This is a genomic window from Floridaenema fluviatile BLCC-F154 (genome assembly GCF_041929135.1).
In the GTDB taxonomy this organism is placed as follows: Bacteria; Cyanobacteriota; Cyanobacteriia; order Cyanobacteriales; family Aerosakkonemataceae; genus Floridanema; species Floridanema fluviatile.
This window is the reverse complement of sequence record NZ_JBHFNS010000013.1, coordinates 1-53,419: the sequence shown is the minus strand read 5'-3', so window position 1 is coordinate 53,419 and position 53,419 is coordinate 1. Positions and strand designations below refer to the sequence as shown.

General features: G+C 40.6%; 41 protein-coding genes and 1 tRNA gene. 21 read left to right on the top strand and 21 right to left on the bottom strand.

What is annotated here, in order from left to right; genetic code table 11:
* The 5 genes from ACE1B6_RS00835 to ACE1B6_RS00815 form a co-directional block, all read right to left on the bottom strand.
* The coding region (locus tag ACE1B6_RS00835; RefSeq protein ID WP_413255334.1) for a tyrosine-type recombinase/integrase at positions 1-1,071 on the bottom strand (1,071 nt) is incomplete at its 3' end.
* Positions 1,072-1,219: 148 nt separating this feature from the next.
* Positions 1,220-1,293 (bottom strand) — tRNA-Pro (locus ACE1B6_RS00830).
* 46 nt (positions 1,294-1,339) lie between these two features.
* On the bottom strand, positions 1,340-1,711 hold the full coding sequence (locus tag ACE1B6_RS00825; protein WP_413255333.1) for a DUF1818 family protein: 372 nt from the start codon (positions 1,709-1,711) through the stop codon (positions 1,340-1,342).
* A gap of 12 nt (positions 1,712-1,723) precedes the next feature.
* The gene (locus ACE1B6_RS00820) at positions 1,724-2,347 is read right to left on the bottom strand and encodes a hypothetical protein (RefSeq protein WP_413255332.1); all 624 of its coding nucleotides are present in this window, start codon (positions 2,345-2,347) and stop codon (positions 1,724-1,726) included.
* A gap of 75 nt (positions 2,348-2,422) precedes the next feature.
* The gene (locus ACE1B6_RS00815) at positions 2,423-2,656 is read right to left on the bottom strand and encodes a DNA-directed RNA polymerase subunit omega (protein WP_073592500.1); all 234 of its coding nucleotides are present in this window, start codon (positions 2,654-2,656) and stop codon (positions 2,423-2,425) included.
* Positions 2,657-2,984: 328 nt separating this feature from the next.
* Between ACE1B6_RS00815 and ACE1B6_RS00810 the strand changes: the two genes are divergently transcribed.
* Entirely contained in the window at positions 2,985-3,695 is a 711-nt protein-coding gene (locus tag ACE1B6_RS00810; protein WP_413255331.1) for a GDSL-type esterase/lipase family protein, read from the top strand.
* Here ACE1B6_RS00810 and ACE1B6_RS00805 read toward each other — a convergent pair.
* Positions 3,666-4,214 (bottom strand): pentapeptide repeat-containing protein, encoded by a 549-nt coding sequence (locus tag ACE1B6_RS00805; RefSeq protein ID WP_413255330.1) that lies wholly within the window; start codon positions 4,212-4,214, stop codon positions 3,666-3,668. The genes ACE1B6_RS00810 and ACE1B6_RS00805 overlap by 30 nt on opposite strands.
* Before the next feature lie 105 nt (positions 4,215-4,319).
* Here ACE1B6_RS00805 and ACE1B6_RS00800 point away from each other — a divergent pair, with 105 nt between their 5' ends.
* From ACE1B6_RS00800 to ACE1B6_RS30025, 6 genes are all read left to right on the top strand, one after another.
* Positions 4,320-5,147, top strand: coding sequence for a Uma2 family endonuclease (locus ACE1B6_RS00800; protein ID WP_413255329.1), 828 nt, complete (start codon positions 4,320-4,322; stop codon positions 5,145-5,147).
* 188 nt (positions 5,148-5,335) lie between these two features.
* Positions 5,336-5,851, top strand: a complete 516-nt coding sequence (locus ACE1B6_RS00795) for a hypothetical protein (RefSeq protein WP_413255328.1) — start codon at positions 5,336-5,338, stop codon at positions 5,849-5,851.
* A 310-nt stretch (positions 5,852-6,161) separates the two neighbouring features.
* Positions 6,162-7,127, top strand: coding sequence for a protochlorophyllide reductase (locus ACE1B6_RS00790; protein WP_413255327.1), 966 nt, complete (start codon positions 6,162-6,164; stop codon positions 7,125-7,127).
* Between the two features lie 113 nt (positions 7,128-7,240).
* Positions 7,241-7,816: a Uma2 family endonuclease gene (locus ACE1B6_RS00785; protein ID WP_413255326.1), complete on the top strand. Its 576-nt coding sequence runs from the start codon at positions 7,241-7,243 to the stop codon at positions 7,814-7,816.
* Between the two features lie 510 nt (positions 7,817-8,326).
* Positions 8,327-11,926 carry a WD40 domain-containing protein gene (locus ACE1B6_RS00780; RefSeq protein ID WP_413255325.1) on the top strand — a complete coding sequence of 1,200 codons (3,600 nt, stop codon included), beginning with the start codon at positions 8,327-8,329 and terminating at the stop codon, positions 11,924-11,926.
* Between the two features lie 513 nt (positions 11,927-12,439).
* Positions 12,440-13,963 (top strand): adenylate/guanylate cyclase domain-containing protein, encoded by a 1,524-nt coding sequence (locus ACE1B6_RS30025; RefSeq protein WP_459562953.1) that lies wholly within the window; start codon positions 12,440-12,442, stop codon positions 13,961-13,963.
* Between the two features lie 128 nt (positions 13,964-14,091).
* Here ACE1B6_RS30025 and eno read toward each other — a convergent pair whose 3' ends face one another.
* From eno to ACE1B6_RS00740, 7 genes are all read right to left on the bottom strand, one after another.
* Positions 14,092-15,378, bottom strand: a complete 1,287-nt coding sequence (gene eno / locus ACE1B6_RS00770; protein ID WP_413255324.1) for a phosphopyruvate hydratase — start codon at positions 15,376-15,378, stop codon at positions 14,092-14,094.
* 169 nt (positions 15,379-15,547) lie between these two features.
* Positions 15,548-15,811 carry a hypothetical protein gene (locus tag ACE1B6_RS00765; protein WP_413255323.1) on the bottom strand — a complete coding sequence of 88 codons (264 nt, stop codon included), beginning with the start codon at positions 15,809-15,811 and terminating at the stop codon, positions 15,548-15,550.
* On the bottom strand, positions 15,808-16,503 hold the full coding sequence (locus ACE1B6_RS00760) for an ion channel (RefSeq protein ID WP_413255322.1): 696 nt from the start codon (positions 16,501-16,503) through the stop codon (positions 15,808-15,810). Before ACE1B6_RS00760 ends, ACE1B6_RS00765 begins: the two co-directional genes overlap by 4 nt.
* A gap of 108 nt (positions 16,504-16,611) precedes the next feature.
* Positions 16,612-20,079, bottom strand: coding sequence for an efflux RND transporter permease subunit (locus tag ACE1B6_RS00755; RefSeq protein ID WP_413255321.1), 3,468 nt, complete (start codon positions 20,077-20,079; stop codon positions 16,612-16,614).
* A gap of 97 nt (positions 20,080-20,176) precedes the next feature.
* Positions 20,177-21,709: an efflux RND transporter periplasmic adaptor subunit gene (locus tag ACE1B6_RS00750; protein WP_413255320.1), complete on the bottom strand. Its 1,533-nt coding sequence runs from the start codon at positions 21,707-21,709 to the stop codon at positions 20,177-20,179.
* 195 nt (positions 21,710-21,904) lie between these two features.
* Positions 21,905-23,176 (bottom strand): methylglyoxal synthase, encoded by a 1,272-nt coding sequence (locus tag ACE1B6_RS00745; protein WP_413255319.1) that lies wholly within the window; start codon positions 23,174-23,176, stop codon positions 21,905-21,907.
* A 112-nt stretch (positions 23,177-23,288) separates the two neighbouring features.
* Entirely contained in the window at positions 23,289-23,798 is a 510-nt protein-coding gene (locus tag ACE1B6_RS00740; protein WP_413255318.1) for a DUF1269 domain-containing protein, read from the bottom strand.
* Positions 23,799-23,963: 165 nt separating this feature from the next.
* Between ACE1B6_RS00740 and ACE1B6_RS00735 the strand changes: the two genes are divergently transcribed.
* From ACE1B6_RS00735 to ACE1B6_RS00690, 10 genes are all read left to right on the top strand, one after another.
* Positions 23,964-25,751, top strand: coding sequence for an alpha/beta hydrolase (locus ACE1B6_RS00735; RefSeq protein WP_413255317.1), 1,788 nt, complete (start codon positions 23,964-23,966; stop codon positions 25,749-25,751).
* 44 nt (positions 25,752-25,795) lie between these two features.
* Positions 25,796-26,053, top strand: coding sequence for a hypothetical protein (locus tag ACE1B6_RS00730; RefSeq protein ID WP_413255316.1), 258 nt, complete (start codon positions 25,796-25,798; stop codon positions 26,051-26,053).
* A 49-nt stretch (positions 26,054-26,102) separates the two neighbouring features.
* A complete protein-coding gene (locus ACE1B6_RS00725; protein WP_413255315.1) occupies positions 26,103-26,765 on the top strand; it encodes a hypothetical protein in 663 nt (220 codons plus the stop codon).
* A 101-nt stretch (positions 26,766-26,866) separates the two neighbouring features.
* Complete coding sequence (locus ACE1B6_RS00720) at positions 26,867-28,033, top strand: FIST signal transduction protein (RefSeq protein ID WP_413255314.1); 1,167 nt, start codon at positions 26,867-26,869, stop codon at positions 28,031-28,033.
* 204 nt (positions 28,034-28,237) lie between these two features.
* Positions 28,238-30,511, top strand: coding sequence for a PAS domain S-box protein (locus tag ACE1B6_RS00715; RefSeq protein WP_413255313.1), 2,274 nt, complete (start codon positions 28,238-28,240; stop codon positions 30,509-30,511).
* Entirely contained in the window at positions 30,483-30,674 is a 192-nt protein-coding gene (locus ACE1B6_RS00710) for a CRISPR-associated protein Csx3 (RefSeq protein ID WP_413255312.1), read from the top strand. The genes ACE1B6_RS00715 and ACE1B6_RS00710 overlap by 29 nt, the downstream gene beginning before the upstream one ends.
* 48 nt (positions 30,675-30,722) lie before the next feature.
* The gene (locus ACE1B6_RS00705) at positions 30,723-32,174 is read left to right on the top strand and encodes an AAA-like domain-containing protein (protein WP_413255311.1); all 1,452 of its coding nucleotides are present in this window, start codon (positions 30,723-30,725) and stop codon (positions 32,172-32,174) included.
* A 198-nt stretch (positions 32,175-32,372) separates the two neighbouring features.
* On the top strand, positions 32,373-32,633 hold the full coding sequence (locus ACE1B6_RS00700; protein WP_413255310.1) for a DUF4278 domain-containing protein: 261 nt from the start codon (positions 32,373-32,375) through the stop codon (positions 32,631-32,633).
* Positions 32,634-32,819: 186 nt separating this feature from the next.
* Entirely contained in the window at positions 32,820-34,466 is a 1,647-nt protein-coding gene (locus ACE1B6_RS00695) for an Ig-like domain-containing protein (protein WP_413255309.1), read from the top strand.
* A 353-nt stretch (positions 34,467-34,819) separates the two neighbouring features.
* Positions 34,820-36,961 carry a hypothetical protein gene (locus tag ACE1B6_RS00690; protein ID WP_413255308.1) on the top strand — a complete coding sequence of 714 codons (2,142 nt, stop codon included), beginning with the start codon at positions 34,820-34,822 and terminating at the stop codon, positions 36,959-36,961.
* 156 nt (positions 36,962-37,117) lie between these two features.
* Here ACE1B6_RS00690 and ACE1B6_RS00685 read toward each other — a convergent pair whose 3' ends face one another.
* From ACE1B6_RS00685 to ACE1B6_RS00665, 5 genes are all read right to left on the bottom strand, one after another.
* Positions 37,118-37,426, bottom strand: coding sequence for a P-II family nitrogen regulator (locus ACE1B6_RS00685; RefSeq protein ID WP_413255307.1), 309 nt, complete (start codon positions 37,424-37,426; stop codon positions 37,118-37,120).
* A 198-nt stretch (positions 37,427-37,624) separates the two neighbouring features.
* Positions 37,625-38,392 (bottom strand): MinD/ParA family ATP-binding protein, encoded by a 768-nt coding sequence (locus ACE1B6_RS00680; RefSeq protein ID WP_413255306.1) that lies wholly within the window; start codon positions 38,390-38,392, stop codon positions 37,625-37,627.
* A gap of 85 nt (positions 38,393-38,477) precedes the next feature.
* Positions 38,478-41,435, bottom strand: a complete 2,958-nt coding sequence (locus tag ACE1B6_RS00675; RefSeq protein WP_413255305.1) for an ATP-binding protein — start codon at positions 41,433-41,435, stop codon at positions 38,478-38,480.
* A 418-nt stretch (positions 41,436-41,853) separates the two neighbouring features.
* Complete coding sequence (locus tag ACE1B6_RS00670) at positions 41,854-43,659, bottom strand: ABC transporter ATP-binding protein (RefSeq protein ID WP_413255304.1); 1,806 nt, start codon at positions 43,657-43,659, stop codon at positions 41,854-41,856.
* Between the two features lie 28 nt (positions 43,660-43,687).
* The gene (locus ACE1B6_RS00665; protein WP_413255303.1) at positions 43,688-45,469 is read right to left on the bottom strand and encodes an ABC transporter ATP-binding protein; all 1,782 of its coding nucleotides are present in this window, start codon (positions 45,467-45,469) and stop codon (positions 43,688-43,690) included.
* 258 nt (positions 45,470-45,727) lie between these two features.
* Here ACE1B6_RS00665 and ACE1B6_RS00660 point away from each other — a divergent pair, with 258 nt between their 5' ends.
* On the top strand, positions 45,728-48,436 hold the full coding sequence (locus ACE1B6_RS00660) for a cyclic nucleotide-binding domain-containing protein (RefSeq protein ID WP_413255302.1): 2,709 nt from the start codon (positions 45,728-45,730) through the stop codon (positions 48,434-48,436).
* Between the two features lie 93 nt (positions 48,437-48,529).
* On the opposite strand, the gene ACE1B6_RS00655 is transcribed toward ACE1B6_RS00660, so the two are convergent.
* Both ACE1B6_RS00655 and ACE1B6_RS00650 read right to left on the bottom strand, forming a co-directional pair.
* The gene (locus ACE1B6_RS00655) at positions 48,530-49,138 is read right to left on the bottom strand and encodes a hypothetical protein (RefSeq protein ID WP_413255301.1); all 609 of its coding nucleotides are present in this window, start codon (positions 49,136-49,138) and stop codon (positions 48,530-48,532) included.
* Between the two features lie 328 nt (positions 49,139-49,466).
* Entirely contained in the window at positions 49,467-51,086 is a 1,620-nt protein-coding gene (locus ACE1B6_RS00650) for a serine hydrolase (RefSeq protein ID WP_413255300.1), read from the bottom strand.
* Between the two features lie 2 nt (positions 51,087-51,088).
* Here ACE1B6_RS00650 and ACE1B6_RS00645 point away from each other — a divergent pair, with 2 nt between their 5' ends.
* Entirely contained in the window at positions 51,089-51,247 is a 159-nt protein-coding gene (locus ACE1B6_RS00645; RefSeq protein ID WP_413255299.1) for a hypothetical protein, read from the top strand.
* A gap of 17 nt (positions 51,248-51,264) precedes the next feature.
* Here ACE1B6_RS00645 and ACE1B6_RS00640 read toward each other — a convergent pair whose 3' ends face one another.
* Entirely contained in the window at positions 51,265-52,011 is a 747-nt protein-coding gene (locus tag ACE1B6_RS00640) for an RNA methyltransferase (protein ID WP_413255298.1), read from the bottom strand.
* 73 nt (positions 52,012-52,084) lie between these two features.
* Between ACE1B6_RS00640 and ACE1B6_RS00635 the strand changes: the two genes are divergently transcribed.
* Positions 52,085-52,240, top strand: a complete 156-nt coding sequence (locus ACE1B6_RS00635) for a DUF2256 domain-containing protein (protein WP_413255297.1) — start codon at positions 52,085-52,087, stop codon at positions 52,238-52,240.
* Between the two features lie 61 nt (positions 52,241-52,301).
* Entirely contained in the window at positions 52,302-53,258 is a 957-nt protein-coding gene (locus ACE1B6_RS00630; protein WP_413255296.1) for an isoaspartyl peptidase/L-asparaginase, read from the top strand.
* Positions 53,259-53,419: the final 161 nt, after the last annotated feature.

Sequence of the window (53,419 nt, the reverse complement as noted above, 5' to 3'; positions counted from 1 at the left end):
AGTTTTGTTGACTACACCAGCATAATGTTCATACAAAGTCTTCACGTTATGACCAGTAAGTTCCGCAACATTAACTGGATTCATACCTTTTTCTAGAGCATGAGAAACTAAAGTATGGCGTGTAGTGTAAGGTTTGCGGTAAGGAATACCTAAACTAGTTAAAACAGGCTTCCAAGCGCGATTACGAAAATTATGATCGTCGATCGCGCCGCCTTGTGGAGCCATGAAAATCAAATCTTCAGGATGGAAATCTGGCGGACGACGAGATAAAAGTATTTGTTGAAGATGCGGGGTTAGATTGATGGTGCGATCTCGACCAGTTTTAGTTTCCTTGCGATGACCACGACTTAAACTTTCACCAATCCAAACCGTCGAACAATTCTCTTCTAGATGTTTCCATTGAAGTGCGATCGCTTCACCAGTCCTGACACCAGTGCCAAAGAGAAATTCCACAAAATCAGCATAGTGAGGACATTGTTCTCGGAAGGCAGTAACAATTTTGAGGATTTCTTCTTTAGTAAAAGGTTTGGGTTTTTGTTTAGGTGGGACACGGACTTTGATATCAGCCCAAGGATTTTCTGTCACCAGTTTATTTTTAATTCCCCAATTCCAGCAAGACCTAAGTAAAGTGATTCGTTCTTTTAAAGTTATAGGTAATATTTCAGTTGCTAGTTTTTCCTTAAATTTAAAGGTGTCAGTTTCCGTAACAGCTTGTGCTGGTTTATTATCAAAAAATGCCTCAAGTTTATTGATAAGCGCCTTGTATTTTTCCAAAGAACGGGAATAAATTAATTTTTGTCTGGATTCCATAAAGCGTTGAAATAACGCTACTACTGAAATCTGATTTGGTGGTGCTGTTTTATATTTCGCTAAACTTGGGTCAAAGTTACCAGTAGCCAAATCTCCTTGAATAACCTTGGCTTTACCCTCAGCCACCATTCGGTTCAGGGGTGTGTCAGGCAGCCCACAATAAAGATAATGTTGCTTCCCTTGATAGCTCCATACCAGCCGGAGCACTCCCTTGAAATTCTGAACTGCTACTGTCCCTTTTCGATTCCGTTGACCAGCCATGTCTGAAACCCTTAAAAACTCGTATCTTAAATTTATCCTTTAAGGTGGCTCAAATCGACATAATTTGTCATAGCCATCGATGGTGTCTGGCAACGGTCAGTATGCTATTTTAAAAGCCAAAACCCGCTACGAGAGCGGGTTTTAGATATCGGAGCGACACGATTTGAACGTGCGACCCCCACTACCCCAAAGTGGTGCGCTACCAAGCTGCGCTACGCCCCGATTTCATTTTGCTTATCTAGTATAACATAAACAAAAGAAATTGCAACTAGAAAACTTGGAAAGTTTGAATTGCTTGCAATAAGTGGGGAACTGCTTCTGCTGACCAGCTGCCTTCGCAACGCCGATCGCCATTTACAATCAAATGCAAACTGTAAGAATGAGGATAACCTGCCACTTCCAGCCAAATTAAGTCAGTTTCGGCTTCTGTGGCAATTTTTTCCTCGTCCATTAACTCACTTGCCATTTGTTTCATAGTTGCTGCTAATTGCGCCAACAAGCGGCAAAAATCGCTTAACTCTGCTTCCGTGAGTTCGATCGCCCAATCATCCCCACCCACTAAACCCTGAAATTTCTCAGCTTTCGGGTTCCAACCAAGTCGCCAACCGACACCACTTTTAATTAATTTCTCATTTGTCATTTGTCATTTGTCTTAAAGTTGAAGTTGCTGTGCGTCTCCTGGTTGAGGTAAGGGAGGAAGAGATCTACCAGGATTAGGAGTCGGAGTTGGTTTTGGAGTTGGTTTTGGGGTTGGTTGAGATTCAGCAGCGGCGTTCGGGTTAAAAATACTGACGAGAGTGTTGACTAAAGCATCTCTTTGGGAACGAGTCAGGCGAGTAATCACGGCGCGATCGCTATCCATCGGATTTTCTCGTAGGGTATCTCCACCCGGATAAACACCATCAAACATTATCTCATTTACGCCCAAATAATCAGCGATCGTCAATTTCCAATCCAAGCGGTAAATCGGGGGACGACCTTTAACAAATAAATGATATCGAATCAAACGACCGACTAAAGTATTACTTGTCGCCTGTTTTCCCGTTTCCTTGCTGATATATTGATTTTCTTTGGGGAAATCGGGCAAAAGTTCATAAACTCTCTGCCAAACATTTTCTAGTCTAAATCTTTGGGGATTCTCACTCGGCGCATCTTGCGCTTGTACGGGTTGGAGAGAGAATAAATTTATGTTGTTTGATGGCAGGTATAGCGATCGCAAAACCACTAAACCCAAAATCGTTAAAGCGATAAGTGTAAATCTCGCATTCTTAGTCATTAGTTATTGGTCATTGGTCATTGGTCATTTGTTATTGTTCACTAACAAAGAACAAATGACCAATAACTAATTACACTATTCGCCGATAATTTCTGGTTGAGTTAACTCATCAGACATTTCAATGATTGCCCGAATCACAGGTTTCATCATTGGATCGTCAATATTTTCAAAATCTTCATAACGGCGACGTTTCGCACGATTCGCCACCTGTACAGTAATCCGATAACGGTTGGAAGCTGCTTTAATTAAATCTTCCGCCCGATACATAACTTGGGTTTGACTAGTCTCAAATTTGGAGCGTTTGTACATAAAACCTTTATTTAGAGGTCATCTTCCAGTTTAGCAGAGGGGTAGGAAGCAGGGGGGCAGGGGGGCAGGGGGGCAGAGGGGCAGGGGGGCAGGGGGGCAGAGGGGCAGAGGGGCAGAGGGGCAGGGGGGCAGAGGGGCAGGGGGGCAGAGGGGCAGAGGGGCAAGGGGGAAAACTCAAAACTTACCCAGTACCCAGTACCCAGTACCCAGTACCCAGTCCCCAGTACCCAGTCCCCAGTCCCCACTCTTCTGTCGCCCAAGGTATTGTGTAGTTTCTTATCATTGTGTCAAGATTTTATAATAGTGCAGTATTTATACTCTGTGATACATGGCAGCATTAGCAGATAGTACTTCCTTTCGTTTACGCTTAGTGAATAATCCTTCCCTAAAGGTAGTAGCACTGGGGGATAGTTTAGTTTATGGATTTGGCGATCATGAAGGTGGAGGATGGGTAGAACGACTCAGACGACAGTGGATGATGCCAGGGAATCCGGGTCATGTTTTGTATAATTTGGGAGTGCGGGGCGATCGCGCACAGCAAGTCGCCCAACGTTTAGAAGATGAGTTTCGTAATCGGGGAGAACTGCGAAATCGCGTTCCAGATTTAATCATTCTGTCTGTGGGAGTGAATGATTCGGCGAGATTATCTAGACAAAATGGCAAAAATTACACAGAATTTAGCAATTTTGAAGCGGAAATGGATGCTTTGCTCGATCGCGCCCAACAATTATGTCCCGTATTATTTGTGGGGATGGTGCCAGTTAATGAAGAGAAAATGCCCTTTTTAGATTGTTTTTACTATAACTTGGCTGACCAATATCGATACAAAGAAGCAACTAAACAAGCTTGTCAGGCGCGAGAGATTCCCTATTTAGACATTTTCGATCTGTGGATGGGACGTGGTGCAGAGTGGATGCGATCGCGCCTGACGGAAGATGGACTTCACCCCAATATTTTGGGATATCAAAGTTTATTAGAAGATGCGATCGACTGGGAAGAAATGCAGAAACTAATGTCTAGTAAAATAATCACAATCTAAACTCTCTCTAGTCGAAACTTTAGTTACTGGATTAACACCTTCTGCGCGTTGACAAAGACGTTTTACTTCATAGCGATCGATAATCGCATCCGTGAAGTCAGCGCCAGTAATATCTGCATCCTTAAAACTAGCATCAACCATGATTGCCGACGTGAAAATAGCGTTTTTTAAATTCGCTTTATGCAAGATGGCGCTATCCATTAAAGCCCCAGCCAGAGTAGCACCTTCTAAGTTAGCTTCCGGCATAATTCCCTGAGTAAAAATCGCTAAATTCAGATTAGAATTTTGGAAATTAATTCCTTTCATTTCGGCAGCGGCAAACACCGCACCTTCTAAATCTGTATTAGAAAAATCGCGGTTTTCCAACTTAGTTTTCGTGTAATTAACTGTTTTTTCTTGGGCTACAGCTACCGGAGTTGCAGTTAGCATTACCCAAAGAAAAGCCAAAATTACCGTTAAAATTACCGTAAACAACCGCAGCCAAATTGATTTAATGATTGTGGGAAATGGTAATACCATAGCAACTTGCTCATAACTTTACTCAACATATTAATGTTCGCACAATATTTGACTAGATTCATAAATTAAAATGCAACTAGAGGCGATCGCAAGCAAGGTGAGCACATGACTACCACCGTTCAAACACCAGTACCACAACTGGCAATTACTTGGCCTTTATTACCAGACGACTTTATTTTACCTGATGACCCAGTGGAAAACACCGACCAGCCTTTACTGGCAGCTGCATTGCGTCAGCCATTAACGCCATTCCCCGAACTTTGCCAAGATGCGCTAATAGTTTCTAATTTTGCCTTATGTGCGGCAATTGATGCCAAAATTATTTGTAAAGCACCAGACTGGATGTATGTGCGCCCTGTACAACCTTGGCGCAAAACCCCACCCCGTCGCAGTTACACACCGCACACAGAAGGAACTATTCCCCAAGTAGTAATGGAGTTTCTTTCCGCTACCTACGGCGAAGAATACTCCGTCGAGTCTACAGAAAACATTGGCAAATGGTTCTTTTACGAAAAAGTCATCCAAGTTCCTCGCTATGTCATTTTCCGCCCAAACACCGGACGCATTGAGGTTTATAGTTTAGAGTCAGGACATTACAAAGCCCAAGAACCTGATGAATCTGGGCGTTATTTCATTCCCGGATTAGACTTATTTTTAGGAGTTTGGGAGGGAGCCCACGAAGACAGAACTGGATATTGGTTAAGGTGGTGGGATGCCCAAGGAAATCTCTTACTATGGTCAGAAGAACAGCGGGAAGCCGAACGTCTAAGGGCGGAAGCGGAAAGTCAACGCGCCGAAGCCGAACGCCAACGCGCCGAAGCCGAACGCCAACGCGCCCAAGAAGCACAAGCTTTGTTAGCACAGGAGAGAGAAAGATCTCAATCCTTACTCGCTAAATTACGCGAAATGGGCATCGATCCTGAACAATTATAAGCTGTTTTGACAGGGCAGGGGAGCAGGGGAGAGGAGAATTTAAAACTTCTCCCTAACTTAAAACTCAAAACTTCCCCAATCCCCAGTACCCAGTACCCAGTACCCAGTACCCTTTGTTAACTTTCTAAAGAGAGATGAATTTACTGAGTAGGTTTGTTTTGCTGGGGGAGTAGGAATAGTTAAGAACGATGAATTATTTAGTGGCAGTTTTGTCCGATCGCATCCAAGTAGAACAAGCATACACCGAACTAGAGAAACAAGGAATCCCCACTCAGCAAGTCAACATTTTAGGTAAAGGTTTCAAAAGTGCTGATGAATATGGATTAATTAATCCAAATCAACAAGCACGTCAAGGTGCAACTAGGCTTTTTGTTTGGCTAGTACCTTTTGGTTTTGTTGCTGGCTACCTGTTTAATCTTTTAACCGGGATTACCATTTTTTCCTCATTAAATGCCGTCGCAAATCATCTTATTGGTGGGCTTTTGGGTGCTGCTTCTGGCGCTTTGGGTGCTTACTTTGTCGGTGGTGGCGTTGCTTTAACTGTGGGTAGCGGAGATGCTTTAGCATATCGAAATCGCTTGAACGCAGGTAAGTATTTAATTATTGTCCAAGGTACCGAAGAATTAACTCGTCAAGCAACTCGCGTGTTGCGTCAGTTTGAACCAGAAAATATTCAAGGATACGCCGAACCAACAGGTGCTTAAAAGGAGAAAATCATGCGTTTAAATTTAATGTTGTTGTGGATAACGCTGTCTTTTGTAGCAGTAGGAACAATCATGTTATTACTACAACCCCAAATCGACTTTCATTAACCAAAAAACATCGAATCTTTGAGTTTTGTTTCCCCTCTGCCCCCCTACCCCCCTGCCCCTCTGCCCCTCTGCCCCCCTGCCCCCCCGCTTCTGTTTAATATTTTCCCAATTTCAATTAAAAACAATTTTTACACTAGTTTTACTGACTCACCGATCGTGAGATCCTAGAATATGGTCTCATGGTCAATTGAGTTGGAAGACAATGGAACAAAATCGGAAGTCAACTGTTGTAATCACGGGTGCCTCCTCTGGAGTTGGCTTGTATGCTGCTAAGGCATTGGCGAAGCGGGGATGGCACGTAGTTATGGCTTGTCGGGATTTAGCGAAAGCGGAAACCGCTGCCAAAAGTGTAGGAATGTCGCCAGATAGCTACAGTCTGATGCAGATCGATCTCGGTTCCCTGGACAGTGTTCGCCAATTCGTGAAAAACTTCCGGGTAAGCGGTCGATCGCTAGATGCTTTGGTGTGCAATGCGGCAATTTATATGCCTTTAATCAAAGAGCCATTGCGAAGCCCAGAAGGTTATGAGTTAACTATGACTACTAATCACTTGGGTCATTTTCTACTCTGTAATATGATGCTAGAAGATCTGAAAAAGTCACCTGCAACAGATAAAAGAATGGTGATTTTAGGGACTGTTACCCATAACCCAGATGAGTTAGGCGGGAAGATTCCTCCTCGTCCCGATTTAGGAAATTTTGAGGGTTTTGCTGCTGGATTTAAAGATCCGATCACCATGATTGATGGCAAGAAGTTTGAACCTGTGAAGGCTTATAAAGATAGCAAGGTTTGCAATGTGTTGACTATGCGCGAATTGCATCGTCGCTATCATGATTCTACGGGGATTACTTTCACTTCTTTATATCCGGGATGTGTGGCAGATACACCTCTGTTCCGTAATCATTATCCGTTGTTTCAAAAACTTTTCCCTTGGTTCCAAAAGAATGTTACCGGGGGTTATGTTTCTCAAGATTTGGCTGGCGAAAGAGTTGCTATGGTAGTCGCCGATCCTGAGTATAAACAATCTGGTGCTTATTGGAGTTGGGGAAATCGACAAAAGAAAGATGGTAAGTCTTTTGTGCAGAAGGTTTCTCCCCAAGCACGGGATGATGAAAAGGCGGAAAAAATGTGGATTTTGAGTCAACAATTGGTGGGATCTCTTAGTTAAGCCGATCGCCAATTTGACGCTTTAACAAGCTAAATATAGCGGTAGGGTGGGTTATGCTATAGGCAATACACACCCTACTAAAAGTATTTTAATGTTGAAGTTCTCAAAAAATTATGAATACTACTACTCTACCAAAGTTGACTTTTTCACAATATCTTACCTACGATGATGGAACGGATAACCGCTATGAATTGGTGCGGCAAGAACTTAAGCTAATGAATCCTCCAACGTTGTTACATATCAGAATTGCTAAGTTTTTAGAAAGTCAATTCGATTTAGAAATTGCAAGATTAGGTTATCCTTGGGAAGCATTTAGAGAAGTTGGACAGCAAACGGAGTCAGATAGCGCCCGTCTTCCCGATGTGTTAGTTATAACGCAGGAAGTAGCGGAAAGTTTGATGGATTGTTCCGCTGTTTTGCAAGTTCCCAGTTTGTTAGTCGTGGAAATAGTTAGTCCGAGTTCTTCGAGAGATGATTACAAAGAAAAATTGGCGGAGTATCAAGCTTTTGGAATTCCTGAATATTGGGTAGTAGATCCTGTGTCGAGGCGCGATCGACGGGTAACTGTTTACCTGTTGGAAAATAAAGTTTATCAGAAACAAGAGTTTCGCGGTAATCTGAGGATTATTTCGGCAACTTTTCCTGAATTGAATCTCACTGCTGAACAAGTTTTGAGAGGAAAGTTATAAGTAGTTAAGTTAGCGATTGGGGACTGGGGACTGGGGACTGGGGACTGGGATTCTTGATACACCAAGCATTTTACTAATTAATCAAGTTAACCGATCGCTATAAATGTAATATGGAATACCTAAATGTTTGCTACAGATGTTCGATCCCCCCTAGCCCCCCTTCCCAAGGGGGGAACAAGAGTGAGTTTAAAGTCGGTTGTATTTGGCCAAGTACTCCTTCTCAGTCCTTCCCAAGGGGGGAACAAGAGTGAGTTTAAAGTCGGTTGTATTTGGCCAAGTACTCCTTCTCAGTCCTTCCCAAGGGGGGAACAAGAGTGAGTTTAAAGTCCCCCTTATTAAGGGGGATTTAGGGGGATCTCCGATTTGTGGCATCCTTTTTTCTATTTGATATAAAAGAGTCATCTTTTTTGGCAAAGTCCTTAACTTTTCTGTATTTTCAATTTAGAGAAATCATTTTATAAGTAGTTGAATCGAGGGGGAATTGAAAATTGGTCAAGGTGGGCTTTGATTATGCAAAAATCTACTTTATCTTATCAATATCATGTTGGGGGTCGGCTTCCGATTGATGCGCCTAGTTATGTGGTGCGACAAGCCGATCGCGAACTCTACACTGCTCTCAAGGCTGGCGAGTTTTGCTATGTTCTTAATTGTCGCCAGATGGGTAAGTCGAGTTTGCAGGTGCAGGTGGCGAAGCAGTTACAGGAGGATGGGATCGCTTGTGCAACTGTGGATCTGTCGGGGTTGGGAAATCGGGGGATTACGATCGACCAATGGTACGCTGATATTATTATGCGGTTGGTGCGGAGTTTTCGATTGGCTGGTCAAGTTAATCTTCGCAGTTGGTTAGCCGATCGGCAAGATTTATCACCTGTGCGTCGTTTGGGTGAACTTTTCGAGGTAACTTTACCGGAATTAATTTCTCAACCAATTGTGATTTTCTTTGATGAAATTGATAGTACTCTGAGTTTACCTTTTGATACTGATGATTTCTTTGCGTTGCTGCGTTCTTGTCATGTTTCTAAACGCCTGACTTTTGCTTTGTTGGGTGTGGCTACTCCTTCAGATTTAATTGCGAATAAAACTCGGACTCCTTTTAATATTGGTAAAGCTATTAATTTGTGTGGTTTTCAACTTGATGAAATCGAACCTTTAGTGCGAGGATTGGAGGGAAAAGTAGAATACCCGGAAACGGCTTTAAAAGAAATTTTATCTTGGACTGGAGGACAACCTTTTTTAACTCAAAAACTTTGTCAGTTGGTGGTACAACAGGGAGAATTGGAAGGGAGAGAAGTTGCAGGTGTAGAGGGAAGTTCTACAAATGTGCAGTTTCCCTATTTGCAAAAGTTGGTACAGGAGATTTTAACCAATCATAGTGTTTGTTCGGTGCAAATTTCTAATTTAGTAGAAACGCGAATTATTGATAATTGGATTGCACAAGATGAACCGCCACATTTACGGACGATTCGCGATCGCCTCCTCAAAGATGAACAACGTGCTAGCCGTTTATTAGGATTGTATTTGCACATTCTCCAAAATGGCAGCGTTTTAGCTGATGATTCTCCCGAACAAATTGAATTATTATTATCTGGTTTAGTCGTTAAACATCAGAATAAATTACAGGTTTATAACCGCATTTATGAAAGAGTTTTTAATCTGGAATGGGTAGAGAAACAACTAAGTCAAATTCGACCTTATGCTGTTCAACTTAACGGTTGGGTAGCTTCAAATTATCAAGATGAATCGCTACTTTTACGCGGACAAGTTCTCAAAGATGCAGAAGCTTGGGCGTTAGGAAAATGTTTAAGTAATCAAGATTATCGGTTTTTTGCTGCTAGTCAAGAAATAGATAAACGGGAAGTTCAAGGTGCTTTAGCTGCATCAGAACAAGCAAATCAAATTCTGACAACTGCTCAAGAACAAGCCCGAAAAACAATTCAAAAAGGTGTATTAGGTTTATTATTACTGTCAACGATCGCTGTTTCTTTGGTGGGAATATCAGGATTATTGGCATGGAAAACTAACAGACAACAACAAAAGGTTGCTTTGGGCGAAATTAATACTCTGGCGATTTCTTCAGAGAATTATTTTGAACTGCATCAAAGATTTGATGCTTTGTTGGCAAGTTTAAAAGCCGGATTAAAGTTGCATCAAATGGGTTGGGAGAATTCCGATCCTGAGTTGAAAGCGAAAGTAAAAAAGACCTTGCAACAATCGGTTAATTGGATCGGGGAAAGCAACCGTTTAGAAGGTCATACTGATGTAGTAACTAGGGTAAAGTTTAGCTCTGATGGCGAAACTTTGGCAAGTTCTAGTTGGGATAAAACTATTAAGTTGTGGCGACGAGATGGGCAAATTTTACATACTCTCAAGGGTCATGATGACACAGTTTGGAGTATCAATTTTAGCCCGGATGGGAAAAAGTTAGCTAGTGCTAGTCGCGATCGCACTGTGAAAATTTGGCGCGTCGAAGATGGCAAAGAACTTGCTACTTTACAACATGATGATTGGGTCGCTTGTGTGGGGTGGAGTCCTGATGGTAAAATGGTTGCAGCGATGGGTTGGAATGGGAAAATCAAAATTTGGAATTCCCAAGGTGAAGAGTTAATAAATTTCCAAACTCATGATGCACCAGTGGTAGCAATTAGTTTTAGTCCAAAGGGAAATGCGATCGCCACTGCAAGTCGAGATGGAACAGCAAAAGTTTGGAGTTTGTCGGGGAAAAAACTCCTAACTTTGAAAGGTCATCAAGATTGGGTAATGTATGTTAACTTCAGCAAAGATGGGGAAACGATCGCTACTTCTAGTCGCGATCGAACTGCAAAAATTTGGAATTTGCAAGGCGAAGAATTAGCAACTTTACAGGGACATACTGATACTGTCGGTAGTGTAGTTTTTAGTCCCAATGGCAAAACTTTAGCTACTTCTAGTTATGACAATACTATCCGCATTTGGAATCGCAATGGCGAAACTTTGCAAGTCTTACAAGGACACCTAAATCCCGTTTGGGGTGTGCATTTTAGCAAAGATGGAAAACTACTTGCTAGCAGTAGTGAAGATACAACTGTTAGACTTTGGAATGTGGCAGATCTGACGAATCAAGAAAACGTTTCCTCTCTCCATCCTCACAGTTTAAATTTTGGCAGTGCGGCGATTAATAGTGTTAGTTTTAGTCCCGATGGTCAAACTTTGGGAACAACAGGAAGATACACAATGGGAAAACTTTGGAATCGTCAAGGAGAATTATTAGTTAAACTCAAGGGACATGAGGATACAGTGAGAAGTATTAAGTTTAGTCCTGATGGAAAGACGATCGCCACTGCAAGTCGAGATAAAACTGTTAAACTGTGGAATTTAAAAGGCGAAGAACTGGCAACTTTATTTTGTCATAAAGCCGATATTCGTAACATTAGTTTTAGCCCAGATGGTAAACTTGTAGCAAGTGCAGGTTGGGATAGTGTCGCTAAAATTTGGGAAGTTAGTAAAGGTAAAGAAATAGTAGTTTTGCGCGGACATCAAGCAGGATTACAAGATGTTAGCTTTAGTCCCGATGGTCAAATTCTTGCTACTGCTAGCGAAGATGGAACGGCTAAACTTTGGAATTTACAAGGTGAAGAATTAACTACTCTTGCAGGACATCAAGCTGGTGTTTTAGCTGTTACATTTAGTCCCGATGGTCAATTTATTGCTACTACGAGTAAAGATAAAACTGTGAAACTTTGGAGTCTGCAAGGGAAAGAGTTAGCTACACTTTCAGGACATCAAGAAGATGTGACAGCAGTAAGTTTTAGTCCGAATGGTAAGATATTAGCAACTGCGGGTGAAGATATGACTGTGAAATTGTGGAGTCGCGACGGTGAAGAGTTGCAATCTTTAGGCGGACATTCGGCTGGGGTGAGAAGTTTGAGTTTTTTAGGCGATCGCACTTTAGCTTCTTCTGATTCTACGGGAAATGTTATTTTATGGAACATCGATCTGAATTCTCCTCCCGATCGTCTTCTGTCAAAAGGTTGTTCTTGGATCGGTGATTATCTGAAAACAAATATTAATGTTCAAAGGGGAAGTAATGCTGCTGCTTTACAGGAAGTTGGGAGACTTTGCGATCGCCTTTAGCCACCTCCTAAAACTACACTTGACCAAGGAAAATCGCTGAAAAATACTTAACTTTTCTGTATTGACGGCACAAATTTTAAAGCTTATAAATAAAGGTATGAAGATCAGGATTATCTCAGGATAAGCCAAACTCATTTATTGTAATATTAGCTATTCTCACAGATTTTTTCAGTGAAAAACAATCTGCAAGCTGGTTTTTATGAAACTATTTGAACAGGGTGTGTACTAACGTAAGTTGCTAGTTATTAATTCTTTCCTGTTCCCCCCTTATTAAGGGGGGTTAGGGGGGATCTTCGGCTGGGATTACTCGGGTTTGATCCCCCCAACCCCCCTTAATAAGGGGGGCTAAGAAAAGAAAGCAACCTCCCTGATTCAGGGGGGCTAAGAAAAGAAAGCAACCTCCCTGATTCAGGGGGGCTAAGAAAAGAAAGCAACCTCCCTGATTTAGGGGGGCTAAGAAAAGAAAGCAACTTGAGTTACTACTAAATTCCGTTACTCAACTCTGTTGTGGTTATGATGATGCCAGTAAATATTTACACTTTCTTTAGTGCGATACGGATCGCCGCTAAACCTTCTCATCTCCCCGATCGAGCGAATAAGATCGCCAATTCACAGTCGATTTCCGGGAAAATTCATCTCTTTAATTCATACAAAACTCGGCTTTCGCGACGAATTGCCCTTACTGTTTTTGCCAGTTTTCTAGTCATTGAAGGAGCAGTTTTTATTCCTTCAGTAAATCAGAAGAGTCAGGAACTAGAAAATCAACTGAAAGAAGTGACTTCAGCGAAAATTGAGTGGATTATTCGGACTTATCCAAATGCTTCAACAGAGGAGTTATTGTTCCACATTCAAACACTTCAAAATGAAGCAATGCTCAAGGGTTTGTTGGGAGGCGTGTTATACCGAGCTTCTGATGGCAAGGAGTTAGGTCAGTTTGGTGAAACACCTAGCTTATCTTGGTTAATGGTAAATCAGCAACAGTTGCAGCAACGATGGTTTAAATTTGAAGGTCGCTATGATGTTGCTTGGTTTCCTAATGAATTGGGGAATGATTATATTTTAATTATTCGCCATGATGCGTTCTCTATTCAGCAACAACTTTATCTTTATGTGTTAAGAATTATCGCGATTGTACTATTAATTTCGGCACTGATTACCTTGGTGACAATGTGTGTTGTGCAATCAGTGGTGATTGTACCGATTTTAAGACTTCGTGATAGTTTGATGGAAGCTTCTATTGCTTTACAGCAAGAGGGCATTCATCCAGAATCTCATTTAATGGTAGTCGATCGCCAGGATGAATTGGGAGAAGTAATAACTGCTTTTAATGAATCGTTTTTGCGGAATTATGGCGAAATAAATCGTCGCCAACAGGCAGAAGCAGAAGCTCAAATAGAACGAGAAAAAGCAGAAAGATTGCTGTTGAATATTCTGCCAGCACCAATTGCTGAAGATTTGAAACAAGGTCGGCGTACTATTTGTGATAACTTTGCCGAAGTTACTGTATTGTTTGCTGATATTGTTGGGTTTACCACTCTTTCAACCAGAATTTCTCCCGATCGATTAGTTGCTTTACTCAATCAGATTTTCTCAACCTTTGATGATTTGAGCGATCGCTACGGATTGGAAAAAATCAAAACAATTGGTGATAATTACATGGTAGCAGGAGGTTTACCAATTCCCCGTCCCGATCATGCAGAAGCGATCGCTGAAATGGCTTTAGAAATGCAAGCAGCGATCGGCAAACCTGAATTTCAAATTGCAGAAATGGAACCCCTCAGTTTGCGAATTGGGATTAATACTGGGCCTGTGATTGCTGGAGTAATTGGCAGTAAAAAGTTTATCTACGATTTATGGGGAGATACTGTCAATACTGCCAGCCGGATGGAATCCCATAGTTTACCCGGTTGTATTCAAGTTACAGAAACAACTTATCAACTTTTGCAGCCTAAATATTTGTTTGAAAAACGAGGTACACTTTCAGTTAAAGGCAAAGGAGAAATGGTTACTTACTGGCTAAAGGGACAACAAACATAAGTTTAAATTACCATAAATTTAGCTTGATATTTGTTATTCTTGAACCGGAAATAGTGGGAAGTTTGGCGGATAAAGAAAGGAAGAAAGAGGAGAAGATTGTGATAATTCTCTCCCCTTTTCTCTGTTACTTACCCTTTTTTAAATTTCGCCCAACCTGAATAAACCGCTTTACTTCCTAACTCTTCTTCAATGCGAAGTAGTTGGTTGTATTTAGCGAGTCTTTCACCGCGACAAGGCGCACCAGTTTTGATTTGTCCCGAACCAGTAGCAACTGCTAAATCTGCGATAAAATCATCAGGAGTTTCACCAGAACGGTGACTGGTCATGTTAGTATATCCGGCAGCAGTAGCTTCTTTAATGGCGTTTAAAGTTTCTGTAATCGAACCAATTTGGTTAACTTTAACTAATACAGAATTGCCTACGCCATCGGCGATCGCTTTTCGGATAATTGCCGGGTTGGTTACAAATGCGTCATCTCCTACCAATTGAATTCTACCGCCTAAGCGTTTGGTCAAAAGTTGCCAACCTGACCAATCTTTTTCCCCTAAACCGTCTTCAATGGAAATAATCGGATATTGGTTTACCCAACCTTCCCAAAGATCGATCATTTCTTCGGTAGTTTTCCGACTTTTATCCGATTTGTAAAACTCGTATTTGCCGTCTTCTTCGCGGTACAATTCGCTAGTAGCAGGATCTAATGCGATCGCCACATCTTCCCCAGCTTTTAATCCTACCTTATCAATCCCTTCTAAAATTACCTCAATTGCTTCCACATTGCTTTTCAAACTAGGGGCAAAACCGCCTTCATCGCCTACCCCAGTACCGTAACCTTTCTGCTTCAAAATTGACTTTAACGCATGATAAATTTCCGCGCCCATGCGTAAAGATTCGCTGAAAGTTGATGCTCCCACAGGACCGATCATAAACTCTTGAAAGTCTACGTTATTATCAGCATGAGCACCACCATTGAGAATATTAAACATGGGCACGGGCAGTATTACCGCATCATCGCCGCCTAAGTAGCGGTAAAGCGGTAAATTTGCCGAATTTGCTGCCGCCCTTGCCACTGCCATCGATACGCCTAAAATTGAGTTTGCGCCCAACTTAGATTTATACTCGGTGCCATCCATTTCCAGCATTTTGTTATCAACTGCTGTTTGATCGCTGGCATCTGCGCCTTTGAGGGCAGGGGCGATGATTTCATTGACATTTTTGACTGCCTGGAGTACGCCTTTGCCCAAATAGCGGGCTTCAGAGTCTCTGAGTTCCAAAGCTTCCCGACTTCCGGTAGAAGCGCCAGAGGGTACTGCTGCCCGTCCTTTGCTACCATCTTCTAGGACGACATCTACTTCAACGGTTGGGTTGCCGCGAGAGTCAAGAATTTCTCTGCCATGAATGGATGCGATCGCTACCATAAAATCAATGTCCTTTGTTTATCTCTAGTGGTACTATCCGCTAACGATTAAACCAGAATAATTGATTTATTTCTCGGTAGTTTCGGATTCTTTTAATCTATTTTTGGGTTGTGCGATCGATCTTGTATTCACAAATACTTTTACCCGCAAAAGTGAATTAAAAATTAAATTATTCTGACTCGCCCTTCTGCACACTTGCTTCCCTCCTCTCCCGATCTTCCTCATCTCGCTGTTTTTTCAGCTGTCTAATTACTTCTTGACAACCACCCACAACTAATCCCCCGACACCGCCTATTACACTATACTGACGGTGGATATCTTGATAGATTTGACTGCTAAATTTTGGCTTAAAAAGTTCACCAACAGCAAAGCCTATTGTTGCCCCAATAATAGCAGTTAATAAACTGGAAAAAACTATTAGTTTAAAGTTCATTTGTTTTTCTCCTGTGCTTGTTCGTTACTGTAAATTCCTACCAATCTAGAAATATAAATTGCCGGATACATTATGCCGACAACAGATTCTAAATTGGCGAAAATTCTCGCAAAATTAACTACTGGAGTAATGTCACCATAACCAACAGTTGTTAAGGTTGTATAACTGAAATAAAGTAGATCTGCTTGGCTATTAGAACTAACTATTCCTTTAAACGAATTAGAATTAAGAATATAAATTATTTCATAAATATTATACCAAAACAAACCTAATAATAAATAAATGCACACTCCGCCTTTAATGGTGTCGCCATTTACATTATGACTGGGAAATATTTCTCGAATAATTAGCCAGATTGATACAGCCAGAAAAAACAAGAAAATAAGGTTACTAATAATAAAGCTAAGTATATTTTCGCTTTTAATGATTAAATCTAATGAACCAACAACCTCAAAAATAAATGATAAAAATGCCAAAATTAAATACCAACGAAATATTTTTCTACTTTCTTCTAGTTCGGCAATTGTTAAAATAAGTGTTCCTAAAAAAATCAAGAAGAACAGTACAGTAAATACAAAGTTAACTATGGGATTAGCTTGAATAAAAGGAAACCCTAGAAAAAATAATATCTGCACAAACAGCAATCGATTATATTTATTTTTTGCCAAATTTTCTAATCTACTAGGCTGCATTGTTTCCTAATTCAAGAAATTTTCTAAGCATTCATCCTTTCCTTTAAAGAGTTTCATTAGTTAATGCTAGGTAGCAGGTTAATTTTGTCTTACCCACTACCCAATTACTTACAACTGATTATCACCAGGGAAGTTTTTAGTAGTTTGGGATTCCCCTGTTTCCGAACCTTCAGAAGAAGTAGAAGAAGGCATTTCCTCATTATTATCTGGTTGAGTAACATTAGGATCGCTTGGCGAAGTAGTTGCAGGTGGATAGTAGACAGTTGGTGAGTCGCCATTACCTAATACTACAGATCCTTTACCATCCGTTTCGGAACTAACAGTATTAACAGGTGTTTCTTCTGGGTGATTGGAAGCTTGAGAAACAATTTCTTCTGTCTCTTTAATCTCTTTTTCTGCTTCCTTTTTGCCTTTGGCTTGCTTCTTCTTCCCACCAAACACAAATTCTGCCACTTGCTTAATTACCACATACAAAATAGGTACTAAGAAGAAACTCATAATAGTGGCGACGAAAAACCCGCCAAAAACTGCCACTCCCAAAGACCAACGACTAGCAGCGGAAGCGCCAGAAGCGATAACTAAGGGCCAAAAACCGACTAAAGTTGAGCAAGCTGTCATTAAAATTGGGCGAAAACGTTCCTTCGCCGCATTTGCCGCTGCTTGGGGAATAGTCATCCCCAAACTTTCTCGTGATTGGTTGGCAAATTCTACGATCAAAATTGCGTTTTTCGATGCTAAACCAATCAACATTACTAATGCAATTTGGCAATAAAGATCGTTGACTAACTCTCTAGGGTCAAGGGAAATAAATAACATTGCCCCAAAAACTGCCATTGGTACTGTGAGCAAAATAATTACAGGGTCGATGTAATTTTCGTATTGTGCTGCTAATACTAAGAACACAATAATTAGACCCAAAAGCATAATTACAGCAGCTTGACCACCGGATTGAATTTCTTCACGAGTTAGTCCAGACCATTCATAAGATAAACCGGAAATTGCTGCCGATCGAAATACTTGATCCATCGCCTGAATTGCTTCTCCAGAAGACCTACCTGGCGCTGGGTTTCCTTGTATTTTAATACTAGGAAATAAGTTAAAGTTAGAAATTACTGATGGGCCAACAATTTCTCTAATTGTGGCGAACTCTTTGAGTTGGACTAGTTGATTATTGCGCGATCGCACATACACCTGTCCTAAATCTTCCGGCGTACTGCGAAACCGTTCATCAGCTTGCACCATCACCCGGTAATTCCGTTGTCCCATACTAAAATCATTCACATAACGACCGCCAATATAAGTACCTAAACTCGTCATTGCTTGGACAAAATCGATATTTAAATTTGCTAATCTATCCCGGTTGATATCAATTTCTAACTGCGGAGTATTAGCAGTAAACTGGGTGAAAACTCTACTTAAATTCGGGTTTTGATTTGCCTTAGCAATAATTTCATTCGCACTTTTTAGGAATTGGTCAAAAGTTAATTGTCCCCCGGATGTATTTTGCAACTGAAACTCAAAACCACCTGTAGCACTAAATCCTGGTACAGGAGGTAAGTTAAATGCCTGAATAATTGCTTGTTGATTTTGAGCAAACTTGCGATTCAATTTCCCCAAAATTGCTCTCACACTTTGCTCTTTTTTAGTTCTTTCTCCCCAATTTGTTAACTTGACGAAAAACGTGCCTCTACTTGGTCCGCTACCATCCAAACCAAAACCACTGACAATTAACGATCCTTCTACTTCCGGTACTTCTTTCAGTTCTTGATAAACTGTATTTGCCACTCTATTGGTATAGTTTAAAGCCACTCCTTCCGGTGATTGAATAATCCCTAAAAACAAACCTTGGTCTTCTTCAGGAATAAACCCGGTTGGTACTGCCATATAAAGCAAAACCGTACCTGCTAACAAGGCAATAAATACCCCAAAAACAATTAATTTTAGCTTAATTAAAACTTTAATAAGTTTGGCATAACCCGCAATGATTTTATCAAACACGCGGTTAAATTGCCGGAAAAACCAAGCTAAAGGCCCTCTACCTTCTCCTTGTCCTTCTCCTTTTTTCGATCGCAACAATATCGCTGCCATACTCGGAGAAAAACTCAAGGCATTAAAGGTAGAAACGATAATAGCAAAGATAATAACTAAAGCAAATTGCTGATACATAATCCCTGTTGCACCAGGGAAAAATGTCACGGGTAAAAATACCGCTATCAGCACTAATGAAGTAGAAACAACTGCTCCCCCTAATTCATTCATTGATTGTAAAGCAGCTTGACGGGAACTCATTCCCTGTTCCATTTTCCCGGCGACTGCTTCTACCACCACAATTCCATCATCTACCACTAACCCAGTTGCCAAAATCAAAGCAAACATAGTTAGGGTATTTAAAGAAAAACCAAAAGCTAAAGTAAATCCCATTGTCCCTAACAAAGACACCGGAATTGCGATCGCAGGAATAATTGTAGTTCGCCAGTCTTGTAAGAAAATGAAAATGATTAAAATTACTAACAAAACCGCTTCAATCAGAGTTTTAAATACTTCTTGTAAAGAAGTTTCAATAAACTCCGTAATATCATAAACTATAAAAGATTTTAATCCGGGAGGAAAAGATTTTTCCAAACCCGCCATTGTTTCTTTGATTTTCGCTGCTATATCTACAGCGTTACTTCCTGGTAATTGATAGATCGCAATACCTACACCCGGTTGACCATTTACTAAGGCTTGGAAATCGTAATTTTCTGCCCCTAATTCTGCTCGTCCAACATCTCTTAGTCTTAGTAAACTGCCATTAGGTTCCGATCGAATAATTAAGTTCTCAAATTCGGCTTCATTTTGGAATCTCCCCTGCACTCTCACTGGAAAACTGAATGCTTGATTTTCTGGTGCAGGTTGACTACCAATTCTACCTATCCCCACTTGCACATTTTGTGATTGCAAAGCGGAAATTACATCAGGCGGGGTTAATCCTCTAGCTGCCATTCTATTAGGATCGAGCCAAATTCTCATTGCATATTGGCGTTGACCTAAAATCATTAAATCACCGACACCTGGAACTCTTCGGAGAGTATCTGTTACATATAAATCTAGGTAATTACTAATAAAAGTATCGTCATATTTGTTGTTTTCGGCGTTGAAACCATAGACCAACAAAATACTAGTTGATGATGCTCTTACTGATACCCCATTTTGTCTAACTATATCTGGTAATTGGGGTTGGACAAGGGTTACTTGGTTTTGAACGTTGACTTGGTTAATGTTTCTATCTGTATCGACACCAAAGAATGCTTGAGTCGAACTTGCGCCAGAACTGGTACTTTGAGAAGTGATGAATTGTAAACCTTCAACACCGTTAATTTGCCTTTGAAGTGTGGTAGTTACGGTGTCTGCTACTGTTTGAGCATCAGCACCACTGTAGTTGCCACTCACTTGGATTTGAATTGGTGCAATATCAGGTAAGTTATTGATGGGTAATAATGGGATACAAATAGTACCAATTAGTACAATGAGGATTGTACAAACTGTAGTCAGTACTGGTCGTTTAATAAAGTTATCTGAAATGGAGAATACAGCCATATTTTTAACCAAATTTTGATTTTTAAATTTTGAGTTTTGAGTTGTCAAAGTTCTTCATTTAAAACTCAACACTCAAATCTCACAGTTTGCACATCGGTTAGGGTTCGGGAGTAATTGGTATCCCATTTCTTAACCTGAGAATATTGCTAACAGCTATTCTATCCCCAACTTTTAAGCCTTCTTTAACTTGAAAGTTACTTCCTTGAATTGGCCCTAATTGTACTGGTCTTTGATTCACTATCAGTTGTGGTTTTCCTTGCTGGTCTTTGCCTTCTTCTGCGACAAATACAAAAGGTTGGTTGCCAATTCTGGTGACAGATTCAGTGGGAATGGCAATTCCTGTGGTTTCGCTCCAGACAATTCTTGCTGTAACGTTTAATTGATCTCTGAGATAATCTCTAATGTTAGGAAATACAGCTTTAGTTAAGATTGTTTGGCTAGCTTGATCGATTTGCGGCGAAATAAAACTAATGCTTCCTGTGACGGCTGGCTTGTTAGTTTGGGGATTAATAATTTGTACTGGTAAACCTAATTTTAGTTGGGGGGTGCGTTGAACGGAAACGGGTATTTGCAGTTCAAAAGCATCGTTTTGAATAATGCTTGTAACTTGCTGTCCGGTATTGACGAAATCTCCGACTCTGACGGTAATAGTTCCGACTAAACCATTAATGGGGGCGACGACTTTGTTGTAGCCTAAGCTTGCGGTTGCGCCTTTGACACTTGCTTCGGCTTGGGAAACGCCTGCTTGGGCTTGAGCTACGGTAGCTTGGGCGGCTTTGATGTTGGCTTCGGCTTGGGATACGCCTGCTTGGGCGGATCTGATGTTGGCTTGGGCTTGAGTTACGGCTGATTGGGCAGCGGTGACACTGGCTTGGGCGCTGCTTAGGGATTTTTGGGCGGCGGTTAATTGTTGTTGGGCAACGTTGACGGCGGCTCTGGCATTATTTAGTTGGGCGGATCTTTGGTCTAATTCTTGTCTGGGTAATGCGCCTTGAGTGACTAGGGATTTGGCGCGATCGTAATTTACCTGCGCCAGCCGCAACTCTCCTTCTCTAGCTTGAATTTCGGCTCGCGCCGCTTCTATTTGTGCTTGTTGACGGGCTACATCTGCTTGCGCGGAAGTAACTCTGGCTTGGGCATTTGCTAAGTTGCTTTCTTGGGCTTTGACTTGGGCTTGGGCGTTGGCTAGGTTGCTTTGTTGTCCTGTGACTTGGGCTTGGGCGTTGGCTAAGTTGCTTTTTTGGGCTTGAACTTGGGCTTGGGCTCCTTGCACATCTGCTTGACTTCTTTCAGGATTCAATAGCATGATTTGTTGCCCAGTGTTCACGCTTTGTCCTTGGCTGACATTTATTTCTTGAATCCGACCGCTGGTTTGTGGTGCTAATGAGACTCTTTTGACTGCTTGTAATTGCCCTTGATATTGGTTAATGTCTTCAATTTTAGTTGACTCGATCGTGAGTAATTTTACAGGAACCGCTGTTGGTTGTGCTCCTGCTGAAGCTGTAGGCTGTTTATTTTGATTGCAGGCTGTACTTGTCAGGGAAATTAGTAAGGCAGTGCCTATTAGTTGGATCGGAAATGATATATTAGCTTTTTTCCTATTGGTAGCTACAATATGAAGTTTTGTCATGTTTATTTTTTGATTAATTTTCTCTAAGCCTAATCGACAGGAATGAATTATACAAGTTCTTTGAGCAATTTAGGCGATCTTAAAGAATTTATCAGGTTTCTAGTTACTTTAATGCCGCTGCACTATGAGATTGATGGATCTAAGTGAGTATAAAGATTAAACATAAGGATTTTATATGGTTATCAGGTTTGGGTGTTAAGTTTTGGGAGCTAAAACGGTTAATCCAGCAGGAATACACTCAACTTCAATGGGCGTTGTGCCAATTATTTCTCCATCTACTACTACTTTTTGCAGTGGATTTGTGGTAAATTTTAGCTTCTTGGCTCGTCCATGAATGACGTTTTTATGTTCAAATTCGGTTTTGGTAATTGCCGCACCAAACATTCTTAACATGGTGGAAACTGCTTCTAATTTGTTTTCGGCTGTGGCAATGGTGATATCTAGCAATCCATCATCAAATATTACTTGTCCGGCTCCTTGAGCTAATACAGAAGTTGGTGGTGCAGCATTAGCAATTGTAATTGCGGCTGCTTGAAAATTGTAAATTTTACCTTCTTCTGTTTCGATTTCTGTATCAAACAAAACTGATTCATCTAGTAATTGCCAACCTGCCATTAAGTATGCCATTGGTCCCCAACGATCTTTTAATTCTCGACTGGCTCTTTCTACTGTGGCGGCTTCGTAACCAATGCCTGCTAATAATATCATTGGTAAGCCATTACATTTTGCGGCATCTACTGTGCGAGTGTTGTTAGCTAAGATTATTTGACAGGCGTTTCTAATTGGTAATAGTCGAGGAATTCCTAAAGAAACGGCAAAGGCATTTGCTGTTCCTCTGGGTATAATTCCTAATGGAATGCCGCTACCAATTAAGGCTCCGGCGACAGCGGAAACTGTGCCATCTCCACCGGAAGCTATTATTATATCGGCTTGGTTGGCGATCGCTTTTTGCGCTAAACTAACAGGATCGATTTCTGGTTCGGTAAAGTGAATTTGTAAATGTAACTGTGGTTCTAATAATTCTCGAATTAATGCTAAGTCTTGTTCGGCGTTACCTTGTCCGGCAACTGGATTATAAATTAAATGGGCAATTAAGGTTTTGGCTAGGGAGGATGCGATCGCCTCTGCTGTTGCTAAATTTGTAGCTATGGCAACATTATGAACTTGACAAACTTGTAAAACTGTTTGCACATTCGGTTCGTAAGGTTGAACATAAAAAGATTCAACTAAAAAGATTACCGCAATCACATTACCTGCTACTACTTCGGCAGCAATTTGCACATCTCCGCCCATACTACCAGGAGCTAGTTTTTCTACATTTAACCCCGTTTCTCCGCTAATCCGTTCTCCGCTATTAGCAGTGGCAATTAATTTGTAACGCCCTAGCAAAGGTGTGTATTTTCTGGCAAAGTTAACTAGGTCGTCTTTCTTGGCATCGTGAGCAATTAAGGCAATTGTTGCGGGCATAATTGTTGTTATTTAAGGGTAAACAGATCCCCGACTTCTTGAAGAAGTCGGGGATCTAGCTATATATTATACAGAGCTTTTTTGTCAATCCGAAACTTGCTCTTAATTTAGGTTAAGAAGCAGTAGCGGGAGTAGTACTAGTACCACTCAAAGCGTCTTGCAATCTCTTTTCTGCATCATTAGATAAAGAAGTTCGCAATACTTTGGCGTTATATTTCACTAGTTCCGGTAATACTTTTTCTGGTGTAGCTTTTCTGACTAAAACAAACAGCGCCGAAGTACCAGGTTGCATTGACTCTGCTAATTGTTTCATAAATTGGTCATTCACTCCAATATCAGATAAAGCGCCACCAATTGCACCGGAAGCAGCACCTACGGCAGCACCCAAAATTGGCATTAAGAAAAGAGTCCCAATTAACAAACCCCAAAAGCTACCGCTAATCGCCCCTGTTGTAGTTAAGTCTACTGCTTGTTTCAACTTAACTTTGCCTTCTTTATTCTTAACTACGACTGCGGCATCTTCTAAATCAACTAAATGCTCAACTTGCATTTTAGCTAGGTCAAGACGAGCTTCTTCTGCTTTATATTCGTCATCAAAACCAAGTACAATTAATTCACTCATGATGCTGAAAACTCCTGGTTATTGGGGAAAATAGAGACTAAAAAGGTACTTTTTTTTTCCGGCTCAATTTCAGCAGCTAAGTTTCTTAAGTTTTTGTGAACTTAATAGCTATGTACTGCTCGTCTTGTGCAATAGTAATGTAAGCCATTGTATTTTTGTATCATTATGTTCCTCAGCGTAACATCCACCTTGAGAAATAGAAAGCCTTTGCCGATTAAGTCAGGGTTTTATTTATTATTTGCAAAAATAAAATTATTAAGTTTCTTTTATATTTGTGGTTTTCTAGCTTTAAGTGTTGTATACACAGCATTAAAACCTCAACCAGTTTTAGGGGCAGAAACAGTTTTTATAACTTATGGGCCTTTAGAATTTTCTTTGCCAGTAAGTTCTTTGGAGAAGTTTGCGAAAACTGGGGAGATCGATCGCGATTTAAGTTTTTATGCTAGATTTCTCAAAGAAGATGGTTTAGCTAATTTTCGGGAATTTTTGCAAAGACGTTTAGATGTTAGTCCGGTAGTTGTATCTCAATTAACTTATACACCAATAGGAGAAAGAGTACTTCAAGGATTAGGAAGAGTTATCCGTACAGAAAGAAGATTAGATGGTTTCTATGCACTGCGATCGGCTTTAATTTTAGCGGCTGCTGACCCAGAAGGAATGACAATGGTTAATATTATGCGAAAGTTTCCTACGCCAGGAATTCGCATGAATGCTAATCAATTAATGCAATTACAAAGTCAATTTACGACACTTTTTGATTATCAAAAAGCGGCGGTACTCGCAGTTTCCCAACAGGCAGAAACGGAAGCAAAATCAAATCCTAATTTTCCTCCTCGTGGTAATTTTGAACAGCGAGGAAAATATAATTTTTCTCAACGTACATTACAATTAACTCGCAATCGTCAACTTGTCGGGGGAAGGAATTCTTCTCATAGTTTTCGCGTTGAATTGTACATCCCTCAAGGATTAACTCAACCTGCGCCAGTGGTGGTAATTTCTCATGGTTTAGGTTCCGATCCAAAGGCGTTTGCTTATTTGGGTGAACATTTAGCTTCTCATGGTTTTGTAGCTGTTTTACCACAACATATTGGTAGTGATGCGGTAATGAGACAAGCTTTGCTTTTAGGAGTAGCTAGAAGCAGTGTCGATCGCATGGAATTTGTCGATCGCCCTTTAGATATTAAATATACTCTCGATGAATTAGAACGTTTATCGCGATCGGAATTTGCCGGAAAAATTAACGTGCAACAAGTTGGGGTAATTGGACATTCTTTTGGCGGTTATACTGCTTTAGCATTGGCGGGAGCAAAATTAAATCAAGCACGCATATTCTCCGAATGTAACCGCAGGCAAGTCAACCTTAATGCTTCTTTCTTTTTACAATGTTTGGCAGTAGATTTACCTCCTTTAACTGAGAATTTAAGCGATCCGAGAATTAAAGCTACGATCGCACTTAATCCTTTAACTAGTATAGTTTTTGGCCCCGAAGGTATGAGTGATATCCAAGTTCCTACTCTGATTTTAGGTGGGAGTGCAGATGTTATTACTTCCGTAGTAGAAGAGCAAATTCAACCTTTTATTTGGATGAAAAATCCCGATAAATATCTCTCAGTAGTGATTCCCAGCGGACACGCTGCCTCCGATCAATTTGATGGGAAAGATGAAGAACCACAACCCAATACTTTAGGATGGTTATTAGCTGGTCGAGATCCGCAGTTAGCGCGATATTATGTGAAAGGTTTTAGCTTAATCTTTATGCAAGCTTATCTCAATGGTCAATCAGAATTTAAAGATTTTCTTAATGCAGCTTTTGCTCGATCGGTAAGTCGGGAACCGCTTAAACTAGATCTAATTCGTTCTTTAACTCCCGAACAGTTAGAGGAAGCTTATGGTAGAAGACCACCAATACCAATTATTCCTGAACCTGTAAAAGTTAACGATCGCAGGCGATAAAATATCTATCCGTTAAATAACTTTCATTAAGTTAGGAGGAAAAAATGGAGATCGATCGCCCAAATGCTAAAGAACCAACTGCTGAAGAGTTACAAAAATTAGAAAAACTCAAAAATATCATTGAAACAGCAATAGCAGATGGCAAAATTACTTCTGATGAGTATCAGAAAATTAAAGCAGCAATTTATGCTCAAGGAAAAAGTTCTACCGATCAATTTTATCGGGAAATTGAATTGTACAGAAGTTTAGTGGAAGAAAAGCTAGCCAAAGGAGAATTAGAATACGAAGCACCAGGGATGTAATATATGTAAGGTGCTTTATTAACGCACCTTACATATAATTTAGTGAATTATGAATCTATCTGCATTCGATAAATTTGGGGAATTAGTTTGGGGGGCATTAGCTCTACAATCAGAGGCATTTCAGCAAATAATTACTCTACCTGATGGCGTATTTTTAGCTTTATTAATTGTATTTTTAGCTGGGTTATCGAGGGCGATCGGTCAAGGAATTGTGTTATTTCTGAATCGAGTGCAGCCTTTACGATACTTTTTAAGTTTATTATTAGGGGCAATTTTGTTTGCTTTCAGTTACATTTTTTGGGTACTGAGTACTTGGGTTGTTAGTAGTTTAATCGATCGCCAATATACCTCTTTGATTTCCTTAGCTAGTACTTTAGGATTATCATATAGTCCGTTAATTTTGGGAATCTTTGTAGCTTTGCCTTATCTGGGCGTACCAATTTCAATAATTCTTTCTATCTGGAGTTTTTTCGCTTATTTAATTGGTTTAAGAATTGCTCTGAATAGTGACACTTGGGAAGCTTTTTGGGCAGGTGTATTAGGTTGGATTGTGTTTGAAATATTACAACGTACTATTGGTCGTCCGATCGCTTATCTCGGTAAATGGTTAAAAACTTCTGTGGCAGGAGTTAGGTTAGTTACCGATCTCAAAGATGTAGAAGAAATTTTGCAAAAAAAGGCGCGACAAACTACGGGAAAGAGAAGCGATTAATAACTTAATCAATAATTTATTCTTTATTCCTAAATTATTTCCTGTTGTCACACTTCTGGATGCGGAATGTATGTTAAATCTCATTTCCCTGGAAGCTATCTATGTTCAAAGTTGTCATGGGTCACAGTAATGACCCAGATTCTCAATTGGCAATTGCAGAAGTTCTACAGCAATGTCAAAGTTCTCTGGAAAACACTGTTCCCAAAGCTGGAATTTTACTGGCAGCGATCGATTTTGACCATTCACCGATCTTGGAACAGATCTTCTTAGTTTTTCCAGATTTAGAACTGATTGGGGGAACCACCGATGGCGAAATTTCCTCAATTTTAGACTTTCAGCAAGATTCCTTGATTTTAATGCTATTTTGTGCTGATAGCTTGGAAATTCGGGCTGGGATTGGCTTAAATGTTTCGGCAGATCCCATGATTGCAGCCCAACAAGCAGTGGAACAAGCCAAAATTGGCTTAGCAAGTGCGCCGCGATTATGTATTACAATTCCAGAGAGTTTAACCGTTAGTGGTGTTTCTCTCTTGGAAGGACTCAAACAGACTTTAGGCACTGAAGTTCCGATTTTTGGGGGATTAGCTGCCGATCAATGGCGTTTTCAACAAACTCACCAGTTTTATCAAAATCAGGTTTTGAGTGATGCGATACCGATTTTATTATTGGCTGGGGAGTTTAATTATGCTCATGGTGCAGCTAGTGGTTGGTATCCCATCGGTCAAAAAGGACGAGTAACTAAAGTTGAGCAAAATGTGGTTTATGAAATTGACGATCGACCAGCTTTAAAATTTTATCAGCGATCGCTCGGTGGAATTCCGCCCTCTATGGAATATCCTTTAGCTGTATTTGAACCGGAAATAACGGCAGATGGAGAACACTTTTATATGCGGTCTCCTAGTGGAGTTTACGATCCAGAATCCGGCAGTATTACATTTTTTGGCGATGTTCCCTTAAATGCCATTGTCCAAGTAACCGAAACTTCTCCAGAGCAAATTTTAGAGGCTTCTCGGTTGTCGATGCAGCAAGCTTTAAACCAATATCCAGGTCAGGAACCCACTGCTGCTTTATTTTTTTCCTGTGCTGGTCGCCGACAGATTTTAGGAACGCGCACCCAGGAAGAATATCAACAAGTTAAAGCCTGTTCGCCCTATTCTTTAACTAGTTGTGGATTTTATACCAATGGTGAAATCGCGCCTTTAAAACTTGGTGGAGAAACCTGTTTTCATAATGAAACTTTTATCACTCTGTTATTAGGCGATCGGTAAATTGTGCCCCTGAAGCGAACTAGGTAATCGCCCTGTCTTTGCCTTTCTTGAGCAAAGACAGCACAATATTACAAATTCTTTAAGTGTTGTGACCCTAAAAGGGAAAAATCTTTAATCTTCTATTATCTTACCTAAAAGATTTATTTCCTGTTTCCGGTTCTCTTCCCCTGTTAATGTAATTGGTGTCCAACACTAAAACAAATTATGAATGAAACAGAAACCCTAGAAGCTTTACAGAAAACCAACCGAGTACTCAAAAAACAACTAGAAAGATCTATTTCTGACCGTCAGCGTTTAGAATTAGCGAACCGACAACGGGAATCGCTGCTTAAGGACAGTATTCGAGCGTTAGAAGAGTCAAAAGCTAAATTGGAGCAAGAAATTTGTGAGCGCCAATTAGCTGAAGCCAAGCTAGAGGAGATCCTGAAACAAGCTGAATATCAATCGGCATTGCTACGCAATGTAATTGATAGTAGCCCAGACTGGATTTTTGTTAAAGATTGTCAGTTTCGTTATATTCTAGCTAATGATAGTTTTGCCAATTCTCTTGGTAAATCCTTGGCAGAAATTTTAGGTAAAACTGATGCCGAGTTAGGCTTTTTGGAAGCAGAAGTTGCGAACTTCCAAAGCAATGAAATCCAGGTGTTACGGGGGGAAAATATTTATATTGCTTGTGAATCTGTCACTCCAGTTCACGGTTCTTTAACTTGGATAGAAACTCAGAAAATTCCCTTGCGCGAACACCAGGGAGATATATTTGGAATTTTGGGAATTTGCCGCAATATTACCCAACGGAAACAGGCAGAAGCGGCTCTCAAGCAGAGTGAAGACCGATTTGATGTTTTTATGAGGCATTGTCCTGCGGCTTGGATTACTGATAGTCAGGGATTAATTCTCTACACTAATGAAACCTATCCAAAAACCTTTCAACTGCCAATTCAGAATTTAGTAGGTAAAACAGTTTTCGATATTTTTCCTGAAGAAATTGCTCGCCAATTTGTCGCTAATGTTTGCCAAGTTGTGCAAAGCAATCAAGTTTTAGAAACTATTGAGCAAGCAATAGCTTCAGATGGTTCATTACATTATTTTTTAGTTTATAAATTTGCAATTCCTGGTAATTTTGAATCCCCATTAGTGGGAGGAATTGCCCTCGATATTACCGATCGCAAACACGCCGAGGAAGCTTTAAGAATGAGCATGGAGCAGTTCCAATTTTTAGCCAATTCTATACCGCAAATTATTTGGACAGCGGACTCTGATGGTAGCGTCGATTACTACAATCAACAAATGTACGATTACAGTGGGATGACTTTTGAACAACTTCAAGGTTGGGGATGGAAAAAGATTATTCATCCAGATGACTTACAAACCTTTGTTGCTCATTGGAAAGAGGCGATCGCCACAGGAGAAATGTTGCAAATAGAATGTCGTCTTCTGTGTGCTAATGGCACATTTCGCTGGCATTTAGCCAGGGGTTTATCGATGCGAGATGAACAGGGAAATGTGGTGCAATTGATTGTTACAGTAACGGATATTGACGATCATAAAAAAGCGGAAACAGAACTGCGAGAAAGTCGCGCACTTGCTCAACAACAAGCCAAACAGTTAGAAGCAGCGATGCAGGAATTAACTTGCACTCAAGCGCAAATTGTACACAGTGAAAAAATGTCAAGTTTAGGACAGCTTGTAGCTGGAGTAGCGCATGAAATTAATAATCCAGTTACTTTTATTTCGGGGAATTTGTTTCATGCTCGCGAATATACTCAAGATTTACTGAAGCTGATCGATTTATACCAAAAACATTATCCTCATCCAGTTACAGAAATTAAAGAAGTGGCTGAGGAAATAGATTTAGAGTATTTGCTTGATGATTTACCTCAATTATTAAATTCGATGCAGGTGGGAGCAGAAAGAATAGAAAATATTGTGCGATCGTTGCGTAATTTCTCCCGCATGGATGAATCTGAAATTAAAGCAGTTGATATCCATGAAGGGATAGATAGCACCTTGATGATCCTGCAAAATCGCCTCAAAGATAACCCGGATCGTCCAGCTATTGAACTTACTAAAAATTATCATTCTTTACCCTTGGTTGAATGTTATGCCGGACAGCTTAATCAAGTTTTTATGAATATCCTAACCAATGCAATTGATGCCTTGGAGGAACGCGATAAAAAACGCACTTTTCAGGAGATTAAAGCGGCTCCCAGTCAAATTATTATTACCACAGAAGCCTTATCTTCTCAACAGGTCAGAATTCGGATCGCTGATAATGGCCCAGGTATTTCGGAAACAGTTTTACAGCGTTTATTCGATCCTTTCTTTACCACAAAACCTATAGGTAAAGGCACAGGATTAGGAATGTCAATTAGCTATCAAATTATCAAAGAAAAACATCAGGGAATTTTGTATTGTAACTCTCAACTGGGGAAAGGTGCAGAATTTGTAATTGAGATTCCTCTTCACCAGAAATGTTGAGCGATCGTATCATACTAAAAAATTGCAGTTGCCAGATGGAATTGATTTTAGTCAAGGAATTATTATTGAAGGGAAATTACCTATTTGGTTATATGGGTATTTAGTGTATCCATTGGCATCACTCCTCAGTCCCCTGTTGCCAATCTCCATTTCCCAAATATGACCAAAATCGGTTAAGCTTCTATTAGCTTGACTCAATTACTGGATGCAAATGCGAGAAGTTAATCTTCAAGATCCCATCCCATTTGATGTTGCTCTCAAGGTTGCAGATGCAGCTGTTTTTACCCAAGCGGCTAGACATTTGCGAAATATCGAAGTTGCTGTGTTGCGCGGTGCATGGCAAGGTCAGAAGTATGATGATATTGCTCAAGATTGTGGTTATGCTCCAGAATATATTAAGCATGATGTAGGGCCGAAATTATGGCAATTGCTTTCTTCTAGTTTGGGTGAAAAGGTTAGTAAAACTAATTTGATGGCTGTTTTGACCCAAAATGCCGATCGCTTAGAAAAAAATATTGAGGAAACTGACGAGTGGAAAAAGGCGGAATTAGAAAAGCAACAAAGTAAGGAAGCAGAAATTAATCATGGGATTCAAAAAAGTCAAATTCCCCAAATTTTGGCTTTAGATTTAGATCCGCCAATAGGACTTTTACCCTTAGATTCGACTTTTTATTTAGAACGTCCGCCTGTGGAGTCTCGCTGTTATGAAGAAGTTATGCGATCGGGTGCATTAATTCGGATTAAAGCGCCTAGTCAAATGGGAAAAACTTCTCTGATGGTGCGAATTTTAGCTCATGCAAAACAACAAGCAGCTGATGTTCCAGTTAATATCGTAGCTTTGAGTTTGCAACGTGCAGATAAGGCAATTTTTACAGATCTCGATCGCTTCTTACGTTGGTTTTGTACCGTAATTGCTCGCAAATTGCAAGTCTTAGATCATGTAGATGAATATTGGAGCGATACTTTTGGTAGTAAAGGTAATTGTACCGCCTATTTTGAAGATTGCATTCTCCCAGAAATTAATGGAATTTTGGTTTTAGCACTCGATCAAGTTGATGAGGTATTTCTGCACCCGGAAATTGCCGATGATTTCTTCACTTTGTTACGTTCTTGGTATGAAGAAGCTGCTTATGGCGAAAGTGGTAATCCTTTGTGGCAAAATTTGCGTTTAATTGTCGTTCATTCTACAGAAGTGTACATTCCTTTAGATGTGAATAAGTCGCCGTTTAATGTGGGATTAGCGATCGAACTGAAAGAATTTAGCGAAAATCAAGTAATTGATTTAGTTCAACGTTATGGTTTAAATTTATCCTCAGCAGAATTGTCCGAATTAATGCAACTTGTCAGCGGACATCCCTTTTTAGTTCAGCAAGCTTTATATCGTTTAGCTAGACAAGAACTTACTTTAAGCGAACTTTTACAAACTGCTCCTACCGACGCTGGTATTTATTGTAATCATTTGCATCGACATTTACGCAGCTTTCAAGATTATCCTCAATTAGCGACAGCTTACGATCGCGTAGTCAAAACATCATCTCCCGTAGATTTAGATCAGTTATTAGCTTTTCAACTACATAGCATGGGTTTAGTTAAGTTGCAAGGAAATCAAGTCATCCCCAGTTGTGAACTCTATCGACGCTACTTCAGTAGTCGCGTTGAGTAGACATTTCCCAAAAAAATCCTCGTTGTTTGTAGAGACGTTGTATACAACGTCTCTACAATAGCTTAAAGTACAGGATTTGAGAAAAGTTAAGTTCAGTTGCACAAGGTAAGTCCATAACTTTTCTGTATCGACTGTAAAGGGAGCAAATTCTATAAATAGAGTAGCAAACAACAAGGCTGCTTCTAGGAGAAATCAATCATGCAACTCAACTATCGTGGTCTTCGCTACACAGTAAATGCTCCTTCTTTACCTGCGATCGAAAATGTAATCCCCGGAAATTATCGCGGTAGTTCCTATCAAATTAAACAATACAGTTGCTCAGTAAAATTCCCAATTCACGAATTAAAATATCGGGGTGCTACTTATTTATTAAATGATTATATCACCATGCCAATGGAGCGAGAAAAACAACACAGCGAAAATCTTGCCTCTGTGCAAAAAGTTTGTACTGTGCATTAAGTTATTCAGCTACTAGCAACTTCCTTGTTTTTCCCATCTTTCCTATTTGCCATAATTCTGTTAGTAGCTGAATCTTCCTTTTTTCATTAATTAATTTTCCCGATCGCACCTATCTGCCATTTCACCCCCGCTTCTCGCTCTTCAGAAGTAGGGGTATTTTATGAAGTAAAAAAGGAGATTAAAAACATGACTACAACAATTATTGATACCGATCAAACTCTCAATCATAACTTGGGAAATTTACCTGATTTGGTAATTTTAGAAGATGAAACACTTGAGATTGCCGAGAATGTAACTTACACCATTTCTAGATTTGCTGAGATTGACAATCAAGGTAATTTAAGGAATTTTGGAACTATTGATAGTAATGGTGACATTGAGAATGGAGGAGACATAGACAATTTTGGCATCTTTAACAATTTTGGTTCTATCGACAATACCGGATTTTTCGATAACATAGGCATCATTAATAATTACGATTTCCTAATCACTTCTCGTGATTTGTCAAATGACGGTCTGATTAATAATCAAGACTCGCTGAGAAATACAGAATTTTTGGGAAATTTTTCAGACGGGACTATTGAAAATTCCGGCACTTTGGAAAATTTCTATATACTTGAGAATGAAGGCACAATTAACAACACAGGTAGTTTTATTAACATAGGTACTTTCAGCAATTTTGGCACATTCAATAATTCAGGTACTTTTAATAACACAGGAACTATTCGGGGAACAGGTGATGTTATTGGCAATTTATCATTAACAGAGGGTATTCTTTCCCCTGGCGGTCTTGGACGCAATGCTGATACCAATGGTACTTTTTCAATTGAGGGAGATTTGAATTTTACGGGAGGGAGATTGGCGATTTCCCTTTCCGGTGTGGATGGGGGAGATTTTGATATTTTGAATGTTACAGATGACGCGACATTAAGGGGAATCGATCTGCAATTTTCTATTAATGAAAATGGATTGAGAGACGATCTAGAAGAGGGAGAAACGGCAACGATCGCATTTTTCCAATCTGGTAATCTAAACAATTCCCTTAATTTAAATAACTTTACTCCCACCGATACCTCTGATTTTGATTACACCCTTCAACAATCTGGTAATAATTTATCTTTAACGATTGAACGTTTAGTAATCAACGATCCTCCCATTGCTGAAGATGATTTTGCAACTACTAGATTGAATACTCCTGTTACAATCCCAGTTTTAGCCAATGATTCCGATCCCAATGGGGATACACTGACAATTATTAATGTTGAAGATTCGCCTCATGGGACGATCGCCATTGAAAATGATACCTTAATTTTTACCCCAAATTCGGGTTTTAGTGGCACAGCAAACTTCAATTACACTATTGATGATGGCAGCGGCGAAACAGCTACCGCCAGCGTCACCGTAGAAGTAGGAACTGTGCAAAATGGTGGCAATGGCAAACAAACATTAGAAGGAAACAATGGCGACGATTTATTAGATGGTGGAAACGCCAAAGATCGCCTTTTGGGAAATGGCGGAAATGATACTTTATTAGGTGGAAATGGTGCAGATCAAATTTTTGGTGGTAGCGGAGACGATCTGATTTCTGGTGGTAGAGGTGACGATACTTTAAATGGCGGCGATGGTAACGATACTTTTGTGTTAATTCGGGGAAATGGTAGCGATACAATTCAAGATTTTGCTGTAGAAAGCGATCGCCTTAACCTAACAAACGGCTTAACATCATCGCGGATAAATGTAGTTTTAGAAGGAAACAATGCCTTAGTAAAAACAGGCGATGATATCTTAGCCACATTAATTGGCGTTACCACTACAGAAATTACAATAGTTTAACCCAACACTTCTGAGATCTTGCATCAGTCCCAAAATCCGCCTGCGAATTGATTCGCAGGCGGATTTTCTTCAGTCGTAATCGCAAAGCGATCGCATTTTCACGCAAAAATAAAATGTTAATCAAACCCAGTCCCCAATCCCCAATCCCCAGTCCCCAAAAAAACTCCTTAACTTTCCTGTATCGATCCTTAACAACATCCTTGGCTATAAAAAGAACAGAAAGAGATTTGAGATAACTGAATCCGATCTCTAACCCATTAAATTTTCACGATTTGAAAACTTTGCACACAGCTACACCCTAACTACTGGGTGAAATTTCATCGGGATAAATCTACTTAATCAGGAGCAATCCAATGCAAACATTTACCGTTAATACTATCAGCGATGTTGTTAATCCCAATGATGGAGTTTTAAGTTTAAGAGAAGCCATCATTGCCGCAGGTACAATACCGGGAAGAGACAGAATTGAACTGCAACAATCTGTCTTTATTACCAGTTCTCTGCCAATTCTTGAACGAGGAAACGACATTGATTTTATCGGACAAAATCGTAACACCGCCATCAACGGACTTAATCGGCAAATTTTCACCATTAACGGAGCAGATGTTACCTTCCGTCAGATGACTTTTCTCAATGGCTTGGCAGAAGGTGGCGACGGTGTTAATGGCGGCGGCGGTGGCGCTGGCTTAGGGGGCGCACTATTTATTAACCAAGGTCGCGTTACTGTTGATGATGTGATTTTTAGCCAAAACCGAGCTATTGGCGGTGACGGTACCATTGGTCGTACTGGTGGACGGGGTGGCAATGACTCTGGAACCGGAAATAATGGCTTAATTGGTGGTAGCGGCGGGTTATTGAACGCCAACAATACTCTTTTGAATCCCCTTATGTTTGGCGGCGCTGGTAGCGGAGGCAGTGGAGGAAGGGGAGGCAGCACTATAGGTTCACGCAATGGTAGTGATGCTTTCGGGGGCAATATTGGCGGATTTGGTTCTGGTGGCGGCAGCGGTGGCGCTGGCGGCGGCGGCGGTGGTGGTAGCGGTGCTCTTTTCCCCGCTGGAAATGGCGGTAATGGTGGCGCTGGTGGCGCTGGCGGATTTGGCGGCGGCGGTGGCGCTGGCGGCGGCGGCGGCGGCGGCGGTGCCAATGTGCTGTTAGGACGCACGGGTAGAGGCGGTTCAGGTGGTGCTGGCAGTGCTGGCGGTACGACCTTTGGAAATGTCGGTGGTGGAGATGGAGGCCCCGGTCAAGCAGGTGGGAATGGTAGTTCAACCTTTATCGGTGATAGTCCCGGTCGCGGAGGTATAGCAGGACAAGGCGGCGGCGGTGGAGGTTTGGGCGGTGCCATTTTTGTCCGCCAAGATGCCACTCTTCATGTCAACGCTAGCTCTTTCTCAAGTAATAGTGCGACTGGCGGACAAGGTTTTGAAAGAGGAACTGGTGCAGGAAGTGGTGTTTTTATTCAAAATGGTGCCAACGTTACTTTCGGTCGGGGTACAACATTTGAGAACACAAACTCCTCTTTTCGCTTTAATAGAGACGAGTTAAACGACCCAATTTTTGGTTCTTTTACAACTGTAATTACTGGACAATGGGAAGACGATATCCGCACAGGTGACGCTGGACAAAATACCTTTTTGTTCGAGCGCAATGACAGAACGGATACTGTGACTAATTTTACTGGAATTGGTCAGGGTATAAATCCCCCGGAATCTGTGGTTAATGAAGTTGATACGCTTCAGTTTATCGGGGAAGGATTCACGGCAGAAAATCTGTTGTTGACTCCAGAAGGAAACAATTTGCGTGTGAGTTTTGCCGGAATTGACGATACACAGGTGATTTTGGAAAATGTCCAGTTGGAAGATCTCGATAATCTGTCAACTCCGGGCGGTAATTACGGTCAACTTGGTAATATTTTGTTTGATGGCGATACCCAAATTCAAGATAGTTTTGATGTGGTAAATGCTGATTCTGTGCCAACTCAATTGGGAACTGCAAATCAGGTGTATTTCCTGAATGATTTGGATAATAATGTGTCAGGTATTGCCGATTCTAATGATGTGGTTAACGCTCAAGGTGGTAATGATACTATTACTGGTTTGAGTGGTGATGATATCTTGCGTGGTGGTGATGGTGATGATGTTTTGGATGGGGGAGTTGGTGCTGATGTTTTAATTGGCAATGCTGGAAACGATCGCCTTTATTTGGGCGATGATTCTGATGTTGATACGGTGATTTATGGCAATGGTGATGGTAGTGATATTGTGCATCAATTTAAATTAGGTGCTGGAGGAGATTTACTTCAGTTTGCTGGAGTTGATGCGATCGATGTCGTAGTTAATGGTAGCAATACTTTGTTCCGTCGCAGCAGTGGAACTCCTGAATTTGGCACTGGGGAAACTTTGTTAGAATTGCGCGATGTTACGGGATTGAGTGCTGATAATATTGGCTTAAATATCTCTCCTGTTAATACTGCTCAATTCTCTTTTGCCTAAACCTTGGGCTAGAGACAGTTTTTAGCATTTAAGTAAATACTAAAGTTTAGACTATCACACCGTAGATGCGATAGTCTAAACTTTAGTATTTACAATGTGGTTGGTAAGGGGTGCGGTGCGAAATACGGGTTAGCGATCGAAAATCCACAAACTAGGTTAATTAATCAAACTTTCTACATTCTGTCGGAAGGCTATTAAAGCGTGTTTACCCTGATAGTCTTTTATAGACCAAAAGATAGAATCAGATACTTCTAGTGACACAATAGTTTTGATTTCAATATTTGTGTTGTAGCCTGCTATATCTCCTAAGCGTCTGCCGTGGCTACCCTCACCCTGCACTTGATTAATTGTGTAGCCGCTGACGTTATTGCTTTTAAACAAACTGACAATAGCATCTTTTAGCACTGTTTCAGCAATAATGGTGAGCAGGACTGCGGGTTGAACTGGGCTGGTTTCAGGGGGCATGGAGGACTCCATAGAGTAAGTTTGGGGTTGTCGAGGTAGTTGAGAGGGCTTTGTTGCCAAAATCCTATTGTCAACGCTTCCTTGAGTTAATCATACTGTCGCGCCACCAGGTTTTGAAACAATCTTAAGTTAGGGCTTGCTGAATGCGCCCGTTACTGTGTTCTCAATTTATGGCGATCGCTTTTTGTTGCTATCAGTTTAACTTGCACCGAGATTGATAATTTGCATGGCAATTTGATGAAATTTTTCGGTGAAAATGCGATCGGGATGTTGCAAGCTGAAAATTCCTTTACTTCCTAATTGCGTCATTTCTTCGGCTAGGGGAAGAATGCCAATTACCGGGATACCGTAGGTGGTTTCTACTTCTTGTTGCAGTTGGGAATAATTCACACCAACGGGGGTTTTATTAATTAGTATTTGGATTTGATTAACTTTTATTTGATGGGCAACATCTACGGTAATTGTAAGACTTTGTAAGTCTTGAATATCGGGACGGATAATGGTAATTACTAGGTGGGAAATGGCGATCGCTAATAATGTTTCTTTACTAATTCCGGCATGAGTATCAATTAGCAGGTAATCTAAGTTTAATTCCGAAATTAATTTGCGGCATCCTTCGTTGAAGAGAGTTACATTAAATGTTTCGCTTAAGATGCGAGCAATTTCATTAGTATTGATGCTAGAGGGAATGAGAAAAAGTGAATTATTTTGATTAATTCCTAAACTGTAACTAACATCATAAACTGCGTTGATAATGTCAGTTCTTCCCCACAAATAATCATTCAAAGTTTGATTAATACTTTTGGGATCTGGAAAAAATAAGCTATGAATACCGGGAGATTGAAGATCGGCATCTAAAATAGCAACTCTTTTGCCGCTTAGGGCGATCGCTATTGCCAAATTTGCAGTTAAATTAGTTTTGCCAGTTCCACCCCGAAAGGAATGAGTTGTAATAATTTGTACCATATAAATCTCCCCATTCCCATACCGAACTAAGCAAACTTGTCGGGTGCATCAGTGACGCACCGGATCAAGTTACTCAGAAGAAGAGTTAGGAATTACTCTGATTAACTGCTGCAAGAATTTTAGCAGATTGGTGGATGGGAATTGCGATCGTAAATTCTGTACCTTTCCCCAACTCCGACTTACAAGTTAACCTTCCTCCATGTTTTCCGGCTACAATTTGGCGACAAATAGACAATCCTAAACCTGTACCTTTACCTATAGGTTTGGTAGTAAACTGATAATCAAACAGTTTTTCTTGAACTTCTGCGGACATTCCTGGGCCATTATCTTGAATTAAAATCTCGACAAAATCTTCAGTTTCTAAAACACTTGTCCGAATTGTAATTTGATTAGGATTAGCCCGAATATCTGCAAAAGAACGCTGAATATTTTGTTCTTCAATAGCATCAATAGCATTAACTAAAATATTCATAAATACCTGATTAAGTTGTCCAGCATAACATTCTATTAGCGGTAAATTGCCGTACTCTTTAATAACTTGAATTGCTGGACGTTCTGATTTCGCTTTTAAGCGATGTCCTAAAATCATTAAAGTGCTATCTATTCCCTCATGAAGATCTACAGCTTTCACATCTGCTTCATCTATCCGCGAGAAGCTTCGTAAAGATAAGACAATTGCCCGAATTCTTTCCGTCCCTACTCGCATGGAAGAAAGTAACTTCGGTAAATCTTCCTGAATAAATTCCAGTTCAATTTCTTCACTCAATTCCTGAATATTAGCGGAAACATTAGGAATTTCGGTTTCGTAAGTTTCTACTAGTTCAAGTAACCCCGTAACATATTCGCTGGCGTGTTCTAAGTTGCCATGTATAAAGTTAATTGGGTTATTAATTTCGTGAGCAATTCCGGCTACCAATTGTCCTAAACTAGACATTTTTTCATTTTGCACAAGTTGAGTTTGGGCTTGTTGTAAACTAGTCAAAGCTTGGGATAATTCAGCTGTGCGTTGTTCGACGCGAATTTCTAACTCGTGAGTCAGTTTTTGTAAAGCTGCTTCTACTTGTTGGCGTTCGGCAATTTCTTGTTGCAAAAGTTGATTTTGTTTGTCTAGTTCTTCTTCGGCTAATTCCCGACTTTCTTCACTCAAAACTAACCACCAAGTAGCAATTCCAGTAACTACTAATAAAGCAGCATATAAGACAAGAAATATTTTCAGAATCAGGTAATGAATTGTTGCTGGTACTTCTGGTGAATGTAACACTCCCTGATAGTAAACTAGTCCCAAAATTGCGGCAATTAATCCCGCATTTAGGGAAAATATGCCACCAAATTTAATTAATCTTAACCCACTTTGAGGAGAGAGTTTACCGTTTAATATTCGTTGATAGATACTATTAGTAAGATTTTTAATTGTGCTATCTGAGGTTTTACAACTATCGTGACAATGGGCATCTAAACTGCAACATAATGAGCAAATTGGGCCATCATAAACTGGACAAAATGCGGTGTCTGCTAATTCATATTCCTGTTCGCAAATGCAGCAAGTTATTAATGAATTAATATCGCTAGTTTGGCAATGTAGGTTTTCTCTAGCTATGTAATATTTGCCTTTAGTAATGAAGGCAATAATTGGTGAAAGGACAAATGCTACACCCAAGGCGATGAAAGGGGAATAAGCTTGAGCATAGTTACCAAAAGCGCCGATAAAAGCGACAATTGCCAATCCTGAAGCGATCGCCATTGCCCCAAAACCAACCGGATTAAAATTATAGAGGTAAGCTCGTTTAAATTCAATGTAAGAAGGACTTAAACCCAAGGGTTTGTTGATAATTAGATCGGCTACTACAGCGCCTACCCAAGCGATCGCAATATTCGAGTATAACCCCAAGATTATCTCTAAAGTTTCAAATACTCCTAACTCCATTAGTAAGAGTGCGATCGCCACATTAAATATTAACCAAACTACTCTTCCGGGATGGCTATGAGTTAACCTAGAAAAGAAGTTTGACCAAGCTAAAGAACCCGCATAAGCATTAGTAACATTGATTTTAATTTGGGAAATAATCACAAACAAAGTAGCAACAAATAATACTGTAGCCGGATCGGAAAAGATATTGGCAAATCCTGCCAAATACATTTGAATTGGTTCTTTAGCGATCGAAAAATCCACACCATTTTTAATAGCTAAAGTTGCTAAAAAAGCACCGCCTAATTGTTTTGCACATCCTAAAATAATCCAACCTGGGCCAGCCAAAATCACCGCAAACCACCATTTAACTCGATTTTCTTGAGTCACAGTAGGCAGAAATCTTAAATAGTCTACCTGTTCTCCTAATTGAGCAATTAAGGAAAAAGAAACTGTCGCTGCTGCGCCAAATAATAACGGATCGAAAGCTGCGCCGCTTGGTGAATTTCCGGCAAAATGTAGCCAATTATTTAAAGCGTTTGGTTCTTTGTAAAGTACAAAAATATAAGGAGAAACCATTAATAAAAGCCAAATTGGTTGTGTCCATAATTGCAATTTGTTAATTAAGGTAACTCCGTAAAAAACCAAAGGAATAATGATTAAAGAACAAACTAAATAGCCAATTGACAAAGGTAAATGAAAATAAAGTTTCAATGCCTGAGCCATAATTGCTGCTTCTAAAGCAAAGAAAATGAAAGTAAAGGAAGCATAAATTAGCGAGGTAATTGTTGAGCCAATATAACCAAAACCTGCACCTCTAGTTAATAAGTCTATGTCAATATTGTATTTAGCAGCGTAGTAAGTAATCGGTAAACCTGCGAGGAAAATAATTGCCCCAACAATGAGAATTGCCCAACAGGAATTAGCAAAGCCATAATTAATAACTAGTGAACCGCCGATCGCTTCTAAAGCTAAAAATGAAATTCCACCTATGGCAGTATTAGCTACGAGGAATTCTGACCATTTCCGAAATGATTTCGGCGCATAACGTAAAGAATAATCTTCTAATGTTTCTGTAGCAACCCAAGCGTTGTAATCTCTTCGTTCTTTGACAATTCTTTTAGCAGTTTTCGTCATTGTTGATTCCTCTATTTCCGTCTTCTCCGTCTTTTTTCACACTTTTTTAATTCCCTTTATTGAAGGAATTATTTACAGTATTGAGAGTCGTGCAACTAACTCTTACTTAGTATGCCCGTGAGGATCAAAATAATTAGGTTACAACTCTTAAATTTAATCCGAGACAGTAAAACTACTAGTTTAATAAATATTTTGTTACGATCGTTTTCCCTAAAATACGTAACTCAGTTCGTAGTAAGCTGTTACGCATTTAAAAGTCATATTGTAGGGTGCGTCAGATTTAGATATTTTCCTTTCTACATAAAGCTTTACCGTCTGACGCACCCTACTCGTTAATAAGTGATTTAAATGCGTAACAGCTTAGCGACTTTAGTCGTTATAATTTAGAAAAGAACAACTCAAGTCGCCACAATGAACTTTAGACGATCGCACTCACCTTACCTTTAAATTGACTCATATAAAGGTCATAATAGAACTCATGTTTTGCCATTAATTCTTCGTGAGTACCGCTTTCAATGATTTCTCCAGCTTTAATTACTAATATTCGATCGGCATCTCGAATTGTACTCAATCGGTGAGCAATTACAAAACTTGTGCGTCCTTGCATTAATCGATTTAATGCTTGTTGAATTTTCTCTTCCGTGCGAGTATCAACATTGCTGGTAGCTTCATCTAAAATTATTAAGCGAGGATTTGCTACCATCATTCGAGCGATCGTTAATAACTGCCTTTGACCTTGACTTAAATTACTACCTCGCTCTGTTAAAAGAGTATCGTAACCGTTAGGTAAGCGCAAGATAAATTCGTGAGCATTTGCCTGCTTTGCGGCGGTAATACACTCTTCATCTGTTGCGTCTAATTTAGCGTAGCGCAGGTTATTCATTACGGTATCTGAAAACAGGAAAGGTTCCTGTAATACAATACCAATTTGTTGACGTAAACTTTCTATTTGCACATCATAAATGCTGTGTCCGTCGATCGAAATATCGCCTTTGTCAATGTCATAATAACGAGTAATTAAGTTGATAATTGTGCTTTTTCCTGCACCTGTAGGCCCACACAAACCAATTTTTTGACCGGGTAAAGCTGTAAAGTTATTTTGTTTGAGAATTTGTCTGCCTTGAACATAGCTAAAGTCTACATCTTTAAACACAACTTGACCTTGAATTGGTGGCATGGAAAAAGCGTTAGGTTTGTCTACAATTGCTGGTTTTTCATCTAAAATAGCAAAGACTCTTTCGGCTGATGAAATTGCTGCTAGCAAACTGTCTAAAGTATTAGCAATGTTGGTGATGGGAATGGCAAATTGTCTGGTGTATTGTAAAAAGGTGGCGACTATCCCAACATCGGCTTGATTATTTAATACTAACAAACCGCCTATTAAGGCTACTAATGCCACATCTAAGTTAGTCAAAACTAGTGTGACGGGGCGACTGAGTAAGGCGAGAAATCGGGCTTTAATTCCCGCTTCCATTGCGGCTAAACTTATTTCTTGAAAGTTGTCGATCGCTTCCTGTTGCTGACCATAAGCAATCACTACCTTTTCGCCACTGACTGTTTCTTCCATCAAGCCATTTAATTCACCAATTTGTTGTTGTAAATTATCAAAGATTGGCCCAGATACTCGACTAATAAAGCCTAAGAATCCCATGACTAAAGGCGAAATTACCAAAGCTGTAACTGCTAATTTCCAGTTTAGCCAAAACATGGCAATCACAATAAAAACTAGCTTGATACTTTCGCTCAATAACAGATTTAAACCACTGCGAAAGAACAAAGCAATTACTTCGGTATCATCGGTAACTCGGCTCATTAATTGTCCGATTGGTTGGCGATCGAAGAAATTAATAGAAAGGGTTTGAATATGCTCAAACAAATCGCGTCTGAGGTTATACAAAGCTCGTTGCAATACTTTAGCTAAAATTAGCCCTTGCAAAAATAAGCCTACCCAGCTTCCGATCGCTGCGATCGCCATTAATGCCACAATACTAAACAGCACTCTTAAGTTCGGTGAACTGCTTAAATTGTTGAGTCCTTCACCTAAAAAATAAGGAATCAACAAATTTAATGCTGTACCGATTAACAACAGGAATACTACTAATAAAATTTGCCCAGTGTAGCGAGTTACATAACCTAGCAAACGTACAAACACTTGTCCGGCAAATTCTTGGGGAGGTTCTCCAGCTTTGGAGCGAAATTTACGATGCAAAAAAGGTTTAGTCATTGGATTTTAGATTGGGGAATTATTTTGGTTAAGCGGGTACACTGCCGAGTTGAGATTCGTAGATTTCTTGATACAAGGAATTGCTGCGAAGTAAGGTTTCGTGATTACCTTGAGCGACTATTTCTCCATTGTCTAAAAGGAAGATATTATCCGCAGTAATTACAGTGCTAATACGTTGAGCCACAAATAAAGTTGTGGTATCTGCCATCATGTTTTTAATAGCTTCTTGAACGCGGGCTTCTGTTGCCATATCTAAGGCGCTGGTACTATCATCAAGAATTAAAATTTTTGGTTTGATAGTTAGAGCACGGGCGATCGATAACCGCTGTCTTTGTCCCCCAGAGAAATTAGTTCCCCTTCTAGCAACTCTAGCATCATAACCTTCAGGAATTGCGCTAACAAAACCGTGAGCATCTGCGGCTGTTGCGGCTGCAACCATCTCATCTTCTGTAGCTTCCGGCTTGCCATAACAAACATTTTCCCCCACTTTTCCGCTAAACAAAATTGATTCTTGCAACGCAATTCCTACTAATTCATGCAAAGTTTCCAAGGGAATATTTCGCACATCTACACCATCAATCACGATCCGCCCACTTGTCACATCATAAAAGCGAGGAATTAAGTTGACTAAAGTAGATTTTCCCGATCCAGTTGCTCCTAAAAAAGCCACTGTTTGTCCCGGTTCTATGACTAAATTAATGTTTTTTAGCACCAATGTAGATGAGTGATTTTGATGATTGTCTTCGGCTTTTTTGCTTGTGATTACCGGATAGCTAAAGCTAACATTTTCAAAGACAATACCTCCTTTAGCAGTCGCAATATCCAATCCCAAAGGATGCGGTGAATTGGGTACATTTGGGATCGCATCCATGACTTGAAACATTCTTTCGGCTGAAGCTTCTGCTGCGGTAATTTGCGGTGTAATTACTGCTAATATAATTAGAGGAGTTAAAATCGTTGCTAAGTATTGAGTAAAAGCCAGAATTTCACCGACTGTAACTTCTCCTTGGGTAAGGGAAACTCCCCCAAACCAAAGTACACCAGCTATGGCTAAGTTGATAATTAAATACAATGTGGGTTGCAAGAAAGAAGCGTATTGCATCGGGTGCAAAGATGCTTTACGAAATTCTCGATTGGCGCGATCGTATCGACGGTTTTCATATTCATTTTGTACAAAAGCTTTAACTACTCTCACACCTGCTAAATCTTCTTGCAAAACACTATTTAACTTGTCAAGTTTTTGCTGTTGGATTTCAAAAAATGTTCCCATTTTGGTGACGAAAAATGCCAGCACAACAATTACAATGGGGATTACAATTAACAAAATCCACATCAAGCTGGGGCTGTTAAAATAAATTAGAATTAATGCCCCAACAAACATTACAGGCGCTTGAGCTAGGGATAAAATTATTTGTTGTACCGCTGCTTTGATGGCATTGACATCGCTAGTCATTCGTACCATCAAATCACTAGTGGGAAATTGATCTAAATTTCCAAAGGAGAACTCTTGGATTTTGCGATACAATTTCATCCGCACTGCATGGGCTGTATGTTCGCCAAATTGCACTGCATACCAAGCATTTGCAATGGTGAAAATCGCACTTAAAAATGCAAACAATACCATCCATAACACACTTTGTTGTAAGGCATCTTTATCGCCACCTAGTAACCCTTCGTCAACTAGTTTCTGCGTCATTAATGGGATCAGCAACGTGAAAAGATTGGCGATCGCTAACAAGATCTGCGATACCCAGAAAGGTCGTTCGTAACCTCGATAAATCGTGATAAAACGTCTGAAATTGGGTAACATAATTGATGTTATCAAGAAGTTTAATCATTAATGCTGCCATAAATTTTTTGCCGTGGCAATAACTCAGCAAACTTAAAGATATTTTTTCATGAATTGTTACAAATTATTTTCAAGTTAGCTTTGCCTACAGCAGTTTATGTAACAATCGCTAGGAGAGATGATGAGCTAAAATCTAGATTAGGAATTTCTGAAAATCGAAAATACTGCCAGAATTCGCTCTATCAAGCCAAGAAAATTAACAGTCGTGAGGTACTACTGATGGACACCCAAACTGTTCCTGTTCATCGATCGCAGCCACAATTAACGCAATCTTTGGCAGAACAAACCTTACCGCTAGGCTCAGGAAAACCGAAGCTTGAGTTAGTCAATCAAGAATTGGTTTTAGAGTGGGTTAACTGGCTGACTTCCCAGCGAATTTGGATGAAGTTACCGCAACAAACTTTAACAGAAATTGTTCATTGCTTACAGTATTTTACAGTGGAAGCAGGAACCCCAATTTATCAAAAAGGACAGATTCCTGTAGGCTTTTATTTGCTCAAATCTGGGACAATGGAAATTGCTCATTTACTCCCAATTGGGCATTCAATCATCCGCTATCATCACCCAGGAGAACTATTCGGCTATGCTAGTTTAGTAGAAGATTCGGCAGAAGTTTATCAAAGTACGGCGATCGCTATAACCAACTGTGAGATTGGATTTTTATCATTAATTGACTTTACAGAATTATCCGCTAAATATCCCGATATTTTTCCCACAATTAACGCTATTTTAGCCGATGAATTAAATAGATTTGCCTTAAAAATCTGCCACGAAAAGACGAAAATTCAAAGTTGGCAACCTTATATTCAACCAGTACCTAAAGACGAAAATATTTTAGGTAATAGTAAAGCCACACAAAAATTAGCTAAGCAAATCCAACAAGCAGCAGAAAATCTCCAACCTGTAATTTTTCAAGCCCGCCCAGGTACAGGTAAGACATTTTTAGCAGGAATGATTCATGCTCAATCAGAAGTAGCAGATCGACCATTTATTGAAATCGACTGTGCCGAATTACCCCATCGAGAAGATGGAACAATTAATACAGATCTTCTGTTTGGTAAAGCAGGAAAACAATCGGGAATTATTGCTATTTTAGAACGAGGAACTTTATTAATCGATCGGGGAGAATTGTTGACTTGTGGCGATCGCGATCGGTTAATTCATTATTGCAAAACTGGTTATATTCTTCCTAATTCAGAAACTACAGAGAGTAATTCGCCAGACATTAATACAGAACAACCCTTGCAATCTTGGGTAAGATTAATTTTAGCTTCTCCCGACCCCTTAGAATTTCCTGAAATAGAAACCATTCAAATTAAGCTACATCCCTTAGTCCAAAGAAAAGCAGACATTCCCGAATTTGCTCAACACTTTTTAGAGAAATTCTGCCGAGAAAACAATCGTCCAACCTTACAATTAAACCGCGCCAACTGGCGGCGTTTATTAAGTTACAACTATCCAGGTAACTTAACCGAACTCGCCGAAATTATCCATCGCGCCGTTCTCAACACTGCCCCCGAAGAAACCGAAATTCCCGAAAGATTATTTTGGTCTGTACAATCAGAAAAAAACGCCTTTCGCGTTGACTTATTAAATCAAATACCTTGGTTGCGTCCCTTGTTACTAAGTCGTTGGTATCCTGAAGGTTTATGGGGAATTATGATGGCAATATTTGTCCCCACCACACTGTTAGGATTTTTCGGCCCCCAAACACGAGATAGTAGTATTACTTTAAACTTATTTTGGGCTTGGTGGTGGCCGATGTATCTATTTTTATTCGCCTACATCGGTCGTTTTTGGTGTACAGTTTGCCCATTTATGATTACAGGAGAATGGCTACGACGCTTCTCTTTATGGTTATTTCCCCGTCAGCAACTTCCCTGGAATCACAAATGGTTAAATCGTTGGGGTGCTTGGATATTATTTGCTGGATTTGTGGCAATTTATTTATGGGAAAAACTTTGGGATTTACCTCATAAAGCCTATCTTTCTGCTTGGTTGCTGACAATTATTACAGCGGGAGCAGTAATTTTTAGTTTAATTTATGAACGTCGGTTGTGGTGTCGCCACCTCTGTCCGATTGGCGGAATGAATGGTTTATTTGCCAAACTTTCCCTGATAGAATTACGCTCAACTCAGCAAATTTGTGGCAGTCAATGTCAAACTTCTAGTTGTTATAAAGGTAGCAAAACTACAACTCTAGCATTTGGCGAAGCACTCCCCAGCGAAGGACAAGCAACCGAAGGTTGTCCCCTTTATTCACACCCAGCACAACTCACAGATAATCGAGATTGTATGTTGTGCATGAGTTGTTTAAAAGGTTGTCCCAACCGTTCTGCCCAACTAAACCTAAGATTTCCCGCCTCAGATTTACTCGATCATCATCGAGGTTTTGCCGCCGAAGTTGCCTTACTATTACTATTATTAGGCGGCGTGTTTATGCACCATGCCCAGAAAATTTTAACTTGGTTAGGATGGTCAGATTTAGCGATCGATTCCGAACATTTACTAATCTCAATTCCCGTAGTCATAGCCTTATTAAGCATTCCCACATTTTTGACTTATTGTACTCATGCGATCGCGCAATGGCAAGATCCAGAAATGCCCGATTATCTCACCGTAATTTACGCCTATCTCCCCTTCACCTTAGCCGCCAACTTAGCCTACTATATTCCAGCCGCAATTACCGAAGCCGGAAAAGTTCTCCCGGTATTTGCCCGAACTTTAGGTTACAGTGGCGCAGCTTTACCCACAATAACTTGGAGCCCAGATGTAGCCGCTTTTCTTCAAGGTTTAACCCTACTTTCAGCCTTAGTTTTTAGTGTTTATCCCTTACTCCGAATTACCCACCGTCCTTGGTTAAGTAATTTACCTCATTTCGGTTTACTAATCGCTTTAGCAGTAATCAATTTTTGGCTAATTAATTAATTCCTGATCAAGGTTCGTTGTGAGGACTTCAGTCCTTCCCTTTGGCAAAGAAACGACTAAAGTCGTCACTACAAACTTTCATCGCCTAGCTTCCTAAACTGCTGGACGACTATACAATTGTTTTCCCGAACTTAACTGCTTTTGAATTGCTTGGCGATTGTTAATAAACCTGTATTTGTCGCCGACATTACCACTAAGTCGATCGCCAATAATGTAATATCTTACAGGCATTTCGGGAGCATTAATGACAATGCGATCGGCAACCGTTGTGTTAACTTTTGGTGCATTGGGATTTTCTTCTTGCAACTGAGCAACTACCCAAAGTTCATTATTCACCATATAGACATTTTGGATGTCTAAATCGTACCCACTAGAAGGAACTCTGACAGTAGCCGTTAAAGTTTGTTCCCTGCGTTCTGCTCCGGGCAAATTAACATCAATATAGGGAACTTCAACCGTTCTTCTTTCCTGTACGACTTCCACGCGAGGCACGACAACAGTCCGTTCAACTGTCCTGACATTCACATCAGGGCCTTCCACATCATACCTTGGTAATCTTCCCGGTTCTACCTCAACATCAACATCCGGTAATCTTCCTGTTCTTTCTTGCTCAATGCGACAGCCTGTAGAAAGAGCTAATAGAGCAGCAAGAGGTATGAAAAGCGATCGTCGCAAGAGGGTTTGTGTTGTTAGAGTAGACATAGGTCTTATTCAGATGTAAATAACAAGATGGAAAAGTAAGGATTTATTTTGTCGATACGCCTTAAATCCTGATGAAAATCAAAAAACTTCCCTTCTTAATCTTAGAAATTAACAGTAAGCTCTCGCCTCTCCCTATGGATTGAATCGGAAAAAAACCAAGCCTAAAAGATTTAATTTCTCAAGAAAAAGTTCTTATTGTTATTAAATCAATACCCTAACAAAAACCCCTCTTTTGAGAGATGATTCTCCTTATTGAATCCTGTAACTTAATTAGACTAAATTGCCAAGTTTAACGATCTTTAAGCCAAACCGTACAACTTCCCAGTCCCTAATCCCCTTGCAACCACAATGCCCTAGTAGGCGAGATTCTTCTTGGCTGCAAATCAACTTGATTGGGACTTAATGATGGAGAATCGATCGGCGGATTTTGGGGAGTTTGGTTAAAGTACTCATAAGTAGTGCTAGAGATTTGTTGAATAATTTTTTCGGCTTGGGCATCTCGACGCGGACGTTTTACCATCACAGCAATTACGTAAGCTTTACCAGAGGGTAAATTGACAATTCCCACATCCGCCAACATCGCACCGATGTTACCAGTTTTATGAGCGATTTTTGCACCTTCACCTATTCCTTTAGGCAAAAGTTCGTTATTTTCAGTTCGTTGCATAATTTCGATCATGATATTGCGCGAAGCCTCGGACAGCAACTCACCCCGCATAACTCGCGCCATCAACACCGCCAACTCTTTCGGACTACTAGTATTTGTTCCTTTCACATCTGGTAAAGGATTACGCAACATAGTTGTCGTTAACCCCCACTCTTGAAACCGCTGATTTAAAGTATCTATTCCACCCAAGCGATCGATCGCCATGTTAGTAGCTGTATTATCGCTAATGGTAATCATCCGCGTCACCACCTCCGCCGCCGTGTGCTCAGTACCAGTTTTCTGATGCCGCAGATTACCACTACCTGAAGCCCGCATTTCTGGTTTCAGAGTTAATTTTTCCGACAATTTAATTTTTCCGGCTTCCACATCTTGCAGAAACGCAATCAAAATCGGCACCTTAATCGTACTTGCCGCCGCCGTAGAATTATCCCCATTCACATCTACATAGTTACCAGTTTCTAGATCGATCGCAAACACCCCCGGCGTAAACAACAGATTTTCCCCAGATATAGTAGAAATCTGCGATTTTAAACCAGAAATTTCTTGAGTAAGATTAAAACCTGTCGAATTTCCCGGTATGGCAGCATCAGGAGCAGCCGGAGTGACCACCGCACCATTAGTTGGCGAAGTTTGTGCCGTCGGAGTAGTCCCAGAAGGTTGCCTTGTTGCTGGGTCTAAAATCGACAACAGCGTACCCACAAACACCCCCAACCCAATACCCAAAATCAGCAACCTTGTACCATACACCAAAGGGGAAAGCGGTCTTTTCTTCTGAGGACGGGGTTTGTTTCGTCCCGAAGGTGAAATCGGACGGGATGTAGACTTATAACCATTTTCCCGAAACTCATAACGACCATTGCGAGAAACCGGAGACTGTCTACCGAGAGGCTGAATAATCTCTAAATTTCGCTCTCGTTGCCGCAGATTAGGAAGGCTAGGATTGTTTCTCGGTCGGAATTCCGTCACTGAACTGTAACGAGCAGGCGTGTTCATTTCGTCCAAATTTGGATTAGCCTTCGGAACTCTTCTAGCTGGCGGCTTGGTATTTGGCTCAAATAGTTTCTCCCACCAGTTCCCACTCTTCGCCGCCGTAGACCTTTGCCTTGGTTGATTTGACCTGGGTTCCCTTGACGATTGGTTGTCCAGCATTTGTCTAGCTCCAGATGACCCAGACCGCTTGTTTGGTGTCTTGGCTGACTGTTGCTGCCGTTGTGGTGCTTGCTGTTGTTTTGTTTGCTGTCGCCGTTGGCGGCGCTTAGGCCGTTTATCGAAAGCTGCCACTAATGACACCTCTTAAAGTATTCCACCAAGAACAAAAAAATGCAGCCGATCGCTTCCACTATACAAATTCTTGGGAAAATGATGCGGCGCGAAAATCAGTACAAAGGAAATTTACACTAATTTTGCCTCTTGTCGATAACAATCATTACCGAATTTTTTAGAATTTTGCCCCCTGTCCCTAACGACGATTCGACAAAGCCCATTCCATTTGGCTGATGATGCCTTTGAGCATGGCGACTTCGTTGGCGGAAGGTTGGGCACGGTTGAATAGTAAGCGAAATTTGGTCATGCGACTTTCAGCAGTGTGAGGGTAAAGATAACCAATTCTTAAAAGTAAGGTTTCCAATTGCTGATAATAGCCTTCTAAAGCATCTATTGGGGCAGCTGGATTTTCCTTGGTTTTTTCTTCTAACTCTACCTCTCCTACTTCTGGGTTGGCTAGGCAATTTTGGTAAAGCTCGTAACAGCAAACTGCTACCGCTTGCGCCAAATTTAATGAAGGATAGGCTGGGCTGGAAGGTATTCGCACGAATCTTTGAGCATATTTTAAATCTTCGTTGGCTAAACCTTTGTCTTCTGGGCCAAAAATTAAGGCGGATGAGTCTGCGCCAAGTAACCAAGGTAAGGCAGTGCGGGGGTTTTCTGGTTCGACGGATAAGTGACGGGAACGGGCAGAAGTGGCGATCGCTCTTTGGCAACCCACCAATGCTTCTGGTATACTCTCAACTACCCTCGCCCCCTGCAAAACATCCAGCGCGTGTAATGCCATTTTCCGCCCCTCTTCCCCCAAATGATCGCATTGCGGTTCCACTAACACCAACTGAGTTAGCCCCATGTTTTTCATCACCCGCGCCACAGAACCCACGTTTAACGCTCCCAAAGGTCTAACTAAAACTATCTTGATTCCGGCTAAAACTGTTTCCATTTCCGATTTTAAATTTTAGACTTAATTTTCCCTCATCCCCAGTCCCCAATCCCCAGTCCCCTGTTAACTTAGCATGGCAAAGCAACGTTCTAAATCCGACTTACCAACAAAAATTTGTCCTGTTTGTGAAAGACCTTTTGCTTGGCGAAAAAAGTGGGCCGATTGCTGGGATGATGTGAAGTATTGCTCAGAACGTTGTCGTCGTCGTCGCACGCAAGCTTCTAGTTAAGAAGATTAAACCGCAGAGGCACAGAGGACACAGAGGAAGAATTTTAGAGAGGTTAATTGTAATGTCAGCGCAGCAGGTGCAACCTAAACTTATTATTCATGGCGGTGCGGGAAGTTCTCTCAAGGGTAAGGGAGGAGTTGAGGTTGTCCGCAAGTCTCTTTACAAGGTGTTGGAGGAAGTTTACCCGATGTTGTTGACGGGGGCAAGTGCTACCGCAGCTGTGGTTCGCGGTTGTCGTTTGTTGGAGGATGACCCCCGGTTTAATGCTGGTACGGGTTCGGTTTTACAATCAGATGGTCAAATTCGCATGAGTGCGTCTTTGATGAATGGTGCAATGCAGCGTTTTAGCGGTGTGATTAATGTTTCTCGCGTGCAGAATCCGGTTTTGTTGGCTGAGTCTTTACAGGCTTCTGACGATCGCGTACTCTCAGATTATGGTTCGGCAGAACTTTTGCGCGAGTTGCAGTTTCCGATTTACAACCCTTTGACTGATATCCGTTTACAAGAGTGGATGCAGGAACGGGATGAGAATTTTGTTAAGGATGCTGCGGGTGTTGTGGCGGAAAAGGCTTTGGTTGATAGTGAGGCGGGACGTGGCACTATTGGTGTAGTGGCTATTGATAGTCAGGGAAATTTAGCCGCGGGCACTTCGACTGGTGGTAAGGGTTTTGAACGTATCGGCAGAGTTAGCGATTCGGCTATGCCTGCGGGTAATTATGCCACGAATCAAGCGGCGATTAGTTGCACTGGGATTGGTGAGGATATCATCGATGAATGTTTGGCAGCGAAAATTGTGATTCGGGTAAGTGATGGTTTGTCTTTTCTGCAAGCTTTTGAAAAGTCTTTTGCTGAAGGTGCCAAGAATAAACGGGATTTTGGGGCGATCGGGATCGATCGCTCTGGTACAATTGCCTGGGGTAAAACTAGCGAAGTTCTCTTAGCTGCCTATCACACTGGCGAAAGAATCGGTGATACTTTGGAATGGTCTGGAACTAATCTCACAGATTCGATTTCCTAATTTTAATTGATTAATTAAGCTGTTACGCATTTAAATCACTTATTAACGAGTAGGGTGCGTCAGACGGTAAAGCCTATGTAGAAAAGAAAATATCTAAATCTGACGCACCCTACAATATGACTTTTAAATGCGTAACTGATTAAGAAATGGTGGGCAATGCC

Excerpts from the sequence above, each read along its gene's own strand:
- ACE1B6_RS00825 (WP_413255333.1), bottom strand. The coding sequence starts at position 1,711 with ATGACAAATGAGAAATTAATTAAAAGTGGTGTCGGTTGGCGACTTGGT.
- ACE1B6_RS00820 (WP_413255332.1), bottom strand. The coding sequence starts at position 2,347 with ATGACTAAGAATGCGAGATTTACACTTATCGCTTTAACGATTTTGGGT.
- ACE1B6_RS00815 (WP_073592500.1), bottom strand. The coding sequence starts at position 2,656 with ATGTACAAACGCTCCAAATTTGAGACTAGTCAAACCCAAGTTATGTAT.
- ACE1B6_RS00810 (WP_413255331.1), top strand. The coding sequence starts at position 2,985 with ATGGCAGCATTAGCAGATAGTACTTCCTTTCGTTTACGCTTAGTGAAT.
- ACE1B6_RS00805 (WP_413255330.1), bottom strand. The coding sequence starts at position 4,214 with ATGGTATTACCATTTCCCACAATCATTAAATCAATTTGGCTGCGGTTG.
- ACE1B6_RS00800 (WP_413255329.1), top strand. The coding sequence starts at position 4,320 with ATGACTACCACCGTTCAAACACCAGTACCACAACTGGCAATTACTTGG.
- ACE1B6_RS00795 (WP_413255328.1), top strand. The coding sequence starts at position 5,336 with ATGAATTATTTAGTGGCAGTTTTGTCCGATCGCATCCAAGTAGAACAA.
- ACE1B6_RS00790 (WP_413255327.1), top strand. The coding sequence starts at position 6,162 with ATGGAACAAAATCGGAAGTCAACTGTTGTAATCACGGGTGCCTCCTCT.
- ACE1B6_RS00785 (WP_413255326.1), top strand. The coding sequence starts at position 7,241 with ATGAATACTACTACTCTACCAAAGTTGACTTTTTCACAATATCTTACC.
- ACE1B6_RS00780 (WP_413255325.1), top strand. The coding sequence starts at position 8,327 with ATGCAAAAATCTACTTTATCTTATCAATATCATGTTGGGGGTCGGCTT.
- ACE1B6_RS30025 (WP_459562953.1), top strand. The coding sequence starts at position 12,440 with ATGATGATGCCAGTAAATATTTACACTTTCTTTAGTGCGATACGGATC.
- eno (WP_413255324.1), bottom strand. The coding sequence starts at position 15,378 with ATGGTAGCGATCGCATCCATTCATGGCAGAGAAATTCTTGACTCTCGC.
- ACE1B6_RS00765 (WP_413255323.1), bottom strand. The coding sequence starts at position 15,811 with ATGAACTTTAAACTAATAGTTTTTTCCAGTTTATTAACTGCTATTATT.
- ACE1B6_RS00760 (WP_413255322.1), bottom strand. The coding sequence starts at position 16,503 with ATGCAGCCTAGTAGATTAGAAAATTTGGCAAAAAATAAATATAATCGA.
- ACE1B6_RS00755 (WP_413255321.1), bottom strand. The coding sequence starts at position 20,079 with ATGGCTGTATTCTCCATTTCAGATAACTTTATTAAACGACCAGTACTG.
- ACE1B6_RS00750 (WP_413255320.1), bottom strand. The coding sequence starts at position 21,709 with ATGACAAAACTTCATATTGTAGCTACCAATAGGAAAAAAGCTAATATA.
- ACE1B6_RS00745 (WP_413255319.1), bottom strand. The coding sequence starts at position 23,176 with ATGCCCGCAACAATTGCCTTAATTGCTCACGATGCCAAGAAAGACGAC.
- ACE1B6_RS00740 (WP_413255318.1), bottom strand. The coding sequence starts at position 23,798 with ATGAGTGAATTAATTGTACTTGGTTTTGATGACGAATATAAAGCAGAA.
- ACE1B6_RS00735 (WP_413255317.1), top strand. The coding sequence starts at position 23,964 with ATGTTCCTCAGCGTAACATCCACCTTGAGAAATAGAAAGCCTTTGCCG.
- ACE1B6_RS00730 (WP_413255316.1), top strand. The coding sequence starts at position 25,796 with ATGGAGATCGATCGCCCAAATGCTAAAGAACCAACTGCTGAAGAGTTA.
- ACE1B6_RS00725 (WP_413255315.1), top strand. The coding sequence starts at position 26,103 with ATGAATCTATCTGCATTCGATAAATTTGGGGAATTAGTTTGGGGGGCA.
- ACE1B6_RS00720 (WP_413255314.1), top strand. The coding sequence starts at position 26,867 with ATGTTCAAAGTTGTCATGGGTCACAGTAATGACCCAGATTCTCAATTG.
- ACE1B6_RS00715 (WP_413255313.1), top strand. The coding sequence starts at position 28,238 with ATGAATGAAACAGAAACCCTAGAAGCTTTACAGAAAACCAACCGAGTA.
- ACE1B6_RS00705 (WP_413255311.1), top strand. The coding sequence starts at position 30,723 with ATGCGAGAAGTTAATCTTCAAGATCCCATCCCATTTGATGTTGCTCTC.
- ACE1B6_RS00700 (WP_413255310.1), top strand. The coding sequence starts at position 32,373 with ATGCAACTCAACTATCGTGGTCTTCGCTACACAGTAAATGCTCCTTCT.
- ACE1B6_RS00695 (WP_413255309.1), top strand. The coding sequence starts at position 32,820 with ATGACTACAACAATTATTGATACCGATCAAACTCTCAATCATAACTTG.
- ACE1B6_RS00690 (WP_413255308.1), top strand. The coding sequence starts at position 34,820 with ATGCAAACATTTACCGTTAATACTATCAGCGATGTTGTTAATCCCAAT.
- ACE1B6_RS00685 (WP_413255307.1), bottom strand. The coding sequence starts at position 37,426 with ATGCCCCCTGAAACCAGCCCAGTTCAACCCGCAGTCCTGCTCACCATT.
- ACE1B6_RS00680 (WP_413255306.1), bottom strand. The coding sequence starts at position 38,392 with ATGGTACAAATTATTACAACTCATTCCTTTCGGGGTGGAACTGGCAAA.
- ACE1B6_RS00675 (WP_413255305.1), bottom strand. The coding sequence starts at position 41,435 with ATGACGAAAACTGCTAAAAGAATTGTCAAAGAACGAAGAGATTACAAC.
- ACE1B6_RS00670 (WP_413255304.1), bottom strand. The coding sequence starts at position 43,659 with ATGACTAAACCTTTTTTGCATCGTAAATTTCGCTCCAAAGCTGGAGAA.
- ACE1B6_RS00665 (WP_413255303.1), bottom strand. The coding sequence starts at position 45,469 with ATGTTACCCAATTTCAGACGTTTTATCACGATTTATCGAGGTTACGAA.
- ACE1B6_RS00660 (WP_413255302.1), top strand. The coding sequence starts at position 45,728 with ATGGACACCCAAACTGTTCCTGTTCATCGATCGCAGCCACAATTAACG.
- ACE1B6_RS00655 (WP_413255301.1), bottom strand. The coding sequence starts at position 49,138 with ATGTCTACTCTAACAACACAAACCCTCTTGCGACGATCGCTTTTCATA.
- ACE1B6_RS00645 (WP_413255299.1), top strand. The coding sequence starts at position 51,089 with ATGACACCTCTTAAAGTATTCCACCAAGAACAAAAAAATGCAGCCGAT.
- ACE1B6_RS00640 (WP_413255298.1), bottom strand. The coding sequence starts at position 52,011 with ATGGAAACAGTTTTAGCCGGAATCAAGATAGTTTTAGTTAGACCTTTG.
- ACE1B6_RS00635 (WP_413255297.1), top strand. The coding sequence starts at position 52,085 with ATGGCAAAGCAACGTTCTAAATCCGACTTACCAACAAAAATTTGTCCT.
- ACE1B6_RS00630 (WP_413255296.1), top strand. The coding sequence starts at position 52,302 with ATGTCAGCGCAGCAGGTGCAACCTAAACTTATTATTCATGGCGGTGCG.